The organism is Cupriavidus sp. 05T41, assembly GCF_056396525.1.
Map to the genome: position 1 here is coordinate 1 of NZ_JBFTLQ010000059.1, position 50,100 is coordinate 50,100.

The following is a 50,100-nucleotide window of genomic DNA, read 5'->3' on the forward strand; positions in this document are numbered from 1 at the left end:
GCCCAGGCGCTCGGCCACAGCCACCCGGCGCCCGCGCCCGCCCAGGCCGCTGCGGCCCCGGTCGCCGCCGCCGCTCCGAAACCACGCGCCAAGCCCGCCGCCGCTCCCGGCGCGGGCGGCGCCAACGCTACACGCTGAAGGAGACGCGCCATGGATCGACGCCGCGTCCTGTCATTCATCAAGACGGCACTCACCGGTTTCGACAAACCGCTGGCGCTGATCGTCTTCCTGCTGTTCGCCACCGGCATCGTGGCGCTCTATTCGGCCGCCATCGACATGCCCGGCCGGGTCKAGGACCAGCTGCGCAACATCCTGCTCTCCTACKCGGTGATGTGGGTGATCGCCTACCTGCCGACCCAGACCMTGATGCGGGTCGCGGTGCCGCTCTACACGCTGGGCGTGGCCTTGCTGATCGGCGTGGCGATGTTCGGCCTGATCCGCAAGGGCGCGCGCCGCTGGCTCAACGTCGGCATGGTCATCCAGCCCTCCGAGATCATGAAGATCGCCATGCCGCTGATGCTGGCGTGGTACTTCCAGAAGCGGGAGGGCTCGGTCAGGTGGTTCGATTTCGTGACCGCGCTGCTGCTGCTGGGCGTACCGGTGGGCCTGATCGCCAAGCAGCCCGACCTGGGCACCGGCCTGCTGGTGCTGGCCGCCGGCCTCTATGTGATCTATTTCGCCGGGCTGTCGTGGAAGATTATCCTGCCGCTGCTGATGGCGCTGGTGGTGGCCGTCACCGCGCTGGTCACCTTCGAGAGCGATATGTGCGCGCCCGGCGTGAACTGGCCGGTCCTGCACGACTACCAGCAGCACCGCATCTGCACGCTGCTGGACCCCACCACCGACCCGCTCGGCAAGGGCTTCCACACCATCCAGTCGATCATCGCCATCGGCTCGGGCGGCGTGTTCGGCAAAGGCTGGCTCAAGGGCACGCAGACGCACCTCGAGTTCATCCCGGAAAAGCACACCGACTTCATCTTCGCGGTCTTCTCGGAAGAGTTCGGCCTGATCGGCAATGCCGTGCTGCTGGTGCTCTACCTGCTGCTGATCTTCMGCGGGCTGTATATCGCGGCCAATGCGCCGACCCTGTTCTCGCGCCTGCTGGCGGGCTCGATCACGCTGATCTTCTTCACCTACGCCTTCGTCAACATGGGGATGGTGAGCGGCATCCTGCCGGTGGTGGGGGTGCCGCTGCCGCTGATGAGCTATGGCGGCACGGCGCTGGTGACGCTGGGGATGGGGATCGGGATCCTGATGAGCATTTCGCGGCAGAAAAGGCTGATCCAGACCTAGGCGGAGACGACGCGGCTGCGCACCTCCGCTCCATGCACACGCCGAAGGCTGTTCCGGCTCCTCGCCCGGGAGACGGAGCAGCCTTCGTCGCTGAAGGTGGATGCATCACTTCGGAGCCCGGCGCGCAAAACCAATGGCGTACAGGCATCACCTCTTTGCTAAACTGCCCCCCAAACATCCCGGTTGAAGCCAATGAACGCCCAAGACGTCGCGACTTTCCTGCAGACCAACCCCCAGTTCTTCGARGAMCACGCCGARCTGCTSGCCGCCGTGCAGCTGACCAGCCCGCACAGCCACCGCGCGGTGTCGCTGCAGGAGCGCCAGATGGAGATCCTGCGCGAGAAGAACAAGGGCCTGGAGCTGAAGCTGGCCGACCTGGTCCGTCACGGCCACGACAATGACCGCACGCAGCAGCGCATGCATGCGTGGCAGCTGCGCCTGCTGGCGGAGGTGGATTCGCACGCGCTGCCCTACGCGGTGCAGGATGGCCTGCAGCAGGTGTTCGAGGTGCCGGCGGTGACGCTCAAGCTCTGGCAGGTGGCCGAGGGCTACGCGCACATGGAAGTCACGCGCGGCGTGAGCGAGGACGTGCGCCTGTTCGCCGAAGGCCTGCGCGCACCCTATTGCGGCGCGAACAGCGGTTTCGAGGCGGCGGCATGGCTGGAGCGCGACGATATCGCGTCGCTGGCCATGGTGACGCTGCGCGTGCCTGCGCGGGAGCCGGGCACGCTGGGCGCCGCGTTCGGCCTGCTGGTGCTGGGCTCGCCGGAGGCGCGCCGCTTCCACGAGGGCATGGGCACGGCCTACCTGTCGCAGATCGGCGAAGTGGCGGGCGCCGCGCTGAACCGCCTGCGCGACTGAGGCTGCCATGCGCCACGGCGCGATCGCAATGGCCCGGTCATGACGCGCGGCCGGAATCCCGGGTCATCGCCCGCACCCGCCACCGCTGCCGCCGACAAGCCGGCACCGGATCCGCTGGTGCTGCGCTATCTCGAATGGCTCGCCAGCGGCCGCAAGCTGGCCGCCCACACGCTGTCCAGCTACGGGCGCGATCTCGCCGTCTTGCAGGAATACGCCACGCGCTTCGCGCCGGGCTGTGCCCTGCTGTCGCTGCAGACCCATCACATTCGCGGCTTTGCCGCGCGCCTGCATGGCGGCGGGCTGGCTGGCACCAGCATTGCCCGCACGCTGTCGGCGTGGCGCGGCTTCTACCTGTGGGCCGCGCGCCATGGCCTCGGCGTCGAGGCCAATCCGGTCGAGGGCGTGCGCGCGCCCAGGTCGGGCCACCGGCTGCCCAAGGCCTTGTCGGTCGAGCACGCTGTGGCGCTGGTTTCGCACAGCACGGGCGAGGGCGCGGAGGACGTGCGCGACCGCGCCGTGTATGAGCTGTTCTATTCGAGCGGCCTGCGCCTGTCGGAGCTGGTGCAGCTGGACCAGCGCTACACCGAGGATGGCGCGTACCGCTCGGAAGGCTGGATCGACATGGACAGCGCCGAGGTCACGGTGATCGGCAAGGGCTCGCGCCGGCGCACCGTGCCGGTCGGCAGCAAGGCCATGGAAGCGCTGCGCGCCTGGCTGGCGGTGCGCGCGCAGATGCTGCGCCCCGGCGCGGCGCCGCAGGATGCGCATGCCATGTTCCTGAATCCGCGCGGCCGGCGCCTGCCGGCGCGCACGGTGCAGTTGCGCATCAAGCAGCAGGCGATCCGCGCGGGCGTGCCGGCGGACGTGCATCCGCAYATGCTGCGSCACTCCTTCGCCACGCAYGTGCTGCAATCCTCCGGCGACCTGCGCGCGGTGCAGGAAATGCTGGGCCATGCCAGCGTGGCCACCACGCAGATCTATACCGCGCTGGATTTCCAGCACCTGGCCAAGGTCTACGACAAGGCGCACCCGCGCGCGGGCAGGGCGCATGCCGCGCCTGCGCCGGAACCCGACGCGAACGCCTCGTCGCCCGCGGCCGGGCCGGCTAAGCCCGCCGCGGCGCCCGGGGACGACTGAGCGCGGCTACGGCTTGCCTTCCCACTGCGCCAGGATGGCGCGGAACGCTTCCATTTCCGGCAGCATCCAGGCGCGGAACGCCTTCACCTTCGGGGATTCGAGCATGCCGGGCGAGCAGACGAAGTAGAGCAGCCACGGGCAGGGGATGCTGACATTGAACAGCCTGACCACACGCCCCGACAGCAGGTCGTTGTAGGCCAGCGAGGAGCGGATCAGCGCAATGCCGTGTCCCGCGGCGGCGGCCTGCAGCAGCAGCGAAGAGTCTTCGAGCAGCAGGCCCTTGCGCGGTTCGGGCCAGTCCAGGCCGGCGGCCTCGAACCACGGTTTCCATGGATCGCCTTCGCCGCGCAGCAGCGGCATGCCCTCCATGTCCTGCGGGTGTGCCGGCAGCTTGCCGCCGTTGAAGGCGGGGCAGCAKACCGGGAAGAACACATCGTCGAGCAGTTTTTCCACGTACAGGCCGGGATAGTCGCCGCTGCCCATGCGCAGTGCGATATCGACTTCCTCGCGTGCGAAGTCCACCAGGGTGTTGGACGACAACAGCTCCACGTCCAGTTCGGGATGCCGCTCGATGAAGCTGCCGATGCGCGGCGTGAGCCAGCGCGCGGCAAACGAGGCCATGGTGCTGATGGTAAGGCGCTTGTCGCGGCTGCCGGCCTGCAGCGTGCGCGTGGCATCGGCGATTTCCAGCAGGGCCTCGCGCACGCGCATGGCGTAGGCGCGCCCGCCGGGCGTGAGGCTGACGCGCTTGCCGTTGCGCACGAACAGCGGCTGTCCCAGCTCTTCCTCGAGCGCGCGGATCTGGTGGCTGACCGCGCCATGCGTCACGAACAGCTCGGTGGCGGCGCGCGAAAAGCTCTCGTGGCGGGCCGCGGCCTCGAACGCGCGCAGCGCGGTCAGCGCCGGCAGGCGCGGTAGCTCGCGGTGCCAGCCGCGCGGCAGATCTTTCTCCAATGCCCCTTTCAGCGCCATGACCAGTCCCGTCGCATGTGAGTTTATTTAGCAAGAACCGGGAAAATATATCGTTTTGGAAGGGCTTCGGCAATCACTAGAATGCAATGCATCGGCGCTGCGCCCGCACCGGTTCCGTTTCAGACACCGCCAGGCCCATCAAGGGGAGTGTACGAAGCGGCGGCCCATTCCGGGCAGGCGGGTGCGCACAATTGCCGATGTCAGTGAAGGATGCCMAACATGAAAACATTGCTCACAACGACCCTGTTCACCCTGAGCCCGGGCGAAGTCACCTCGCTTTCCATCCACGTGGCCCAGCGGCTGCACGTGGAAGAAGCCTCCGGCACCGATCTCTGGGTCACCCGTGAAGGCGACTCGGCGGACCACTGGCTGCGCTGCGGCGGCAGCATCCTGCTCGAACGTGGCGACGAGATCGTCCTCAGCGTGGATCCGCGCGCCGCGCAAGGCGTACGCCTGGCGCTGATCGCCGAAGCACGCCGGCCGGTCGTGAGCATGGGGCACCTGGTGGCGGGCATGGCGCGGCGCCTGGTTCGAGGGACGGAATGGACGCCTAACCAGGACCAGATCACGGCCTCCTGAGGCCGGGGCCGGCGCATCCGGGCGCAGCCACCTGCGGCTGGTGCACTCGCGCCGGCCGGGCGAGCCCGCGGACGGCGGCGGGACGTGATGACAGCGTGAAGGCAGAAAGGGGCGGCATCCTGTGCGATCCGCCCCTTTTCCTTATTTTCGTTAAACTGGCGGGATGCAATCGATACAAGTCATCGAGCAGGGCCGCCAGGACTACGAGCCGTGCTTCGACGCGATGCGTGCCTATACCGCCGCCCGCACCGCCGAAACCCCCGACCAGATCTGGCTGGTGGAACATCCCCCGGTCTACACGCTCGGCCAGGCCGGCGACCCCGCGCACCTGCTCGCACCCGACGAGGCCATTCCGGTGGTGCGCATCGATCGTGGCGGGCAGGTCACTTATCACGGCCCGGGCCAGGTCGTGGCCTATCTGCTGCTGGACCTGCGCCGGCGCCACCTGATGGTGCGCGAGCTGGTTAATGCGATCGAGCAGGCCGTGCTGGACACGCTCGCGGCGTATAATCTCGCAGCCGAACGCAAGCCCGGCGCACCTGGCATCTACCTTTCCGAAGGTGAGCACCAGGGCGCCAAGATCGCCGCGCTCGGACTCAAGATCCGCAACGGCTGCAGCTATCACGGCGTCAGCCTCAACGTGCAGATGGACCTCGCGCCCTTCCTGCGCATCAACCCCTGCGGCTATGCCGGACTGGAAACGGTCGACATGGCCACGGCGGGCGCCACCTACGCGGTGGCCGATGCGCCGGGCGCGCCTCGCCTGCCCGTGACCGCGGCCCAACAAGCCGATATCGCACGGCGCCTCGCGGCGGCGCTGGGCGACGTACTGGCAGCGGCGCAAGAGCGCGCCGCGGCTGCCGGCCCGAAACCCGCCGCGGCTMTGGTTAACTAGCTATCCAGCCGAACATGCACGCATCGCGCGTGCGGAGAAAACTATGAGCGACGCCCTGATCGCCTCTTCCAGCGAAGCCCMGCAACCCCAGGCGGAGCAGTACGATCCGACCCGCAAGCAGAAGTCCGCTGACAAGACCGCGCGCATCCCCATCAAGATCGTGCCGGCCGAGAAGCTCAAGAAGCCCGAGTGGATCCGCGTCAAGGCGGCCACCGGCAACTCGCGCTTCTACGAGATCAAGGATGTGCTGCGCGCGAACAACCTGGTCACGGTGTGCGAAGAGGCGAGCTGCCCCAATATCGGCGAATGCTTCGGCAAGGGCACGGCCACCTTCATGATCATGGGCGACAAGTGCACGCGCCGCTGCCCGTTCTGCGACGTGGGCCACGGCCGCCCCGACCCGCTCGACGCCAACGAGCCGGGCAACCTGGCCCGCACCATCGCCCAGCTGCGCCTGAACTACGTGGTGATCACCAGCGTCGACCGCGACGACCTGCGCGACGGCGGCGCCCAGCATTTCGTGGACTGCATCACGCTCACGCGCGAGCTGTCCCCCGCGACCCGCATCGAAGTGCTGGTGCCGGACTTCCGCGGCCGCCTGGACAAGGCGCTGGACATCCTGCAATCGGGCCCGCCCGACGTGATGAACCACAATATGGAAACCGTGCCGCGCCTGTACAAGCAGGCGCGCCCGGGCGCGGACTACGCGCACTCGCTCAAGCTGCTGCAGGAGTTCAAGCGCCGCAATCCCCACGTGGCCACCAAGTCCGGCCTGATGGTGGGCCTGGGCGAGACCGACGAGGAAATCCTCGAAGTCATGCGCGACATGCGCGCCCACGACATCGACATGCTGACCATCGGCCAGTACCTGGCGCCGTCGGGCCACCACCTGCCGGTGATGCGCTACGTACATCCGGACGTCTTCAAGATGTATGAGGAAGAGGCCTACAAGATGGGCTTCACCCATGCTGCCGTTGGCGCCATGGTGCGCAGCTCCTATMACGCCGACGAGCAGGCGCACCAGGCCGGCTTCGCCTGAGCCCGGGGCGTTCGCCCAGCTGCGCAGACCGGCCGGTTTCCACCGGCCGGTTTTTTTTCGTCCGCGCGGAACGCGCGAGGCGTGTGTCCCGGCGTTGCAGGCGCGCCACGATACCGGCAACCGGCGCAAGAAAATCGGATCTGGCCGATCTCCCGGGCGGATGCGGCCGGATCGCCCTTCCTGCACCGCCGTGGCCCGGGCCGGGTCCKCACGGCATGCGGCGGGACCCGGGCGTGCGCCGCCCCGGTGCCGGATGCACCAGGATGGCGTGACGTCCGGCAAACACCACCGGTAGCGTCACCGGCTTCCTAGGGTCTACCCCTAGCCCCATCATCTCCTTGTTTAGTTATCATGAATTTATCGACAAATTGTCGATGAAAATAGATTGTACTCACGGACCGCCTCCTGGCCGGCGCCGCGCCTGACGAGTCCGGTGCGCCCGCCTACACTGCAAGGCAGGTCCCTTCCCGGTGCCGCCCATGTCCCGATGTTCCGTTCACCGCTTGGCCGAACGCGCGCTGCTTTGCAGCGTGCCGCCGCCTGCCTCGCTCGACGTACAGCGCCGCATCTGGGCCATGGCCCAGCGCGCGGCCGAATGGCGCGGCGTGGTGGACGCGGTGCCGGGCATGAACAACCTCACCGTGGTGTTCGACCGCGAGGCCGATCCCGAAGCGCTCGAGCGCAACCTCAGGCTCGCCTGGGCCTCCGGCGAGGCGAGCGCCGCCACCGGCAAGCTGGTCGAGATCCCGGTGCGCTACGGCGGCGAACACGGCCCCGACCTGGCCGAGGTCGCCGCGCACACCGGGCTGAGCGCGCAGGAAGTGGTGCGCCGCCACAGCGAGGCAGAGTACGTGGTGTACTTCCTCGGCTTCCAGCCCGGCTTCGCCTATATGGGCGGGCTGGACCCGGCGCTGGCCACGCCGCGCCGCGGCGAGCCGCGGCTGTCCGTGCCGGCCGGCTCGGTCGGCATCGGCGGCGAGCAGACCGGCATCTACCCGGCCGCGGCGCCGGGCGGCTGGCAGCTGATCGGGCGCACGGCCAGCGAACTGTTCGTGGCCGACCGCGATCCGCCCTCGCTGTTCGCGCCCGGTGACACGGTGCGCTTCGTGGTCGAGGAGCTGGTGGCATGAACCGTACTGCACGTTCCGGCGCATTCGCGCGGAGGACCTTCGCGTGATTGAGATCATCCGTCCAGGCGCGCTMGCCTCGGTCCAGGACCTCGGCCGTCCCGGCTTTCGCCGTTTCGGCGTGGGCACCACGGGCGCGCTCGACAGCGTCGCCCTCACCATCGGCAACCGCCTGCTCGGCAACGCTGCCGGCGATGCCGCCATCGAATTCACGCTCGGCCGCGCGTCCGTGCGCTTCCACGCCGATATGCGGGTGGCCCTCAGCGGCGCCGAATGCAAGGCCAACCTKGATGGCGTGCCGGTGTGGTCATGGCATGCCTTCGACGTGCGGCGCGGCGAAACGCTGACCTTGTCGGYTGCGCAGGGCGGCACGCGCAGCTACCTGTGCGTGGCCGGCGGCATCGACGTGGCTCCGGTGATGGGTTCGCGCAGCACCGATCTCAAGGCCGGCTTTGGCGGGCTCGGCGGCCGCGCGCTGCGCGAGGGCGACCGGCTCGGCGCCGGGCGTCCCGGCGTGGCCGACGGCAGCGACTGGCTCGGCGTGCAGGCGCCGGCCTGGGCGCTGCCGGTGACGAAGCTTGGCAACGCCGTGCCGATCCGCATGCTGCCCGGCGTGGAGTACGACGATTTCGACCCTGCCTCGCGCGATGCGCTGTGGCAGTCCGAGTGGGTGATCACGCCCAACAGCAATCGCATGGGCCTGCGCCTGCAGGGCCCGGCGCTGGCGCGCGACCCCGCGCGCGCGGCGGACCTGCTGTCGCACGGTGTGCTGCCCGGCGTGGTGCAGGTGCCGCCGGCCGGCCAGCCCATCGCGCTGATGGCCGACGCACAGACCACCGGCGGCTATCCGAAGATCGGCGTGGTGATCGGCGCTGACCTGTGGCGCCTGGCGCAGGTGCCGCTGGGCGCGCCGGTACGCTTCGTGCGCGTTTCGCTCGAACAGGCCGCCGCGGCGCAGGCAGAACTGGACCGCTACCTGCAACAGGTTGACMAGGCCCTGCAATGGCAGGGCGATGGCCTGATGATCGCGGCGCGGCGGCGCACCCGCACGCGCGTMGCGGTGGGCTGAGCCGCCCGCCGCAATCCAGGACAGACCCACACGGCCACGGCCGCATCCCCGGCAAAGACAGAACGAGGAGTAACGCAATGCATATCGACTTGAATGCCGACCTCGGCGAAGGCTGCGGCAACGACCGCGAGTTGCTGGCCCTGATCAGCTCGGCCAACGTGGCCTGCGGCTGGCATGCCGGCGACGCCGCCACCATGCTGCAGACCGTGCGCTGGGCGCTGGAGTCCGGCGTGGCCATCGGCGCGCATCCGAGCTACCCCGACCGCGAGAACTTCGGCCGCACCGAGATGCAACTGGCGCCCGACGCCGTGTACGCCGACGTGCTCTACCAGATCGGCGCGCTGGCGGCGCTGGTGCGCGCGCAGGGCGGGCAGCTTGCCCACGTCAAGMCGCACGGCGCGCTCTACAACCAGGCCGCGAAGGATCCCGTGCTGGCCGACGCCATCGTGCGCGCCGTGCGCGATTTCGATTCCGACCTGGTCTTCTTCGGCCTGGCCGGCAGCGTCATGGTCAAGGTCGCGCGCGAGGCCGGCCTCAAGGTGAAGGAAGAGGTCTTCGCCGACCGCGGCTACAACCCGGACGGCTCGCTGGTCAAGCGCGGCACGCCCGGCGCGCTGCACGAGGACGAAGACGTGGCCCTGGGCCAGACGCTGGACATGGTGCGCGGGCAGCGCGTGCGCGCCATCGACGGCACCTGGGTACCGATTCGCGCCGAAACCGTGTGTCTGCACGGCGACGGCGCACACGCGCTTGCCTTTGCGCGCCGCATCCGCGAGCGGCTCGGCGCCGAAGGCATCGCAATCCGCGCCGGAGCCTGAGGGGCGCGCCGCGCGCGTGCCTCAGGCCCCGGCATTACCGTGCCCCGCGKGACGTCGAGCAACATGACGCGGCGCGGGGCACTCGCCTCCATCACACTCTATTGGTGTCTCCCATGGAACAGGCAGTCAACCTCTGGCCCCTAGTCGGGGTCGGTATCATCATCCTCGGCTTCGTGCTGCGCTTCAATCCCATGATGGTGGTGGCACTTGCCGCCATCGCCACGGGCCTGGCGGCGAGCATGCCGGTCACGCAGATCTTCACCGCGATCGGCACCGCCTTCGTCAAGACGCGCAACCTGCCGCTGATCATCCTGCTGCCGCTGGCGGTGATCGGCCTGCTCGAGCGGCACGGCCTGCGCGAGCACGCGCAGGCGTGGATCTCGCGCATCGCCTCGGCCACGGTCGGGCGCCTGCTGATCGTCTACCTCGGCGTGCGCGAGCTGACCGCCGCGGTTGGCCTGACCAGCCTCGGCGGCCATCCGCAGATGGTGCGCCCGCTGCTCGCGCCGATGGCCGAAGGCGCGGCCGAGACCCGCTTCGGCAAGCTGCCCGAACCGGTGCGCCAGCGTGTGCTGGCCTTCTGCGCCGCCACCGACAACGTCKGCCTGTTCTTCGGCGAGGACATCTTCGTGGCCTTCGGCGCCATCGCGCTGATGCACACCTTCCTGCTGTCGTCCAACATCGACGTAGAGCCGCTGCATATCGCCGTGTGGGGCATTCCCACCGCGGTCTGCGCCTTCCTGATCCACGCGGTGCGCCTCAAGCGCCTGGATGGCTGGCTGGCACGCGAGATGGGCGGCCGCGCCGCCGCCGGTGCCACCGGTGCCGGCACCGCCGCCAACGTGAAGAGCGGGGAGTAAGCCATGATCGTATCCATCAACTATCTCTTCTGGCTGGCCGGCCTGGTGCTGGCCATCACCGCGCTGATGACCTTCGCCGACCGCGAGCATCCGCGCCGCTTCAGCACCGGCCTGTTCTGGGCGCTCTATGCGCTGGTMTTCCTGATCGGCGACAAGCTGCCGCCGGCCGTGGTCGGTGTGGGCGCCGTGGTGATGGCGCTGATCGCCGGCTTCGGCGGCGTGGGCCACGGCAAGCACGGCACGCTGCCGGAGGGCGAGCGCCGTGCCTCGGCCAAGCGCCTGGGCAACAAGCTGTTCATCCCGGCCCTGCTGATCCCGCTGGTGACCGTGATCGGCACTGTGCTGTTCAAGGACGTGAAGATCGCCGGCCTGGCGCTGCTCGATCCGAAGAACGTGACCTTCGTCTCGCTCGGCATCGGCTGCCTGGTGGCGCTGGCCGTGGCGTGCTGGCTCACCCGCGACAGCGTGGTGCAGGGCGTGCGCGAATCGCGCCGGCTGACCGAGTCGCTCGGCTGGGCGCTGGTGCTGCCGCAGATGCTGGCCATGCTGGGCCTGGTGTTCGCCGACGCCGGCGTGGGCAAGGCCGTGGCCCATCTGACCACCGCCTACATCAACATGGACTACAGGCTGGTGGCCGTGGTGGTGTACTGCGTAGGCATGGCGCTGTTCACGGTGATCATGGGCAACGGCTTCGCGGCCTTCCCGGTCATGACCGGCGGCGTGGGCGTGCCCATCCTGGTGAACATTTTCCACGGCAACCCGGCGGTGATGGCGGCCATCGGCATGTTCTCGGGCTACTGCGGCACGCTGATGACGCCGATGGCGGCCAACTTCAACATCGTGCCCGCCGCGCTGCTGGAGCTGGACGACAAGAACGCCGTGATCCGCGCGCAGGTGCCGACCGCGCTGATGATACTGGTCGCCAATATCGCCCTGCTGTATTTCCTGATGTAAGGGAGTGGCCGCCATGCGCACCGTGCTGCTGACCGGGTTCGAGCCGTTCGAGAGCGAACCCGTCAATCCATCCTGGGAGGCGGTGCGCGCGCTCGACGGCGAGCGCTTCGGCAGCGCCCCCGGCGATCCCGACGGCCCCGATGCGGCCATCGTCGTGGCACGCCAGCTGCCCTGCGTGTTCGGCGCCGCCAACGACGCCATGGCCGACCTGCTCGACGCGCTCAGGCCGGTGCTGGTCATCGCGGTGGGGCAGGCGGGCGGGCGCCCGGAAATGTCGGTGGAGCGCGTGGCGATCAATGTGGACGATGCGCGCATCGCCGACAACGCCGGTGCGCAGCCCGTCGATGTCCGCATTGCCGAAGACGGCCCCGCCGCGTACTTCGCCAGCCTGCCGATCAAGGCGATCGTGCGCGACATGCGCGCGGCCGGCGTGCCCGCCTCGGTGTCGCAGACCGCGGGCACCTTCGTCTGCAATCATGTCTTCTATGGCCTGATGCACCTGCTGGCCACGCAGGGCGTACCCGCGGGCGTGCGAGGCGGCTTTATCCATATTCCCTACCTGCCGGAGCAGGCCGCGCGCCATCCGGGCCAGCCCAGCCTGGCACTGGCCACGATGATCGACGGCATCCGCCGCGCGGTGGCGACCGCMCTCGCGACAACGACCGACATCTGCGAGCAGGGCGGCCAGACGCACTGAGCGTGCCGGGCGAACCGGCCGAACAGGGCGAACCCCGGGGCGGCGGCCGCGGGAAAAAGCCGCCGCGCGCCCAGGCCGGCGGCGGTGTYCTTTCCTAGCCGCCAGCCTGGCGCTGCGCCTTGCGCCGCGCGCGCCGCAGGCTGCGGCGGTCCAGCTGGAACTGCTCGAAACGCCAGATCAGGTAGAACAGCGCCAGGAACGGCCACATCCAGCCCAGCCATTGCGACAGGCTGTTGAAGTGGATGAAGCGCCCGAGCCGCCAGCCTTGCTCCGAAATCCAGGAATAAGGGTTGGCCGGCAGCAGGTTGCACAACACCAGCAGCACCATCAGCGTGGCCAGCGCCAGCGCGCCGCGCAGCCAGCGCGGCAGGCGCAGCAGCAGCACCAGCACCAGCGAGCCGGTCAGCAGCGCGAAGCGGCMGGCATCTGACAGCCAGTTGAAGGCGTTGTCATCGGGAAACTGCACTTCCGCCACCACCGCCTTGAGCAGCAGCGTGGCGGCCAGCAGCCCTGCCAGGATACGCAGCATCGGCGCCTGGCGGCGCATGGCGGCGGAGGCAAACAAGCCGGTGCCGACCCAGCCGCACGCCGTCACCAGGGATTCGAGCAACTGCTGCCCCTGGGCGTCCTCGGGCCGCAGCAGGCCGATGCCTTCGATCAGGCCGGGCAGCCCCGGCAGTACGCCCTGCAGCCACTGCACCKGCCATGAGTCGGGATCGGTCAGCCACTCGCGCACGATGCCGCCCATGCCGAACAGGTAGTCCTGCGGGAAGATCTGCGCGAACGGCCACAGCAGTATCAGGATGATGGCGAAGCTGGCATGCGGCTCGAACCACGCCATGCGCAGCTGGCGCAGCGAGCCGCGGTCGATCAGCGCGGCCGAGAACGGTGCCACCACGGCGCCCCCGAGCAGGGCGCCCAGCGCATTGGTGATGAGGTCGATATTGGACGAAATGCGGTTGGGCAGCCAGGTCTGCAGCGCCTCCATGGTGCCCGACAGCACCGCGCCCGCCGCCAGCGCCAGCAGCGTGGCGCGCGCGCCGGAGACGCGCGGATGCAGGGCCAGCACCACCAGCGCGCCGAAGGGGCAGTAGCCCAGCACATTGGTGATGATGTCGAACTCGGTCAGGTAGCGCGGCTTGGGCGCGGTGAGGAAGGCCAGCGGCGAGATGCCGTTGTCGGTCCAGCCGCTGAACGGATAGAGGCTGCCGTAGACGATCAGCAAGGTGAAGCACAGCAGGCCTACCCGCGCCAGCGGAGAGTGGCGCTGCGCCGGCGGCAGCGTAGGTGGCGGGGAAGGCGGCGGGGGAGCCGATGCCATGCGGTATCGCTTATTGCTGCGGCGGCAGCGCCGCCACCCAGTCGAGGATCGCCGCGATCACGGCATCGCTGCCCGCGGCCAGCGCCTTGACCCCGCCGGCGCCGTCMGCGCTGGGCGCGGGCTGCTCCGCCACGAAGGTCTTCTGCCCGATCAGGCCGTTGCGGAACACCGTGGCGCGCACGCGGATCACGCCGCGGCTGGCGCTGGCGGCGTCGAAGACCTGCTCGAATTCCAGCATGTCCACCTTGAGCGAGGGCGCGGTGGTGTCGGCGTACCAGGTCAGCGCGCCACGCGAGGCAACGGCCTCGCGCAGGCGCTCGTCGAACAAGCGTATCGGCGACATCACCCAGCGCTGCGTGGCGTACGGCTGCAGGCGCTCGGCCTGCGCGTAGTGAAGGCGGTAGTAGAGCCCGTTGCCGTCCATCCAGGTGGGACCGTCGGTCTGTGCCACGCGCAGCCTGGGCAGCGGCGTGGCGCCCGGCGCGGCGCCGGCGGGCGGCCCGAGGTCATAGGTGATGGTGGGCGCGGAGGGCGAGAGCGCGCAGCCGCCCAGCAGCAGGGCGGCCAGCGCCATGCCGCTGAAGCAGGGCCCGAAGCGGGGCCGGAACAGGGAGACGGTGCGCATCATGGATTGCCTCGGGGGATTGGCGTGGGTACKCGGCATGGTGGCTTTCCCTGATCCTCAGGGTGCGCTGAAGCCCGGCTCGCCCGGGCCCGGCGCGGCCGCCGGGCCGCCGAACAGCACGCTGCGCGGGCTGTMGTTGAACTGGCTGGCGGCACGGTCGATGCTGCGCATGGTCTGGCGCGCGTCGCGGGTCAGGCCGTTGACCTGCGGCAGCGTGTCCTGCGTKACGCCGCCGGCGGCCGCCTGCACCGAATCGGCGACGCCCTGGAGGTCGCGGCCGACACGGTCGACGGTGCGCAGCACCGTGCCGTCGGGACTGGCCAGCTCCTGGGTGAGGCGCCGGGCGGAGGCCAGTGTGGCGTTGAGGTTATCGGTCACCTGCGGCAGCTGGCGCACCGCCGGCTCGAGCGAGTGCGCCAGGCGCGAGTAGTCGTCGGCGGTGGTGTGCACCGAGCGGATCGCCTCCATCAGGTCGCGCCGGTTGTTGGCCTGGAACATGTCGCCGAGCGAGTCCATGATGGTTTCCAGCTGCGTCAGCAGGGTGTMGCCGCGCTTCTCCAGCTCTTCGAAGAAGCCCGCGCGCATGGCGATGCGCGCCACCGACTTGGCCGAGGTACGCAGGTGCGGGGAGGGCTGGCCGCTGCCGTTCTGCGCGGTGGCGTCGTCGAGCTGCACGTAGCCGATCCCGGTCACGCCCTGGAAGTTCAGCGTGGCATAGGTGGTGGTGGTGATGGGCGCGTCCTGGTTGACGCTGATGCGCACGATGATCTGCCCCGGCACGGCGGGATCGAAGCGGATCGACACCACCTTGCCCACGTCCAGGCCGCGGTACTTGACGTCGGCCTCCGGCCCGAGGCCGTTGACGGTGGATCGGGTGATGAGGTCGTACGGCACGCGCACGGCGTGGTCGCTGCTGAACCAGAAGATCGAGAACAGCACCAGGATCACCAGGCCGATCGTGAACACGCCGGCCAGGAAGGCGTGTGATTTGTTTTCCATSATGCTTCTCCAGAATGCGGGCCCGCCGCGGCCGGCGCCGGGGGCAGGGCCTGCATGGCGCGCCGCCCGCGCTCGCCGAGGAAATACTCGCGGATGAACGGGTGGTCGATATGCACCAGTTCGCGGATCGGCTGCGCCGCCAGCACCTTGTGGTCGGCCAGCACCGCTACGCGGTCCGACAGCGCCACCAGGGTATCGAGATCGTGCGTCACCATCACCACGGTCAGGCCCAGCTCGTGGCGCAGCTCGCGGATCAGCGCCACGTAGTCGTCGGAAGCCATCGGGTCCAGCCCCGCCGTGGGCTCGTCCATGAACACCAGTTCGGGCTCCAGGGCCAGCGCCCGCGCCAGCGCCACGCGCTTGATCATGCCGCCCGACAGGTCGGACGGCATCTTGTCCGCGTCGCGCGCGCCCAGCCCCACCAGTTGCAGCTTGAGCAGCGAAGCCTKGCAGATCAGATCGTCGGGCAGGGTGCGAAGTTCACGCAGCGGCAGTGCGATGTTGTCGATCACCGAGAGCGCGGAAAACAGCGCGCCGCGCTGGAACTGCAGCCCCCAGCGGTTGCGCAGTGCCTGCAGGCGGGCTGTGCCGAGCTTGCGCAGGTCTTCGCCGAACACGCGGATGGTGCCCGAGGTGGGGCGCTCGAGCCCGACGATCTGGCGCAGCAGTACGGTCTTGCCGCTGCCCGATCCGCCCACGATGGAGAGCACTTCGCCGCGGTAGACGTCGAGGTTCAGGCCGTCGTGCACGACCGCCTCGCCGAAGCGCTTGACCAGGTTGCGGACCTCGACCACGGTGGTGCGCTTGTCGTGCCCCACGCTGTCCGCCGCGGCGGGAACGATGGCTGTGCTCATATGCCGATGTCCTTGAAAAGGATGGCGATGATCGCATCGGCCACGATCACCACGGTGATCGAGGTCACCACCGAGGCGGTGGTGCCTTCGCCCAGGCTGCGCGTGTTGGGCTGGATGCGCAGGCCGTAGTGGCAGGCCGTGAGCGCGATCAGCATGCCGAACACCACGCCCTTGCCCAGCCCCAGCCAGAGGTTGGCTACTGGCACTGCGTCCGGCAGCGCGCGCAGGAAGAAAGCTGCGCTGAGACCGAGCTGGAGGCGCGCGGCGAGGATGCCGCCGGCCAGCGCCATCACGTCGGTCCAGGCCACCAGCAGCGGCATGGCCACGGCCAGCGCGATCACGCGCGGCATGATCAGGCGAAAGCCGTGCGAGATGCCCATCACGCGCATCGCGTCGAGCTCCTCGGTGACGCGCATCACGCCGATCTGCGCGGTGATGGCCGAGCCCKAGCGCCCCGCGACCAGGATCGCCGCCAGCACCGGCCCCAGCTCGCGGATCACCGCCATGCCGAGGATGTTGACGATGAAGATGCTGGCGCCGAAGGTGCGCAGCTGGTTGGCCGAGAGGTAGGACAACACGATGCCTATCAGGAATCCKACCAGCGCGGTGATGCCGAGCGCCTTGTAGCCCGCGTTGTGGATATTGGCCGAGATCTCGCGCCAGGGGCCGCGCTGCGGCGCGCGCAGGAAGCGCAGCAGGTCGAAGGMAAGCTGGCCCAGCATGGTCACGCCATTGCCGATCTGCGCGATCATCGACAGGATCGAGGCGCCCAGCAGCGTCACCGGGTTGAAGCGGTCCACCATGTGCTTCTTCCAGTTTTCGCGGCGCAGCCCGGCGATGCGGCCGAACACGCGGCGCTGCGCCTCGTTGGCCTCGAGCCGCGCGGGCAGCTTGCTGCCCCACGCCTGCCACATCAGCTGGGCGCCGATATGGTCGAGCCGGCCCAGGCCCGCCAGGGACCATTGCGCGTCGGCGCCAACCAGGTGCAGCTCATGGCGCAGCGCACGGGCGTGATGGCAGTCCGACAGCGCGAGCGCGGTCCAGTMGCCGCGCAGGTGCGCCGTTGCCGCTCCGTCCGCGCGCGTCACTTCAATCGCAGGCGTGCTTAGGCTTTCCAAGAGGATGGGGGAAGTGATGGGCAAGTCCCGATTCTAAGCCACCCGCAGGGCCAGCGGGCGCCTGGCGGGGCGCAAGCGCCCGCGCCTCTCCGATCCGTCACCCGATCCATCACCCGATCCATCACCCGATCCGTGAGCGATGGGCGCGGCTACAATGCGGGCTGGCCCGCCCCGCAGGGGGGACGCCGTGCGCGGCCCTTGCGCCCATTGTGCTCCGTGCTTCCCGTGTTTCCCCTGCTTTCCGTCTACATTGCTCCGCATGTCCTCTGACCAGCCTTCGCTCCCGCCGTCCTCGCCTTCGCCGCCGGCACCCGCCTGGCGTATCGACACCGGGCGCCTGCGCGCCGCGCTGGACGGCGCCGCGCGCGACTGGGCGCTGGACGTGGTCGACGAGACCGGCTCCACCAATGCCGACCTGACGCTGGCCAGCCGCAGCGCTGCGTGGGGCGAGGCCGGCGCGCTGCGCCTGGCCTATCGCCAGACCGCCGGGCGCGGGCGCCAGGGCCGTCCCTGGCAAGGCCAGGCCGGACTGACCTTCTCGGTCGCGTTGCCGTTGCYGCTGGCGCCGTCGCGGCTCAGCGGGCTGAGCCTGGCCGTCGGCCTGGCGCTGGCCKAGGCGCTGGCCGACTGCGATGCACGGCTTGGCGCCGCCGTCGGCCTGAAATGGCCCAACGACCTGCAGATCGACGGCCGCAAGCTGGCCGGCATCCTGATCGAATCGGTGCCCGCGGGACCGCAGCGGGTGTGGGCGGTGATCGGCATCGGCCTGAACCTGGTGCGCGATGCGCAGATGGAAGTCGCGCTCGGGCGCAGCCTGGCCGGCGTGGGCGAGTACCTGCCGGCGGCCGACCCGACCGCGCTGCTGGCTGCCGTGCTGAACCGGCTCGCGGCGATGCGCGTGCAGTTCATCGCCACCGGCTTCGCGCCGATGGCGCAGCGCTGGTCTGCGCGCGACGCTTATCGCGACCAGCCCGTGCGGCTGCTGCACGATGGCCAGGTGCAGGCCGAAGGGCTGGCGCGCGGCGTGGATGGCGAAGGCCACCTGCTGCTTGAAACGGCTGCCGGGCTGGAGCGTGTTTCCAGCGGCGAGGTCTCGCTGCGGCCGGCGCAGCCCGGCACCGGCGGAGCGCAGGCATGAGCATCGACGTGGCCAGCGCATCCGCGGGCACGGCGGCCGTGCCGCAACTGCTGATCGATATCGGCAACACCCGCCTGAAATGGGCCTGGTGCCAGCAAGCCTGGCCCGGCGCGGTCGCGGAAGGCCCCTTGCCCGMGCCGTGGCAGCACTGGGGCGCGGTGGCCCACGACGAACTTGCCACCCTGCTGGCGCAGTGGGGCGCGCTGCGCGAGACCATGCCCGCCGGCACGCGGCCGCTGGTGTKGGTCAGCAACGTGGCCGGCGCGGCCTTGGCGGCCAGCCTGCAGGCCGCGCTGGATACGGAGTTCGGCGCCGGCACCAAGGCCAACTGGGTGCGCTCGGCGCCGCGCTTCGGTGGCCTGGTCAACGGCTACCGCGATCCCGGCCAGCTCGGCGTGGATCGCTGGATCGGCAGCATCGGCGCGCGTTGCTACCGCCCGCATGGTGCCTTGCTGATCGTCACCGCCGGCACCGCCACCACGCTCGACGTGGTGAGCGCGCAGGACCGCTTCGAGGGCGGCCTGATCCTGCCCGGGCTGGACCTGATGCTGGGCGCGCTGGCGCGCAACACCGCGCAGTTGCCMGCGCTGGGGGCCGGCGATGCCGGCCTTGCCGCGCCCTGGGCCGACAATACGCGCGACGCCATCGCCGCCGGCTGCCTGGCGGCGCAGGCCGGTGCCGTGGAGCGCACCTGGCGCGCCCTGGCCGAACGGGGGCCGGTGCGCTGCCTGCTCTCGGGCGGCGCTCRCCACATACTCGCCAACGCGCTCTCCATGCCGTTCGAGATGCACGATAATCTCGTGCTGCTCGGCCTGCATGTCATGGCCACGCAGAGCGGACTCGATACCTTGCCGGGCTGAGCCCGCGTTGTCCGGATTTTCCCAACTCCTTCACGCCCGACCCGGCGTTCCGCCCCGCATCGCCCCCATGCTCCTGCGAAACCTGTTCATCCTGCTGGCATTGCTCAACGCCCTGTTGCTGGCCGCCGTGCTCGGCGCCTTCGGCCCCCGGCCTTTGTCAGGATGGCTGGAAAGCCCGCGCGAGCCCGAACGCGCCGCCCAGCAGACGCGCGCCGAACGTTTCCGCCAGCTGGCGCGGCAAGAAGGCGCGCATGCGGCCTCCGCGCCCGCGCCGGCTGCTGCGCTGCAGCAGCTCGAACCGGGCCAGGGCGCGCCGGACGCGCCAGGCGCCAGCGCCGTGCAGGCAGCCGCGCCCGCCGCGGCCTGCGTRGARATTGGGGGYTTCAACGGGGAACTGGTGCGGCGCGTGGCCGACGAGCTGGCCGGCKCGCCGCCGGGGGGCTGGCGGGTCGAGCAGTTCGAGCGGCAGGAACAGGCGCGCTGGTGGATCCACCTGCCGCCGCAGGCTTCGCGTGAAAACCTGGAGCGCAAGCTGGGCGAGCTGCGCCGGCGCAATATCACCGATGTGGCGGTGGTCAGCGGCGGCTCGCCGGAAACCTATACGGTATCGCTTGGCCTGTTCCAGGAGCGCGAGCATGCCGAGCACTTCCTCGACAACCTGCGCGAACACGGCGTGCGCACCGCGCTGCTGAGCGACGCGCCGCATCCGCTCACGCGCCAGTGGCTGCGTGTGCGCAACGTCGATGCCGCGCTGCGCACGCGCCTTGATGAGGTGCGCCGCCGCTATGGCGTCCAGGCCATGCTGACCTGCGCCTGAGGCTGCTTCAAAAAGATCCTGGCGTCGTTGCGCGGCCTTGCCGTACCGGTTGTACTGTCTGCGGCCGCGCCCTTGCAGGGCGCATGCGCGCTGGCAGGCGCGCACCGCTGCGCAGGCGGATCACTGCGTGATCCGAATTCCCTGCTCCGCCCTAGCCAGGACCGCTTCGCTTCATTTTGAAACAGCCTCAGGGGGCTGCTTCAAAAAGATCCTGGCGTCGTTGCGCGGCCTTGCCGTACCGGTTGTACTGTCGTTGCGCGGCTTGGGCCAGGGGCTCAGCCGCCCTGGCGCACCTTGGCCAGCAGCTTGGTGGTGGAGCGGTCGTGCCGGAACGCGATGGCGTGCGCCTGCCCGCCCCAGCTGCGCACCAGCCGCGTTTCTTCGAGCGTATTGATGTCGTAGTCGCCGCCCTTGACGTAGATGTCCGGGCGCACCAGCCGGATCAGCTCCACCGGCGTCTTTTCGCGGAACATCACCACCAGGTCCACCGATGCCAGCGCGGCCAGCAGTGCCATGCGGTCCGTCTCGTGATTGAGCGGGCGGTCGTCGCCCTTGCCGAGCATGCGGACCGAGGCGTCGCTGTTGACGCCCACCACCAGGCTGGCGCCCATCTCCCTCGCCTGCGCGAGGTAGGTGGCATGCCCGCGGTGCAGGATGTCGAAGACGCCGTTGGTGAAGACCATGGGGCGCGGCAGCGCGGCCAGATGCTCCGCCAGCGCTGCGGCGTTGTCGGGCGGGACCAGTTTGGACTCGAAGGAGGCGGGGAGCATGGCGATGGGCGGCGGGTTGGCTTGAAAAAACAAAGCCCCATCATCGGATGGGGCTCGTCACTCCGAAGGCGCTAGGCAACCTCCGGCGCAAAGGGCGGGCTCAGGCCTGCGCGGGCTGCGCGCCACCTGCGGCCTGCAACCGGGCATTCAGTTCCTTCCGGTAGCGGTTCAGGTCCTGCACCGTCTCGAAAGTGCGCTCGAACAGCAGCGACATATTGTGCAGGATCCGCTCGATCACCTTCTTCTCCCAGCCTTCGTCGAAGCGGATCTGTTCGTCGAGCCAGTGCTCGAGCCAGTCCGGATCCGGCAGCCGCGACTGGATGGTGTCGTTCGGGAACAGGTTCTTGTTSACGTGCAGGTTGGTCGGGTGSAGCGGCTTKTCSGTGCGGCGSGCCGAGGCCATCAGCACGCCGATCTTGGCAAACGCCGAGCGCGCGCTGTCGCCGAACTGGTTGAGGTATTTCTTCATGTAGCGCAGGTAGGCGCCGCCATGGCGGGCTTCGTCCTGCGACAGGGTGCGGTAGATCTGCTTGATGACCGGCTCGGTGTGCCATTCGGCGGCACGGCGATACCAGTGGTTCAGGCGGATTTCCCCGCAGAAATGCAGCATCAGGGTTTCCAGCGGCGGGGCCGGGTCGAACTCGAAGCGCACGGCGTGCAGTTCTTCCTCGGTCGGCACCAGGTCCGGGCGGAAGCGCCGCAGGTATTCCATCAGGACCAGCGAGTGCTTCTGTTCTTCAAAGAACCAGATGCTCATGAAGGCCGAAAAGTCGGAATCGTGGCGGTTGTCGCGCAGGAACATCTCCGTGGCGGGCAGGGCCGACCATTCCGTGATGGCATTCATGCGAATCGTCTTGGCCTGGTCGTCGGTGAGCAGGCTCGGGTCGAAGGAATCCCAGGGGATGTCCTTGTCCATGTGCCAACGGACCGCTTCCAGCGATTTGAACAGTTCGGGGTAGAGCATGGTAAGCCTTTGAAATTACGCGCAGATTCTACCAGATGCGAATTATTCCCAACGCCCTTTTTGTGTCGAAAGCAAGAGCTTGCCTGCGCCTTGGCCCGCGCAAGGCAAACTAGTGGGCGAATATCGCGCCTGGGTGGCCGCTTACCGGTCCCGTCCGTTCGCGTTCMGGGAGGATCGACAAGCACAAAGGGAATAATAAGCCACTCATGGCGCGGGCCATATAGGTTAGGCCGTCACGCCTGTCGGTGGTTCGCGCTGAAATGCAGCCGCGGGCGCGTCGGCAGGCCCGGGCCTGCCGCCGGTGTCCGGCGCGACGGCGTCGTACAGGAAAGCGGCGAGTTCGTGCTGCTGCGCCATCGCGTCCCGCTCGCCGAGGCCGATCAGCGCCTTGGTGAACTCCGGCTCGAACAGCAGGTAGCTGGCGAAGGCGGCGCCGCGTGCCTCGGTGCCGCCCAGCGGCGCCAGCAGCGCGCGCACGGTGCGCGGCAGCCGTTGCACGTGTTCGGCGGCGATGGCTTCGATGGGTTCGCTGGGCGCGACGGTCATCACCTGGATCGGGCGCCAGCCTTCGCGGTCGTTGGCGATTTCCGGCATCCGCGACAGCAGGCTGTTGATGTGCTGCAGCCGTTCCAGGTCCGCGGAAAGACCGTCCAGGAAGATGCTCGCCAGCGCTTGCCCGCCCACCTGCGCCAGCGACGGGTAGCCGCCCGCCGGCACGGTGTCGAACCAGCCCGGGCGCTGGCGCGAGGCCGCGCCGATGGCCAGGATGCGCGAGGCGCCMAGGTGGATGGCCGGCGAGAGCGGCGACATCTGGCGCATGGTGCCGTCGCCGAACCACTCGTGGTGGCCCTCCAGTTCCAGCGGCAGCGCGGGAAACAGGAACGGGATCGAGGATGAGGCGAGCAGGTGGTCCACGCCGATCTTTGCCTCCACCGCCAGCCGCTGGCTGCGTTTCCACGGATGGATGCGGCGGTGCGACTGGTAGAAGGTGACGTGGCGGCCGGTGGTATAGGACAGCGCGGTCACGGCAAAGGCCTGCAGGTCGCCGGCATCCAGGCTGTCCTGCACGCGCTCGGGATCGAACAGCTCGCTCAGCATGCTGCCCAGCGGGGTGTTGTCGAACAGCGCGCGCGGCGCGCGGCGGGTTGCCCACCCGAAGGCCAGCGCGGAGAGCCAGCGCGCGCCCGAGGCGCCCACGCCCATCAGGCCGGTACGGTAGACGTCCTCGGCGTGGATGCCGCTCCAGAGCGCGCCCAGGCTGTCGGCCGCGGCGCGGAAGTTGGCGGCGTTGATGGCCATGCCGGCGCCGTTGATGGCGCCGGCCGAAGTGCCGCAGATGATGTCGAAGGGAATGCGGCCGCGATCGCGCCCGTGCCGGGCGGCGATGCGTGCGATGCCGCGCAGCACGCCGGCCTGGTAGGCCGCGCGCGCGCCGCCGCCCAGCATGATCAGCGAAGTGGTCTTCTGTGACGGCATGGGCTTTGGGGCGGGTTCAGGGGACAGGCCGGGCGCTGCCTCAGCTTTCGTCGCCGGGCGAGCTGTCCGGCTTGGCGGTGGCGGGTGTCTTGCTTGCCGGCCGCTTGGCCGGTGCCTTGGCCGGGGTCTTGCTCGCGGGCTTGGCGGGCGCCTTGCCGGCGGGTTCCGCCGCGGCTTTCGTGCCGGTCTTTGCGCCGGTCTTTGCGCCAGTCTTTGCAGCGGATTTCCCGGCGGGCGCCTTTTTTGCCGGCTTGGCCGTGCCGGCCGCCGCCTCGCCGCGCGGCGCCGTCGCCGGCGTGGCCGGTGCGGGCTCGGGCGTGGCCGCGCCCGGCATGCCGAAGCTGCCGAGGTTGCCGAACGGATTCAGGCTGGAGGTGGCGGCGCTGGCGGCGATCTGGTTGAACTGCTGCTGCAGCATGTCCCACCAGATGCCGGCGTTGGGCGCCGCGGCGCCTTCGTGGCTGCCGGCTTGGGCGGCCCCGGCCTCGGGTGCATCGGCGGCTTCGGGCTGCCCTTCCTCGGGGCCGTTGTCTTCCTCGTCCTCGTTTTCTTCCACCGTGGGCTCGGGGCGCGCGCGGAACGGCGGCGACGGCTCCTCCTTGCGCTGGTGCGGCGGCACGGCGCTGGGCGCGTTGGCGGCACGCGCCACGTTTTCCATCGCGCTTTGCATGGCCTCGGGCGAGAGCGCGCTGCCGAAGGTCTGCAGCGCCACCAGGGTGGCGCGCTGGACTTCCAGGCCCTGGATGGTGGTGCGCAGCAGGTTCACATTGAGCTGCAGCCAGCCTTCCACCGCCTTGAGGTCCTGGATGCGCTTCTCCAGCTCTTCCAGGTCCATCGGTGGGGTCATGGCCTGCAGGCCGGGCATCAGGCCGCCGGGCATGCYGGCAGCACTGCCCCACATCTTGCGCAGGAACTCGAAGCCGTTGGTGAAATCAGGAATCTGGCCAAACATGGTCACTCGCCTCCGAGGGGTCGGCAGCCGGCATGGCCGGCTGCGGGGGTCGAACTACTTTAATCGGATTGCATCAAGCGGACTGCATCAACGGACTGCAACAAGCGGACTGCCTCAATCGAACTGCGGCGGCCGCTTTTCCCGCAGGCTGGCCACGCCTTCCTGCACGTCGGGGCCGGCAAAGCCCATGAATTCAAGCGCCAGCGAGCTGTCGAACGACGGGCCCGCCATGCGCAGCCAGTTATTGAGCGCGTACTTGGTCCAGCGGATCGCGGTCTGGGAGCCGGCGGCCAGCCGGCGCGCCACGTCGAAGGCGCGCTCGACCAGTTCCGACTCGTCCACCACCAGCGACACCAGCCCGATGCGCTCGGCCTCTTCGCCGCTCACCGACTCGCACAGCATCAGATAGTACTTGGCCTTGGCCATCCCGCACAGCAGGGGCCACACGATGGCGGCATGGTCCCCGGCCGCCACGCCCAGCCGGGTATGGCCGTCGACGATGCGCGCGTTCCTGGCGGCGATCGAGATATCGGCCAGCAGCCCTGCCACCAGGCCGGCGCCCACGGCYGGGCCGTGCATGGCGGACACGATGGGCTTGTCGCAGTTGATGACGTTGTAGACCAKGTCGCGCGCCTCGTGCCATACGCGCGTGCGGGTGGCGAAGTCGTTGGCCATGTCCTCGACCAGCGAGAGGTCGCCGCCGGCCGAGAAGCCCTTGCCTTCGCCGCGGATCAGCGCCACGCGGATGTCGGGGTCGGCGGAGACGTCGCGCCAGATCTCGGCCAGCTCGCGGTGCATATTGGCGTCGGCGGTGGCCAGCTTGCGGTTGGCCGACTGGTCCGCGCCCATCACGATCTCGAGGATGGGCCCGTGCTGGCGCAGGGTCAGCGCGCTGTAGCGGGCATAGCGCGGCGAAAGCGGCGGGGTGCCTTCGGGAGCGGGGGGCGGGGCTTGCGGGGGGAGTGCGGACATGGGCTGCGATGGCCTTGGCCATTCCATAGTGGAGCGTGGGCCGGGCCGCGCCAGGCGGCCCGGGGCGCCGCCGGCGGCTGCGGATCCGGTGATCGCGCAACCGGTGGCAATTCGCCAACCGAGCGGTCGGTAAATTATAAGCACGTCGGCCGCGCCGCCGCCAGCGGCCGCCGTGCGTCGTCTCAGCTGCGCGCCGACACCAGCTGGTCGATGGCGCCGAACACCGAGTGGCCCTGCGCGTCGAACATCTCGATCTTGACCGCGTCGCCGAACTTCATGAAGCCGGTGACGGGCTGGCCACCGTCGATGATCTCCAGCATGCGCTTCTCGGCGATGCAGCAGTAGCCCTTGCTGCGGTCCACGTTGGAAATCGTGCCCGAGCCGACGATGCTGCCGGCGCGCACATTGCGCGTCTTGCAGATATGCGCGATCAGCTGGCCGAAATCGAACACCATGTCGGTGCCGCAATCGGGCCAGCCCACTTTCTTGCTGTTCCAGTGCACCGTCATCGGCAGGTGCACGCGGCGCTCGCGCCAGGCTTCGCCCAGCTCGTCCGGAGTCACCGCCACCGGCGAGAACGCCGTGGCCGGCTTGCTCTGGAAGAAGCCGAAGCCCTTGCCCAGCTCGGCCGGGATCAGGTTGCGCAGCGACACGTCGTTGGCCAGCAACAGCAGGCGGATGCCCTCGGCGGCCTGCGCGGGCGTGGCGCCGGCCTTGACGTCGCCGGTGATGACGGCCACCTCGGCCTCGAAGTCGATGCCGTGGGCCTCGCTGGCGCACACGATATCGTCGTGCGGGCCGAGCAGGTCGTCGGAGCCGCCCTGGTACATCAGCGGATCGGTCCAGAACTCGGGCGGCATCTCGGCGCCGCGCGCGCGGCKCACCAGTTCGACGTGGTTCACGTAGGCGGAGCCGTCGGCCCACTGGTAGGCGCGCGGCAGCGGCGCCATGCAGGCACGGGKATCGAAGGCGAAGGGATGGCGTCCGCGGCCGGCGTTGAGGGCGTCGTAGACGTCCTGCAGCTGCGGCGCATAGAAGTTCCAGTCGTCCAGCACGGCCTGCAGCGTGCCGGCGATATCGTTGACGTAGTGCGCGGTCTTGAGGTCGCGCGAGACGACCACGAGCTGGCCGTCGCGCGAGCCGTCCTTGAGGGTGGCGAGTTTCATGTATTCGGGAACATTGGGACAAAGCGGGTGCCGCGCCGGCGCMATGCGGGGCCGGCGCGGCGGCCCGCTAGTCTACCGTGATGCCCTTGGCCTTGATCAGTTTGCCCCAGCGCTCGGACTCGGCGCGCGCATATTGCGCGAATTCCTCCGGCGTGCCCGACACCGGTTCCACGCCGATGCCCTCGAAGCGCTTCTGCACGTCCGGGCTCTTGAGCGCCTTCACCAGCTCGGCATTCAGGCGCGTCACCACCKGGCGCGGCGTGCCCGCCGGCGCCACCACGCCCTGCCAGGCGTAGGCCTCGAAACCGGGCACGCCGGCCTCGGCCACGGTCGGCACCGTGGGCAGCGCCGGCAGGCGCCGGGGCGTGGCCGCGCCAAGCGCGCGCACCTTGCCTGCCACGATGTTCTGCTGGCCTGCCGCGAGGTCCAGGAACATCAGGTCGACCTGGCCCGCCAGCAGGTCCTGCACTGCCGGTGCCGCGCCCTTGTATGGCACGTGCGTCATCTTCGTGTGGGTCTGGTCCATGAACAGCTCCATGGCCAGGTGATGCGGGCTGCCGGCGCCCGGCGAGGCGAAATTGACCTTGCCCGGGTTCTTCTGCGCATACTCCACCGCCTCCTTGAGCGTGCGCGCCGGGAAGTTCGGCGTGGCGACCAGGATCAGCGGAAAGCGCGCCACCATGCCCACATGCACGAAGTCCTTGTCGGCGTTGTAGGGCAGCTTCTTGTAGAGTGACGGGTTGGCCGCCAGCGTGGCGGTGTCGGCGGTCAGCAGGGTGTAGCCGTCGGGCCGGGCGTGCGCCACCGCGTCGGCKCCGACGATGGTGGCGGCACCGGGGCGGTTGTCGATCACCACCTGCTGGCCCAGCGCCGGCGTGATGGCCTGGCCGAGCGTGCGCGCCACCACGTCGGTGCCGCCGCCGGCGGGGTAGGGCACMACCCAGCGCACCGGCTGGCCCGGCCAGTTGTCCGCGGCGCGCGCCGGCTGGCCGGTCGCGATGCCCAGCGCCAGCATGGCGAGCATGGGCAGTGAACGGGCCAGCGGGGAGCGGCGTTGGCGGCAGTCGGAACGTGGGGCGGAAAGGCTGGCGGCAGCATCGCCGCGGGGCGCAAGGCGGGTCATGGTTGTCTCCGGTTGGAAGGCGGCCGCGCCGCGCCATGTACTTTGCATGGCGCATGCCTGCGACGGCTCGTCGTGCGCACAAAGTCTACCCACGGATTAAAAATTGGTAAATCGATTTCGCTATAGTAAATTTATGGCTAAGGTGGCACCKCGCTTCCCGGAGTTGCTCCCGGCAGTGTGATGCGCCGTGCCTTTATCCGCTTTGCCACTTGGTAGCCCTTTGTTGAGTAGCCCTTTGTTGCCGCATGACCGAACCTGAAGAAGACGATTCCAAGCTGCGCTCCGGCATCCAGTCGATCGAGGTCGGCTTCAAGCTGCTGCAGGCGCTGGCCGTATCGCCGCGCGCCATGATGCTGCGCGACCTGGCCGCCGCCGCCGACATGAACCCCGCCAAGGCCCACCGCTACCTGGTCAGTTTCCAGCGGCTGGGCATGGTGGTGCAGGATCCGGTCGGCGGGCGCTACGACCTCGGGCCCTTCGCGCTGCAGCTTGGTCTGGCCGGGCTGAACCGGCTCGATCCGGTCAAGAAGGCGCGCCCGATCCTGTCGCAACTGCGCGACGAGATCGACCAGACCATCGGCATCGCCGTGTGGGGGAACCACGGCCCGACCATCGTGCACTGGGAAGAGTCCAGCCACCCCGTGACGGTGAGCCTGCGGCTGGGCGATGTGATGCCCATGCTCAACTCCGCCACCGGCCGTCTCTACGGCGCCTACCTGCCGAAACAACAAACGCGGCCGCTGGTCGAACGGGAACTGGCGGAGCGCGGCCATGACGAGCTGCCGGAGTTGCCGCGCTCGCAGGCCGACTACGACGCGGTCTGCGCCGAAGTGCGGGCCAATGGCGCGGCGCGGATCAAGGGTGGCGTGCTGCCGGGCATCAACGCTTTCTCGATGCCGGTGTTCGATGCCAACGGGCATGTCGCCATGGCCCTGATCGTGCTCGGCGCGCAAAGCGTATTCGATGCAGAATGGGGCGGGKCGGTGGACCGCCGCGTGCGCGATATCGCGCGGCAGATTTCTTCGGAGCTTGGTTATCTTGGTGGCAGCCCGACGCACGGGCCAGACGGCCTCTCGCGATAGACCTGTCTCGCGCCGCCTGCGCTGGGCGGCGGCGCTTGCATTGGTGCTGGCCGTGCATCTTGGCGTGGTGGCCGGCCTGATGGGCATCCGCGGGCCGCATATCGACCCGTCCGGCATGCCGCCCATCGAGGCGGTCCTGCTGGCGCCGCCCGCGCCGCCCCTGGAAAAGGCGCGGCCGCCTGCGCCTGCCGCGCAGAAACACCGTCCTGTGCGGGCGCCGGCCGAGGCCACCCCGCCACCCGAGGCGCCGCCCGAAGCTGCCGAGGCCCCCGCGCTGCTGACCGGTCCGGCCKGCCCCGCCATGGCAAGCGCCGGCGGCACGGCGGGCAGCGCCGCCTCGGCGCCTGCCTCCGCCGCGGCGTCTGCGCCCGCCGCCGAGGCTGCCGACAACGTTCGCTATGCGGCGCCGCCGTCGATGCTGTTGCACTACGCCAGTTTCGTCAACGGCATCCAGAATCCGGACGGGCTGATCCGCTGGCAGCATGACGGCAGCCATTACCAGCTGGCGGTAGAGACACGCGTGCTGTGGTTCCGCTTCGCCTTCCACAGCAACGGCGCACTTGGCGAGCATGGCCTTGCGCCCGAACGCTACGAGGAAAGCCGGCGCAATCGCGTGGAGGCGGCCCGCTTTGACCGCGCGGGGGCGACGCTGGTATTCGAAGGCCGCAACAAGCAGGTGCCGCTGCCGCCTGACGCGCAGGACCGCTTCAGCGTGTTCCTGCAACTGGTGGGCATGGTACGCGGCACGCCGCAGCGCTATGCATCGCCGGGCGTGACCGAGACGTTCGACGTGGGCGATACGCGTGACCTGGAGCCCATGCAGGTGCAGTATGTGGGGGAAGAGGACGTCGAAGCCGCGCAGGGTTCGGTGCGCGCCAAGCATTTCGTGCGCCTGCCGCGGCATGCGGGCGACCGGCGCCGCGTGGAAGTGTGGCTGGCGCAATCATTGCAATGGATGCCGGTGAAACTGCGGCAGACCGAGCCCGACGGCACGCAGATCGAACTGGTCTACCGCGACAGCGAAGCGCTGCGCTGATTCATCGTGCCGCGGCCCGCGGGCCGAGGTGGTTCACCGTGTCGTACCCACTTCCGGAGATCCGTCATGCATGCCCTCCAGCCACCATCCGAAACCCGCCGCGTGCGCGTGGGCGATGTCAGCCTGCACGTGCGCATCGACGGAGGCGACGGCCCCTGGGTGATTCTGGCGCATGCGCTGGGCGCCAACCATACCTTGTGGGACGCCACCGCGCGGCACCTTGCGCCGCGCTACCGCGTGCTGCGCTACGACCTGCGCGGCCACGGCCAGAGCGACGCGCCGATCGGTGCTTACTCGATGATCCGGATGGCCGACGACGTGGCTGGCCTGATGGACGCGCTGGCGGTGCCGGAGGCGCATTTCGCGGGGGTGTCGGTGGGCGGCATGATCGGCCAGACCCTGGCGCTGCGGTATCCGGAACGGATGCTGTCGCTGACGCTGGTCGATACCGTCAACCGCACGCCGCTCGAAGCGCACCAGATGTGGCACGACCGCATMGGGCATGTGGAGGCGCACGGCATGGCGGGCGTGGCCGACAGCACGCTGGAGCGCTGGCTGACCGCGCCGTTCCGCGCCGCGCATGCGCACGAGGCGCAACGCGTGCGCGAGATGCTGCTGGCAACGCCAGTGCACGGCTACGTGGGCACGGGGCTGGCGATCATGGCCTTCGACCTGGCCGGTGCGATCGCGCGCATCCATTGCCCCACGCTGGTGGTGACCGGAGAAGAGGATCAGAGCGCGCCGCCGGCGATGGCGCGGGAGATCGCCGGCGCCATTCCCGCCGCGCGCCTCGAGATCCTGCCGCAGGCCGCGCATCTGTCGCATATCGAACAGGCCGGGCGCTTCCACGCCGTGCTCGATGCCTTTCTGGGCAACGCCGCGTGCGGTGCGCAGTGTGCCGCACCCTGAGGAAATATCTTTTCCGCTCTAACTTAAGAACTTGCGCAGACGGCCGTTGCCCAACATAGTGAGGGAACGCTTGTGAGAAGTTAGAGCGGTCATTCAAGCGGTTCGCCGACGCAGAATCTTGAAAACCAGGCGAACACCCTCAGCTTGGAGGTGAAATCGCGGAGGGCAGCCGGGCACCATGCCGGCAGACTGAACAATGGTTGGCCCCCCGCTTACCCATGACAGCCCGGAGGTGTGCCATGCAAATGATCTACAACAGCGACAATTATTGCATCGTCGAGTTTGGTGCGGATGTCGAGCATGCGCCTCTTGCCTCGGGCGGCTATGAAATCGTCGACAAGAACCTGAAACGCGAGATTTTTCTCGGCGGCCAGATGGCCGAGAGCTTTCGCGCGGACGTGAAGCGTCTGATTGAAAGCGAGCCGTCGGTGGAAGAGGTGGATGATTTCCTCGGAAAGTTCGATACGGTGATGACCCATCCGCTGGTAATGCACTAAACGCATCATGCGCCCGGCCGTGGCCGCTGCCTCTGCATTGCGCAAGGTGGTGCCGGAGCCGGTCCGAGCCAGGCAGGAAAGCCCGTGCACAGCGCGGGCTTTTTGATTTTCGGCCACCCGCGAGTGGCGGTGGCGTCCTAGTACTGCTCCCAGGCCAGCCCGGCGTGGCGCCAGCCGTTGAGCGTATTGCGGTGTCGCTCGGCGTCCAGGTCGCCTTCGAAGCCGTGCAGCACATTGAAGACGGTAGTGAAGCCGGCGCCCTCCAGCGCGCGCGCCGCCGCCGAAGAGCGGTTGCCGCTGCGGCAGATCAGCAGCACCGGCCGCGCCGACGCCTGGCCGGCCAGCTTCTTCACCGCCTGCACGAAATGCGGGTTCACTTCCCAGTCCGGGCCGTCGTTCCACGGCACGTTGTGCGCGCCCTTGGGGTGGCCGACGAACAGGTATTCCATCTCGCTGCGGCAATCGATGAAGAGTGCGTCGGGCGAATCGGCAAGCAGGGCTTGCGCGTCGCCGGGGCTGAGGTGTTGCATGGGCAGGGTTTGCGTTGGCATCGCGTTGGTGGACGGGTTTGCCCAGTGTAGGGCCGTGCCCTGCCGGGCCGCAACAGCCAGGCGACGCAGGAGGCCTTTGGCGCCGGCCCCATCCAATCCGCAAACCAWTGATGTAACTGATAAAATCGACCTCTTTTCCCTGCCGCAGAAGCCCCTCATGAGCGCCKCCCCAAGTTCCGCCTCGCAGCCCGCCGCGCGCCCCCCGGCGCGCCCCTACACCCGTGCGGCCAGTCTGCCCGCCCTGCTGCGCGAGCGCATCCTGATCCTGGATGGCGCTATGGGCACCATGATCCAGCGCTACAAGCTGTCCGAGGCCGACTACCGCGGCGAACGCTTTGCAGGCCACCACGTGGACGTCAAGGGCAACAACGAACTGCTGCTGCTGACCCGCCCGCAGGTCATCAGCGAGATCCACGAGCAGTACCTGGCCGCCGGCGCCGACCTGATCGAGACCAACACCTTCGGCGCCACCGCGGTCGCGCAGGAAGACTACAAGATGGCGGACCTKGCCTACGAGATGAACGTCGAGGCCGCCAGGCTGGCGCGCGCCGCCTGCGACAAGTACAGCACGCCCGACAAGCCGCGCTTCGTGGCCGGCGCCTTCGGCCCCACGCCCAAGACCGCCAGCATCTCGCCTGATGTCAACKACCCCGGCGCGCGCAACGTCACCTTCGAGGAACTGCGCAAGTCCTACTACGAACAGGGCAAGGCCCTGCTCGAAGGCGGTGCCGACGTGTTCCTGGTCGAAACCATCTTCGACACGCTCAACGCCAAGGCCGCGCTGTTCGCCATCGACCAGCTGTTCGAGGACACCGGCGAGCGCCTGCCCGTGATGATCTCGGGCACCGTGACCGATGCCTCCGGCCGCATTCTCTCGGGCCAGACCGTGGAAGCATTCTGGTACAGCCTGCGCCACGCGCGCCCGATCACCTTCGGGCTGAACTGCGCGCTCGGCGCCACGCTGATGCGCCCGTACGTCGCCGAGCTGGCCAAGGTGTGCGACGCAGCCATTTCGTGCTACCCGAACGCCGGCCTGCCCAACCCGATGAGCGAGACCGGCTTCGATGAAACGCCGGAGGTCACCTCGTCGCTGGTGGAAGAGTTMGCGGCCTCCGGCCTGGTCAACCTGGTCGGCGGCTGCTGCGGCACCACGCCGGACCATATCGCCGCCATCGCGCAACGGGTGGCCAGCAAGAAGCCGCGCGCCTGGYCCGGCCAGTACCGTGACGCCGACATCGCGGCGTGAACATGCATCGCGAGCCTACAGAACAAGATCAAGCCATGACCAACGATACCCTGCMGCCGCGCCCGATGCGCCTGTCCGGCCTCGAGCCCTTCACCATCGACGAGGACACGCTCTTCGTCAACGTCGGCGAGCGCACCAACGTCACCGGCTCCAAGGCCTTCGCCCGCATGATCCTCAACGGCCAGTTCGACGAGGCCCTGGTGGTGGCGCGCCAGCAGGTCGAGAACGGCGCGCAGATCATCGACATCAACATGGACGAGGCCATGCTGGACTCCAAGGCCGCCATGGTGAGGTTCCTCAACCTGATCGCCTCCGAGCCCGATATCGCGCGCGTGCCCATCATGCTGGACTCGTCCAAGTGGGAAGTGATCGAGGCCGGCCTGAAGTGCGTGCAGGGCAAGCCCGTGGTCAACTCGATCTCGCTCAAGGAAGGCGAGGAACAGTTCCGCCATCACGCCGGGCTGATCCGCCGCTACGGCGCGGCTTCCGTGGTGATGGCCTTCGACGAGAAGGGCCAGGCCGATACCTTCGCGCGCAAGACCGAGATCTGCAAGCGCAGCTACGACATCCTGGTCAATGAAGTCGGCTTCCCGCCCGAAGACATCATCTTCGACCCGAACATCTTCGYGGTGGCSACCGGCATCGAGGAGCACAACAACTACGCGGTGGACTTTATCGAGGCCACCGCCTGGATCAAGCAGAACCTGCCGTACGCCAAGGTCAGCGGCGGCGTGTCMAACGTATCGTTCTCGTTCCGCGGCAACGACGCGGTGCGCGAGGCCATCCACACCGTGTTCCTGTACCACGCCATCAAGGCCGGTATGGACATGGGCATCGTCAACGCCGGCCAGCTCGGCGTGTACGACCAGCTTGACCCGGAGTTGCGCGAGCGCGTGGAAGACGTGGTGCTCAATCGCCGCGAGGACAGCACCGACCGCTTGCTGGAAATCGCCGACCGCTTCAAGGGCGGCGGCGCCAAGAAGGAAGAGAACCTGCTGTGGCGCGGCACGCCCGAGAACCCGGTGCCGGTGGGCGACCGCCTTTCCCACGCGCTGGTGCACGGGATCACCACCTTCATCGTGGAAGACACGGAAGAAGTGCGGCAGATCGTGGAGGCGCGCGGCGGCCGTCCGATCGAGGTGATCGAAGGCCCGCTGATGGACGGCATGAACATCGTGGGCGACCTGTTCGGCGCCGGCAAGATGTTCCTGCCGCAGGTGGTCAAGAGCGCGCGCGTGATKAAGCAGGCGGTGGCGCACCTGCTGCCCTACATCKAGGAAGAAAAGCGCCTGCTGGCCGAGGCCGGCGGCGACGTGCGCGCGCGCGGCAAGATCGTCATCGCGACGGTCAAGGGCGACGTGCACGATATCGGCAAGAACATCGTGTMGGTGGTGCTCCAGTGCAAYAACTTCKAAGTGGTCAACATGGGCGTGATGGTCCCGTGCMACGAGATCCTGGCGCGCGCCAAGGTCGAGGGCGCGGACATCGTSGGCCTGTCCGGGCTGATCACGCCCTCGCTCGAGGAGATGGCCTACGTCGCCTCMGAGATGCAGCGCGACGACTACTTCCGCATCAAGAAGATCCCGCTGCTGATCGGCGGCGCCACCACCTCGCGCGTGCACACCGCGGTCAAGATCGCGCCGCACTACGAAGGCCCGGTGGTCTACGTGCCGGACGCCTCGCGCTCGGTGAGCGTGGCGTCGAGCCTGCTGTCCGATGAAGGCGCGGCGCGCTACCTCGACGAGCTGAAGTCCGACTACGAGCGCATCCGCCACCAGCACGCCAACAAGAAGGCCACGCCGATGGTGACGCTGGCGCAGGCGCGCGCCAACAAGACGAAGGTGGACTGGAGCGCCTACGTGCCGCCCAGGCCCAAGTTCGTCGGCCGCCGCATCTTCCGCAACTACGACCTGGCGGAGCTGGCCAACTACATCGACTGGKGCCCGTTCTTCCAGACCTGGGACCTGGCCGGCAAATTCCCCGACATCCTCAACGACGAGATCGTCGGCGAGTCCGCGCGCCGCGTGTTCTCGGACGGCAAGGCCATGCTGGCGCGCCTGATCCAGGGCCGCTGGCTGACCGCCAACGGCGTGCTGGCCCTGCTGCCGGCCAATACCGTCAACGACGACGATATCGAGATCTATACCGACGAGAGCCGCAGCCAGGTCGCGCTGACCTGGCACAACCTGCGCCAGCAGAGCGAGCGCCCGGTGATCGACGGCGTGATGCGGCCCAACCGCTGCCTGGCCGATTTCGTCGCGCCGAAGGACAGCGGCATCGCCGACTACATCGGCGTGTTCGCGGTCACCGCAGGTATCGGCGTGGACAAGAAKGAAGCGCAGTTCGAAGCCGACCACGACGACTACAGCGCGATCATGCTGAAGTCGCTCGCCKACCGCCTGGCCGAAGCCTTCGCCGAATGCCTGCACGAACGCGTGCGCAAGGATTTGTGGGGCTACGACGCCGGCGAGGTGCTCACCAACGACCAGCTGATCGAAGAGCGCTATCGCGGCGTGCGCCCGGCGCCGGGCTACCCGGCCTGTCCGGAGCACACGGTCAAGGCGCCGATGTTCGAGTACCTCAATGCCGCCGAGATCGGCATGGGCATCACCGATTCGCTGGCCATGACGCCGGCCGCCTCGGTGAGCGGCTTCTATCTTGCGCATCCCGAGTCGACGTATTTCTCGGTGGGCAAGATCGGCCAGGACCAGCTMGACGACATGGTCGAGCGCCGCGGCGAGGAACGCAGCGTGCTCGAGCGCGCGCTCGCGCCAAACCTGTAACCGCATCTGGCCGGCGGCGGCGGCAATTTGCCTTGCCGCGCCGCCGCAAGCCGTTGGGTACGCAGGGCAAACGGCCTGCCGGGCAGCACCGCGCGGCTTTGTAAGTTCTTCACTACTCCTTACAAGGCATTACATCTCCTAACAGACCGCGCGGCGCCGCGTCCATAGACTGGGGGCTCACATCAAGTGAACGCCGCAGCGAATGTTTCGCCGCGGAGCTAACTGCAAGGAGCCTCTCCATGAACAAACTGCTGATCTCCCTTTCCGCTCTCTCGATCGCTGCCGCTTCCTCGCTGGCCATGGCGCAAGGCACCGGAGTCGATGCGAAGGCAGGCGCCACCGGCGCCATGGCGGCGCCCGCGATGAGCGCGCCCGCAGACAAGGGTGCAGCGGCCGGCGCAGGTGTGAACGCGGGCGTGGGCGCTGACACGGGTGCGGATGCCAAGATTGGCGCCGACGCGCAGGCCAAGGCCACCGCCAAGACCAAGAAGCACGCCAGCCATGCCAAGGCGAAGAAGGGCGGGGCTGCCGCTGACACCAGCGCTGCAGCGGACACCGGCGCGGCGGCCAAGGTCCAGTAAGGACCGGCAAGCATGGCGCGACCGGCCAGCCCGCGCGGCTGGCCAGTCTGCGGCGGCCACGCCGGCGCGCGGACCTGCCCACGGGGCGACGCGACGAAGGGACGGGTTTCACCCCGTCCMTTTTTTCTTTTGCCCCAGAGCCGCGCCATGTCAGTCTTACACCGACAGTCTCGCGGCTTTGTAACCACTACAATGTTTTTGTCCACTGGCCCAGTGGGCCAGCCCGCCCTCCCGGAGAGCGGCGCATCCAAGCCCAGGGAGATACCATGATTCGCGTTCTGATCGCCGACGATCACCAGATCGTGCGCGCCGGTCTGCGCCAGTTCATTTCCGATGAACCCGATATCCGGGTGGAAGGGGAGGCTGCCAGCGGCGATGAAGTGATGACCCGGCTGCGCGAGCGCGAATTCGACGTGATCGTGCTCGATATCTCGATGCCCGACCGCAACGGCATCGACGTGCTCAAGATGCTGCGCCAGCGCCATCCCGCCCTGCCGGTGCTGATCCTGTCCACGTACCCCGAAGAGCAGTACGCCATCAACCTGATCCGCGCGGGCGCCTCCGGCTACCTGACCAAGGAGAGCGCGCCCGACGACCTGGTCAAGGCGATTCGCACCGTGGCCCAGGGCCGCCGCTATGTCAGCGCGACGGTCGCGGACCTGCTGATCGGCGGGCTGGAGAAGCCCACCGACCAGCCCTTGCACCAGACCTTGTCCAAGCGGGAATTCCAGATCTTCTGCAAGCTCTCGCGCGGGCAGTCGGTGTMGGTGATCGCCGATGAACTGTTCCTCAGCGTCAAGACGGTCAGCACGTACCGTTCGCGCATCCTGGAAAAAATGGGCATGAAGACCAACGCGGACCTGACCTACTACGCGATCAAGAACGGGTTGGTGGAGTAACTTGGTCAAGGCGCCGGGGAGGCCAGCGCGGCGAGAAAACGCCGATTGCCCGACACGCCTGTAGGACGGACCCCGATAGTCTGTTTCTATATTCGGTTGCTACCATTGAATCATGTTGGATCAAGCTGCGKCCCCCTCGTATCGTGCGCTGCGGGTCCTGCTCATAGAGGACTCGGCGGTCCTGCGGGGTATGTTGCTCGAGTACCTGAACGCGTTTCCGTTTGTCGAGGTCGTGGATTGGGCGGACACCGAAAGCTCGGCACTGCGCCTCTATGAGGCGGGCAGGTACGAGGTCGTCATCGTCGACCTGCAACTCAGGCAAGGCAATGGCATCAATGTGCTGCGCGGCATGCGGAAGTCCGAGCCCTCGGGCATCCGCATCGTGTACACCAACCATGCGCAGGTGCCGACCTACCGGCGCCAGTGCGCCGAGGCCGGGGCGGACTATTTTTTCGACAAGTCACTCGAGCTGGAGCAGGTGTTTCGCGTGATCGAGGAGTACGCGCAAGCGGGCGCTTGAGCTTGTCATGGCTTCCGGTCATCGCTTGCGGGGCCGGCCGCCCCGGGCGGCCGTACCGTTTTACCAGCAGTTCCTCCCGCGGCGAGTCCGCGTCAACCTAGAGCAAGGAGAGAAACATGAGAAAGCTAATGGCGCTGTTTTGCCTGGCGGGTGTCGTCCTGGTGACAGGCTGCAACACAGTATCGGGCGCAGGCAAGGATATCGAACGCGGCGGCGAAAAAATGCAGGGTGCCGCCCAKGATACAAAGCAGAAGATGTAAGCCATGCCGGTGCCGTCGCGGCGGGCGCCAGGGCGTCTCCCGCGCGGCTTCCGTGGCCTTTTCACCGCAGCATTTTTGCCGCGGACGAGTAAACGGAAACGGCGGACGCAAGCACGTCCGCCGTTTCCGTTCGTGCCTGCGCTGTCGCCTGGCCCGGTCGCGCGGGCCTAGCCTTGCCCGCTCGGCGTCCCGGCGGGCGGCGGCGCGACCTCGCCCGCGGGGGGCGGCACTTGCGCGGGGGCGTCGCCGGATGCCTCATCGTCATGGCGCTCGGGCGCCACGATGGCGTCGGTCAGCGGCACCTCCACGCGGATGGTCACGCCGGCGCCGGGTTCGGATGCAATGTCGATCGTGCCGCCGAGCGCAATCACGCGCTGCTCCATGCCCAGCAGGCCATGATGTCCCACCGCGCGGCGTGTTTCGAAATCGGGCGGCAGGCCGCGGCCGTCATCGCTCACCTGCAGCGTCAGCACGCCGTCCATATTGTCCAGCGTGATGGTCACGAGCCGGGCTTCGGCGTACTTGCTGGCATTGGTCAGCGATTCCTGCACGATGCGGTAGAGCGCGATGGCGGCGTCGTCGCGCAGCGGCGGTACCGTCTCGCCGAGTCGTACGTCGGCCTCCCACTGGTTGCGCGCCGCCACCTCCTCGGCGAGCTGGCCGATGGCTTCCTTCAGGCCCAGGTTGAGCAGCACCGTGGGCCGCAGGTCCTCGATCAGGCGCCGCTTGATCTGGATGCCCTGGTCCACATGCAGCATGATGCGCGTGAGCTTTTCCTTCACGTCGGGATGCGAGTCTTCCACGCGGCGGCGCACCCAGTGCATGTCGAGCTTGGTGGCCGTCAGGATGGCGCCGAGTTCGTCGTGCAGCTCGCGCGCCAGGCGCGTCTTCTCATCCTCGGTGACGCGCTGCAGGTGGGAGGCGAGTGCGGACAGCTGGCGCGTGCGTGCGCGCACCATGCGGTCCAGCCGGGCGCTTTCTTCTTCGAGCTCGCTGCGCGCGGCTTCCGACACCGCCATGCGGCGCGAATGCTGCAGCCCGACCACGATCAGCAGCACGATATTGATCGCGGTCAGCAGGCCGATGCCGTAGCGCGACAGCGCCAGGTCGCGGTCGGCATACTCCAGGCTGCGCGACACGGAGCCGGATTCGCGTGCGAGCAGGGATTCGAGCCCGCGCCGGGCGTTGTCCATGGTCTGCTTGCCGAAGTCCGTGCGCACCAGGTCGAGCGCCACTTCCACGTCGCGCTTGCCATAGATCAGCGTCAGGTCCATTTCCGTGAGCTTGCGGTTGACCGCGATGGATGCCGCGGTGAACAGCTTGAGCGCTTCCGGGTCGTCGGCATAGCGGCTGCGCAGCGCGGCCATCAGCGCATTGATATGCGGCAAGGCCTGGTAKTACGGCTGCAGGTAGCTTTCCTTGCCGGTCAGCAGGAAGCCGCGCTGGCCGGCCTCGGCATTGACCAGCTCGCCGATCAGCGAAGTGATCTGGCCCTGTACCTGCTGCGACTGGATCACTTGCGTATAACCCTGGCGCAGGCGGATGTTGCCTGCCTCGGATGCCATCAGCACCACCACCGTCAGCAAGATGCCGCCCGCCAGCAGCAGCGTGGAGCGCAACATGGATTGCTTGAGCATTGTCAGTTCCCGATGTGGGGCGCGGTCCGACACCGCTCGCCGGCCACGTCGCGGCGCCATGCGATGGGGCCGGTTGTCGCGCACCCTGTCTGCGACGATGGAAGCACATCGGCGGCCCCCGGTCAACCTGCGGCACGGCCGGCGGCGCCCGCCAGCCCGGGCCCGCGCGGGTGCTGTAGGAATCCACTGACATCTGAATCGGTGGGCCAGCGGTRCCTGCCCCGTGACCCGGTTTCTACCATTGAGCCATCAGCTAGTCACGAGCTTGCGCCCCCTGCGCAAGTCAGCCAGCGAAACGAGAGGAGAACGTCGATGCTCAAATGGGCGCTGATTTTTGCCGTGGTTTCCCTGATTGCCGGCCTGCTCGGCTTTACCGGTATTGCCGCTGGCGCGGCCGGCATCGCCAAGGTCCTGTTCTTTATTTTCCTGGTGCTGTTCGTGCTGTTCCTTGTCCTGGGCGCGACCGTGTTCAAGGCGGTGAAATAGCCGGTCGCCATCGCCGGGGTCCTGCTGCTGCCGGCGCGCTGCGCCCGCTGGCGCGACAGGCAAGCCAATCTAGGGAGTTGCCATCATGTTGCACTACGCACTCGTATTTTTCGTCATCGCCCTGATCGCCGCGCTGTTCGGCTTCGGCGGCATTGCCGCGGGGGCGGTGGAGATCGCCAAGATCCTGTTCTTCATCTTCCTGGTGGTCGCCCTCGTGACCTTCGTGATCAGCCTGGTCAGGCGATAGCCGAGAACCGGGCGGTGCCGCGGCCGGCTGGCCGCGGGCCGGACCGGACCGGAGATGAAACCGTGAATGAAGACAGACATGGAGATAAACCTATGCTGACCCACAACCCGAAGGTGAAGAAAGAATTCACGCACCTGGCCGACAGCGCCGGGAACACGGTGCGCCAGATGCGGCTCGCCGCGCGCGACACCCGCAGCGCCGCCCGCGATGCTGCCAGTCCCGTGGCCGAGGAGGTGCKGTCCCTGATCGCGCAGCTCGAGCACACCATGGAGGTGCTTGGCCGCGAAGGGTCTTCCGAAGCCGTGCAGGCGGGACGACGGCTGCAGGATCGTACCCGCGCGCTGGCCGAGCATCTGCGCCAGGCCACCCTCGACGGTGCCAGCCGCGCCCGCGAGCGGGTCGACTTCGCCGTGGAAGGCGTGCAGCAGCGCGTAGTGGAGTCGCCGCTCAAGGCGGTCGGCATCGCGGCGGCGGTCGGTGCCTTCGTMGGCTTGCTGCTGGCGGTCAACGGCCGCGCCAGGAACGACTGAGGCTACCCGCGCGGCCGCCTGCGCCTGGCGGGGCGGCCGTTGTTTCCTCGGGCCCGCKGGCGCGCCGGCAAGTTGCCGCCAGGCAGAGGCCCGCCGCAAATAGCCCTTCGACCCCTTCGCGCTTTCCCACAGCCGCATTCCCACAGGAGCATCACAGTCATGGACACCCCTGTCACCGAGAGACCCGCCGGCAAGGGCGCGGCACCGGCCCGCAACGAGCAAGGCGCCAGCGGCGGCTTCCTGACGGATGTGAAGACGTTGCGCGACCGCGCGCGCAAGCACATCGAGGATGGCGCCGTGACGCAGAACTACGACGCCGACCGCGCCACCGTGCTCAAGCTGCTCAACGAAGCGCTGGCCACCGAGCTGGTCTGCGTGCTGCGCTACCGCCGCCACTACTTCATGGCCAAGGGCATCCACGCCGAGCCGGTCGCCGCGGAATTCAAGGTGCATTCCGATGAAGAGCAGGCCCACGCGGATCGCATCGCCGCGCGCATCGTGCAGCTTGGCGGCGCGCCCGATTTCGCGCCGGACACGCTGTCGGCGCGCAGCCATTCCGAGTACGTCGAAGGCAAGTCGCTGACAGACATGATCAAGGAGAACCTCGTCGCCGAGCGGATCGCGATCGAGAGCTACCTGGAAATGGTGCAGTACATCGGCGAGCGCGACCCGACCACGCGCCGGATGCTGGAAGACATCCTCGCCGTCGAGGAAGAGCATGCCGACGAACTGTCGGACATGCTGGAAAAGGGCTGAACCCGGCGCCGGGATGAAAGTGCCGCATGCAGCACGTCGTGTGGCGGCGGCGCCTTCCTTGTCCGCACCGAAGCTGATTTCTCCCCCTTGCGGATCCCCTCCCTGATCCGGCAGGCCCGGCATCCTCGCCGGGCTCTTTTTTTGGCCCGCCGACGTGCGGGGCATCCCCGCGGGGCTCCGGCGTCCCGGCCTGGGCCGCGGCAGGCCGCGTCGGCTGCGGCCAGATGCGACAAAGCCCGCGTCAGCGGGCTTTGCGCGGCGGGCGGGGCGCGCTAGACGCCCCAGAGTACATCGGTGTTCTCGCGCTGGGAGGCGCGCAGCATATCGAGGAAAGGATAGGCGCGCTGGCCCAGGTGCAGCGGCTCGTCCTCCTCTTCGTCCTGCTTGCCCGGCGTTACCGACGATTCGGCCGGGTGCACCCGCTTGGCGTCCGTCACGGCGGCTTMGAGCTTGTGGATGGCGCGCGGCATTTCTTCGGCGGTGATCACCCCGCGCTCTCCCAGGTGCTTGCCGATAATCCCGAGGAGCGTGACAGCCAGATCCCTCATCATGATCAGGTCTTGCGCCGCATGGGATTTGAAGGTGATCAGCATGATATTTCCTTTMCTTGACTACAGCGAAGTGACAAGATCGCGCGGCATGTCCKGGATTCGGGCGGGGGCGCGCAACGGCCGGTTTCGGGCTCGCTGCATGATGTCAGCATAGCACCTGATAAAATTCCGCGTTCTGCAATTCATTGCCTGCCACGCGACGCCGCATCCACATGCCGCGCCGGCGCCGGACAACCGCCCCAGGGCCACGACATTCATGCTGCCTGTTCAGACCTCCAATCTCGCCGCTGCGTTCCTTGACGCCGTGCGCGCCCTCGCTCCGGCCGACGCCACGCTGCCCGCCGTGACCTTCGAGCGCCCCAAGTCCGCCGCCCACGGCGACCTTGCCTGCAACCTGGCCATGCAGGTTGCCCGCGCGCTCAAGCGCAACCCGCGCGAGCTGGCCCAGCAGATCGTCGATGCCGTCAAGGCCGATGCGCGCACCGCGGACCTGGTGGCCGGCATGGAGATCGCCGGCCCCGGCTTCATCAACCTGCGCCTGACACCGGCGGCCAAGGCCGACGTGCTGCGCGCCGTGCTGGAGCAGGGCAACCGCTACGGCGCCCAGGAGCAGGGCGTGCACGGCAAGGTGCTGGTGGAGTTCGTCTCGGCCAACCCGACCGGCCCGCTGCACGTGGGCCACGGCCGGCAGGCGGCGCTGGGCGACGCCCTGGCCAACCTGCTGGACTGGCAGGGCTTCGACGTGCACCGCGAGTTCTACTACAACGACGCCGGCGTGCAGATCCAGACCCTGGCGGTCTCGGTGCAGGCGCGCGCGCGCGGCGTCAAGCCGGGCGACGCCGGCTGGCCCGAAGCGGCCTACAACGGCGACTACATCGCCGACATCGCCGCCGACTTCCTGGCCGGCAAGCGCGTGCGCGCGTCCGATGGCGACGAGGTGACGGCATCGGGCAACGCCGAGGATATCGACTCGATCCGCAAGTTCGCCGTGGCCTACCTGCGCAACGAGCAGGACATCGACCTGCGCGCCTTCGGCGTCAAGTTCGACCGCTACTACCTGKAATCGTCGCTGTACACCGACGGCAAGGTCGAAGCCGCCGTGCAGTCGCTGATCGCCAAGGGCAAGACCTACGAGAACGAAGGCGCGCTGTGGCTGCGCACCACCGACGACGGCGACGACAAGGACCGCGTCATGCGCAAGGGCGACGGCACCTACACCTACTTCGTGCCGGACGTGGCGTACCACACCACCAAGTGGGATCGCGGCTTCGCCAAGGTCATCAACGTGCAGGGCAGCGACCACCACGGCACCATCGCGCGCGTGCGCGCCGGCCTGCAGGGGCTGGAGATCGGCATTCCGGCGGGCTACCCCGACTATGTGCTGCACAAGATGGTCACCGTGATGAAGAACGGCGAGGAGGTCAAGATCTCCAAGCGCGCCGGCTCCTACGTGACCGTGCGCGACCTGATCGAGTGGAGCAACGGCGCCGAGGGCGGCGAGACCATCCGCGGCTGCCTGGACGCGGGCGTGGCCGACTGGCCGTCGCACTTCACGCGCGGGCGCKACGCGGTGCGCTTTTTCCTGCTGTCGCGCAAGGCGGATACGGAGTTCGTGTTCRATGTCGACCTCGCGCTCAAGCAAAACGACGAGAACCCGGTGTACTACGTGCAGTACGCGCACGCCCGCATCTGCTCGATCTTCGAATCGTGGGGCGGCGCGGACTGGGAAGCGAAGCTCGCCACGCTGGCCGGCACCGACCTGGCGCCGGTGACGGGCGCCGGCGCAAGCCCGCAGGCGCTCGCCCTGGGGCAGCGCCTGGCCGACTTCCCTGACATGCTGGCCGCGGCGGCAACCGAGCTGGCGCCGCATGCGGTCGCCTTCTACCTGCGCGACCTGGCCGGGGATTTCCATGCCTTCTATAACGCTGACCGCGTGCTGGTGGATGACGAACCGGTCAAGCTGGCGCGCCTGGCGCTGCTGGCCGCCACGCGCCAGGTGCTGCGCAACGGTCTGGCGGTGATCGGCGTCTCCGCGCCGCAGCGCATGTAAGCGCACGCGGACCGCGGCCGCGCCGGGCACCGCCCGGCGTGGCCACGCGTGTCGCCCTGACCACAGACAGTGATGCGCGGACCGGCGCAGGCTCTATAATCGCGCCATCACGCTAGAGGAATTCATGCAACAGCAACGCAAGCGCGCCCCGCGCAATGCCAGCCGCGCGCCGCAGCGCGGAGGTACGTTCCTGGGACTGGTGCTGGGCCTGATCATCGGCCTGGCGATCGCGGTGGTGGTCGCCTTGTACATCACCCGCTCCCCCGCGCCATTCCAGCAGAAGAACGGACAGAAGCCKGCCGACCCCGGCAATGTCGTCAGCAGCCTGCCCACGCCGGCGCAGGACGCGCCGAGCGATCCCAACAAGCCGCTGTGGAGCAAGACGCCGGCCAAGCCGGTMGGCCCCGCCGCCGAACCCGAGCAGCCCGCCGGGCCGGCGCCCACGGCCAGGCCGGCCGAGCGCCCGCAGCCGCCCGTGGTCGCGACCCGTCCGGCCGACAAGCCCGMCGAGCGGCCCGCCGACAAGCCGGCTGAAAGGCCCGCCGAGAAGCCGGCCGACAAGGTTGCGCAGAAGCCCGTCGACAAACCGGCGGAAAAACCCGCCGAGAAGCCGGTCGCCGATCCCATCGCCGAGATCGCGCAGGCCGATGCCAACAAGGTGGGCTACCTGCTGCAGGTGGGTGCCTTCCGCTCGCAGGACGACGCCGACCGCCAGAAGGCCAACCTGGCCATGCAGGGCTTCGAAGCCAAGGTCACCGAGCGCGATGTCAACGGCGTGAAGCTGTATCGCGTGCGCCTGGGGCCGTTCAACAAGATCGAAGACATGAACCGTTCGCGCGACCGCCTGCAATCGTCGGGTTTCGAAGCGTCGGTCATCCGCTTTACCAAGCAGTAATACAACCCGGGGCGTCCGCTGAACCGGAACGCCCCGCCGCTGTCATACGCTCATCGCMCATCCTCGAAAGTCGCGTCATATGAAGAAACTCGCCACCTTGTTCGCCACGCTGGTCGCCGTGACCGGTTTCCTGATGAACGCGCCCGCGCAGGCGGCCGCACCCACCGCGGGCAAGGAATACCAGGTCMTGAAGGCACCGCAGCCCGTCACTCAGGGCAAGATCGAAGTCACCGAATTCTTCTGGTACGGCTGCCCGCACTGCTTCGACTTCGAACCCGAGCTCGAGGCATGGGTGAGCAAGCAGGGCAAGGACGTGGTGTTCAAGCGCGTGCCGGTCGCCTTCCGCGACGACCTGCTGCCGCACACCAAGATCTTCTACGCGCTGGAAGCCATGGGCAAGCTCGACGCCATGCACGGCAAGGTCTTCAGCGCCATCCACGTGGACCGCAAGCGCATGCTCGACCCGAACGAGATCGCTGACTTCATGGCCAAGAACGGCATCGACCGCAAGGCCTTCCTCGATGCCTACAACTCGTTCWCGGTGACCACCAACACGCAGCGCGCCAACAAGATCGCCGACGCCTACAAGATCGACGGCGTGCCGACCGTGGTCGTGCAGGGCAAGTACGTGACCTCGCCGTCCGTCGCCGGCACCAAGGCCGCCGCCATCCAGACCATGGACTTCCTGGTCGGCCAGGTGCGCGACAAGAAACTGTAATACCCGTTGCGGCGCGCGCGGGCCAGGCGGCCGGCGCGCCGCGCGTTCGACCGGCAGCGCCGGCGCCGGCTTGGCGCAACGGCGTCCGGACTGCGTCGGGGCGGGTCTGCCGGCATGACGATGTTGCGGTTTTCCCTGGACCCCTCCCCATCCCGATGCGAGCATTGAAAGTCTTCCTCACCGGCGCGTCGAGCGGACTCKGCCAGGCCCTGGCGCGCGAGTACGCCKCGCAAGGCGCCATCCTCGGGCTGGTTGGCCGGCGCGAAGACGCGCTGCGCGAGCTGGCCGCCAGCCTGCCCAATCCCAATGCGGTGCGCGTCTATGCCGCGGATGTGCGCGACGCCGCCTCCATGCGGGCGGCCGCGCAGGATTTCCTCGATCATTTCGGCTGCCCTGACGTGGTGATCGCCAACGCCGGCGTATCGGTGGGTACCGTTGCCAGCGAGCGCGAGGATCTCGAAGCCTTCCGCATGGTGATGGACACCAACTGGTTCGGCGTGCTCACCACCTTCCAGCCCTTCATGCAGCCCATGCGCGCGCGCGAGCCCGGCGCCGGCGGCTGGCGCGGCACGCTGGTCGGCATCGCCAGCGTGGCTGGCGTGCGCGGCCTGCCCGGGGGCGGCGCCTACAGCGCGTCCAAGTCCGCCGTCATCAAGCTGCTGGAGAGCCTGCGCCTGGAACAGCGCCGCGAGCGTATCCGCGTGGTCACCATTGCGCCCGGCTACATCCGCACGCCGATGACCGAGCACAATCCCTATCGCATGCCTTTCCTGATGGATGCCGACGATTTCGCCCGCAAGGCCGTGCGCGCCATCGCCGCGGGCCGGCGCTTCGCCGTGGTGCCGTGGCAGATGGGCGTGGTCGCCTCCATCCTGCACCTGATGCCGCGCTGGCTGTACGACGCGCTGTTCGCCCGCGCGCCGCGCAAGCCGCGCGGGCAGGGCCGCCAGCCGTGACCCCAGCCATCGCCTGGCAGGACGCCGCCGGCGCATGGCACGGCGCGGCCGGCGGCGAGGCCSGCATCGCCTCGCTGGTGCCGTCGGTGACCGAACTGCTGTTCGCGCTCGGGCTCGGGCCGCAGATGGTGGCGCGCACCGGCTTCTGCATCCACCCGGAGCCGGCCGTGCGCGCCGTCGCCAAGGTGGGCGGCACCAAGGACGTCAGGCTCGAGCGCCTGCGTGCGCTGGCGCCCACCCACGTCATCGTCAATATCGACGAGAACCGCCGCGAGACGGTCGACGAGATCCGCGCCTTCGTGCCCGGCGTGATCGTCACCCACCCGTGCGCGCCCGAGKACAACCTCGCGCTGTACCGGCTGCTGGGCGGCATCTTCGGCCGCGCCGCCGAAGCCGAAGCACTGTGCGGCGCGCTGCGGTCGGTGCTGGCGCAGGTGCAGGCCAGGCAATGGCCCGCGCGCCGGGTGCTCTACGCGATCTGGCAGGACCCCTGGATGACGGTGTCGCGCGATACCTATATCAGCAGGATGCTGGCGCTGGTCAACTGGCAGACCTGGCCTGCGGCCGACACGCTGCCGGAAGCCTGCGTKGATGGCGACTGCAGCCGGCCCAATGCGCCCGGGACGCGCTATCCGAGCTTCCGCTGGAGCGACGCGCTGGTGCGCGAGACCGACCTGGTGCTGTTGTCCACCGAGCCCTATCGCTTCACCGAGGCGCATGTCGATGCGCTGGAGCGCCAGCTCGGCAAGGAGGTCCTGCTGGTGGATGGCGAGATGGTGTCCTGGTACGGCAGCCGGGCCGTGGACGGCGTGCGCTATCTGACGGAGCTGGCCGGGCAGCGCTAGCGCGCCCGCCCGGCCKGGCCCGGCGGCATGGCGTCAGGCCCTGAAGCGCACCACGCCGTCGTCGCCGGTTTCCCTGCGCACCTCCCCGGCATGCCACAGCAGGTGCAGGTGCGCCAGCGCCTCGCCCATGGCGAAGGTCATCTGGTGGATATCGAACTGCCGGTTGAAGATMACGCCGACGATGTCATGCGCGTTGCATGCCTTCTGCGCGCACGCCGCGCGCGTTTCGGCCAGGCGGTCCACGTGGTGCTCGCGCAGTTGCCGGATACGGGTGTGCAGGTTGCGGAACGGCTTGCCGTGCGAAGGCAGGATCAGCACGTCTTCGGGCAGCGGCTCGTACTTGCCGAGCGAATCCAGATACAGCTTGAGCGGGTTGGCTTCCGGTTCCATGTCGAACACGCTGACATTGGTGGAAATGCGCGGCAGCACGATGTCGCCGGAAATCAGCACGTTGCTGGCGGCGTTGTAGAGCGCCACGTGTTCGGGCGCGTGCCCGAAGCCGGTGATCACGCGCCAGCCGGAGCGCGCCGCGTCGGTGCCGATATGCACGGTGTCGCCTTCCATCAGGCGGCGGTACTGGGTGGGCAGGTCCGGCACCAGCGACGGGTAGTAGCTCTTGCGCGCGCGCAGCTTCTCCAGGCTGTCGGGGTCGGTCAGGCCGTGGCGGGCGAAATGGCTGGCGGCGAAGTCGCCGCCGGCGTTGGAGCCGGCGCCGGTGCCGCTGCCCATCACGCGCGCGTTCATGTAGTCGCCCAGGCTCATCCACAGCCGCACGTCCCAGCGCTTGCACAGCCAGTGGGCCAGGCCGATGTGGTCCGGGTGGCAGTGCGTCGCCAGCACGCGCAGCACGGGCAGGCCCTCGAGTTCGTTGGCGAATATGGTTTCCCAGTGCGCCTTGATGGTGTCGTTGGTGATGCCGCAGTCGATCACCGTCCAGCCCTCGCGGCCGTCGAGCCGGTCGCGCAGCAGCCACAGGTTGATATGGTCCAGGGCAAAAGGCAGCGGCATGCGCAGCCAGAACACGCCGGGCGCGACTTCCATGCGGGAGCCGGCAGTGGGCATGGCTTCGCCAAACGGGTATTGGAGCTGGTGTTCGAGTGCGTTCATGGGAGTCTCTCTGGTCCGAAGCCCTGTGCGCGCGGCGCGGCGCGCAGGCGGGCTTTCTTGTCGTCGTGCCGGCAGCCGCGKAGGTCGGCCGCACGGCATGGTTGCCAGCCGATTTGATTKACGCTAACGTTAACGTCAACMAAAACGGGCTTCTGCCATCTTAAGCGAAAACTTCATTCTGCACCGAACGATCGTTCACTTTTTACCGGGCCCCCATGCCAGCTTCGCCAGCCACGCCGACCTACACCATCACCGATCTTGCCCGCGAGTTCGATGTGACGCCCCGCGCCATCCGCTTCTACGAGGACCAGGGGCTGCTCTCGCCCGAGCGCGAAGGGCCGGGCGGGCGCAAGCGTGTCTACAACGGCCGCGAGCGMACCCGCCTCAAGCTCACGCTGCGCGGCAAGCGCCTCGGCCTGACGCTCAACGAGATCCGGGAGATCCTCGATCTGTACGAATCGCCGCGCGACACCGCGCCGCAGCTCGAGCGCTTCCTGCATTCCCTGGCCCTGCACCGCGGCACGCTGGAGCGCCAGCTCGAAGACCTGCAGGCCCAGCTGGCCGAGATCGACCAGCACGAGCAGCAATGCCGCGCCTTGCTCGCCGCMCAGTCCGGTGCGGACGACGCAGCAATCGGTGTGAAAAGTGCCTGATGCGCTGTTTTCGCGGCGCTGCCGCCGGATTTAGTTGACGTTTACGTAAACGTAAATAAAATAGCTTCGCAACCCGCCCGGCACCGGCAATGCCCCGGMAAAACAGAGGAGAATCCATGCCCGCAGCCTCCGACCCCACCATCGATCACGCTTCGGAAACAACGCTCGGCGCCGCCCGCATGGACGCCATCGCCACCAGCTTCTCGCGCCAGGGCCTGATGACCGCGTTCGGCGCGGCGCTGACGCGGGTCGAGCGCGGCGAGGTGGAGATCGCCATGCCGTGGTCCGAGGGCGTGACCCAGCAGCATGGCTTTTTCCATGGCGGTGCGGTGGGCGCGCTGGCCGACAGTGCCTGCGGCTACGCGGCCTTGTCGATGGTGGCCGACGGCGAGGCCGGCCTCACCGCCGAGTACAAGATCAACCTGCTGTCGCCCGCGCAGGGCGAGCGCCTGATCGCCGTGGGCCGCGTGCTCAAGCCGGGCCGCACCCTGATCGTGGCGCAGGGCGAAGTCTTCTGCGAGAAGGGCGGCGTGCGCAAGCAGGTGGCCACCATGCTGATGACGCTGTGCGTCGTTCGCACGCTCGGCCACGTATGAGATCAAGACACAACGGATCGCACGGATAACGACAAGGAGACCGCCATGACTGAGTTGCCCGGCCTGAATTTCCGCCTCGGCGAAGACATCGACATGCTGCGCGCGAGCGTGCGCAACTGGGCGCAGGCCGAACTGGCCCCGCGCGCCGCCKAGATCGACCGCACCGACCAGTTCCCGATGGACGCCTGGAAGAAGATGGGCGACCTGGGCGTGCTGGGCATCACGGTGGCCGAGGAATACGGCGGCGCCAACA

54 protein-coding genes are annotated in these 50,100 nt (G+C 68.5%); 37 read left to right on the forward strand and 17 right to left on the reverse strand.

What is annotated here, in order from left to right; translation table 11 throughout:
- Positions 1-150 precede the first annotated feature (150 nt).
- The 3 genes from rodA to AC1DKV_RS28150 all read left to right on the forward strand — a co-directional run bounded on the left by rodA (position 151) and on the right by AC1DKV_RS28150 (position 3,291).
- Positions 151-1,293, forward strand: a complete 1,143-nt coding sequence (rodA, locus tag AC1DKV_RS28140; protein WP_477138466.1) for a rod shape-determining protein RodA — start codon at positions 151-153, stop codon at positions 1,291-1,293.
- 192 nt (positions 1,294-1,485) lie between these two features.
- Entirely contained in the window at positions 1,486-2,154 is a 669-nt protein-coding gene (locus AC1DKV_RS28145) for a DUF484 family protein (RefSeq protein WP_477138467.1), read from the forward strand.
- Positions 2,155-2,193: 39 nt separating this feature from the next.
- Positions 2,194-3,291, forward strand: a complete 1,098-nt coding sequence (locus tag AC1DKV_RS28150; protein WP_441621287.1) for a tyrosine recombinase XerC — start codon at positions 2,194-2,196, stop codon at positions 3,289-3,291.
- Between the two features lie 6 nt (positions 3,292-3,297).
- Here AC1DKV_RS28150 and AC1DKV_RS28155 read toward each other — a convergent pair whose 3' ends face one another.
- Positions 3,298-4,263 carry a transcriptional regulator GcvA gene (locus tag AC1DKV_RS28155; RefSeq protein ID WP_441621285.1) on the reverse strand — a complete coding sequence of 322 codons (966 nt, stop codon included), beginning with the start codon at positions 4,261-4,263 and terminating at the stop codon, positions 3,298-3,300.
- Between the two features lie 219 nt (positions 4,264-4,482).
- Here AC1DKV_RS28155 and AC1DKV_RS28160 point away from each other — a divergent pair, with 219 nt between their 5' ends.
- The 9 genes from AC1DKV_RS28160 to pcp all read left to right on the forward strand — a co-directional run bounded on the left by AC1DKV_RS28160 (position 4,483) and on the right by pcp (position 12,301).
- Positions 4,483-4,842, forward strand: a complete 360-nt coding sequence (locus tag AC1DKV_RS28160) for a DUF2917 domain-containing protein (protein WP_441621283.1) — start codon at positions 4,483-4,485, stop codon at positions 4,840-4,842.
- A 163-nt stretch (positions 4,843-5,005) separates the two neighbouring features.
- Entirely contained in the window at positions 5,006-5,737 is a 732-nt protein-coding gene (gene lipB, locus AC1DKV_RS28165; RefSeq protein ID WP_477138468.1) for a lipoyl(octanoyl) transferase LipB, read from the forward strand.
- A 43-nt stretch (positions 5,738-5,780) separates the two neighbouring features.
- Positions 5,781-6,776, forward strand: a complete 996-nt coding sequence (gene lipA / locus AC1DKV_RS28170) for a lipoyl synthase (protein ID WP_477138469.1) — start codon at positions 5,781-5,783, stop codon at positions 6,774-6,776.
- Between the two features lie 479 nt (positions 6,777-7,255).
- A complete protein-coding gene (pxpB, locus tag AC1DKV_RS28175) occupies positions 7,256-7,906 on the forward strand; it encodes a 5-oxoprolinase subunit PxpB (protein WP_441621277.1) in 651 nt (216 codons plus the stop codon).
- A 43-nt stretch (positions 7,907-7,949) separates the two neighbouring features.
- A complete protein-coding gene (locus AC1DKV_RS28180) occupies positions 7,950-8,972 on the forward strand; it encodes a 5-oxoprolinase subunit C family protein (RefSeq protein WP_477138470.1) in 1,023 nt (340 codons plus the stop codon).
- A 77-nt stretch (positions 8,973-9,049) separates the two neighbouring features.
- The gene (pxpA, locus tag AC1DKV_RS28185) at positions 9,050-9,790 is read left to right on the forward strand and encodes a 5-oxoprolinase subunit PxpA (protein ID WP_477138471.1); all 741 of its coding nucleotides are present in this window, start codon (positions 9,050-9,052) and stop codon (positions 9,788-9,790) included.
- 113 nt (positions 9,791-9,903) lie between these two features.
- Positions 9,904-10,650 (forward strand): DUF969 domain-containing protein, encoded by a 747-nt coding sequence (locus AC1DKV_RS28190; protein ID WP_477138472.1) that lies wholly within the window; start codon positions 9,904-9,906, stop codon positions 10,648-10,650.
- 3 nt (positions 10,651-10,653) lie between these two features.
- Positions 10,654-11,604: a DUF979 domain-containing protein gene (locus AC1DKV_RS28195; RefSeq protein WP_441650247.1), complete on the forward strand. Its 951-nt coding sequence runs from the start codon at positions 10,654-10,656 to the stop codon at positions 11,602-11,604.
- A gap of 13 nt (positions 11,605-11,617) precedes the next feature.
- Complete coding sequence (pcp, locus tag AC1DKV_RS28200) at positions 11,618-12,301, forward strand: pyroglutamyl-peptidase I (protein WP_441650248.1); 684 nt, start codon at positions 11,618-11,620, stop codon at positions 12,299-12,301.
- Between the two features lie 94 nt (positions 12,302-12,395).
- Here pcp and AC1DKV_RS28205 read toward each other — a convergent pair whose 3' ends face one another.
- From AC1DKV_RS28205 to AC1DKV_RS28225, 5 genes are read right to left on the reverse strand one after another with little or no spacing between them, the layout of a single operon-like run.
- A complete protein-coding gene (locus AC1DKV_RS28205; RefSeq protein WP_477138473.1) occupies positions 12,396-13,622 on the reverse strand; it encodes a VanZ family protein in 1,227 nt (408 codons plus the stop codon).
- A gap of 10 nt (positions 13,623-13,632) precedes the next feature.
- Entirely contained in the window at positions 13,633-14,247 is a 615-nt protein-coding gene (locus tag AC1DKV_RS28210) for an ABC-type transport auxiliary lipoprotein family protein (RefSeq protein ID WP_477138497.1), read from the reverse strand.
- A gap of 57 nt (positions 14,248-14,304) precedes the next feature.
- Entirely contained in the window at positions 14,305-15,246 is a 942-nt protein-coding gene (locus AC1DKV_RS28215) for an MlaD family protein (protein WP_477138474.1), read from the reverse strand.
- Positions 15,192-16,100 (reverse strand): ABC transporter ATP-binding protein, encoded by a 909-nt coding sequence (locus AC1DKV_RS28220; RefSeq protein ID WP_477138475.1) that lies wholly within the window; start codon positions 16,098-16,100, stop codon positions 15,192-15,194. Before AC1DKV_RS28220 ends, AC1DKV_RS28215 begins: the two co-directional genes overlap by 55 nt.
- Positions 16,097-17,224, reverse strand: coding sequence for an MlaE family ABC transporter permease (locus AC1DKV_RS28225; protein ID WP_477138498.1), 1,128 nt, complete (start codon positions 17,222-17,224; stop codon positions 16,097-16,099). Before AC1DKV_RS28225 ends, AC1DKV_RS28220 begins: the two co-directional genes overlap by 4 nt.
- A 253-nt stretch (positions 17,225-17,477) precedes the next feature.
- Here AC1DKV_RS28225 and AC1DKV_RS28230 point away from each other — a divergent pair, with 253 nt between their 5' ends.
- From AC1DKV_RS28230 to AC1DKV_RS28240, 3 genes are all read left to right on the forward strand, one after another.
- Positions 17,478-18,356 (forward strand): biotin--[acetyl-CoA-carboxylase] ligase, encoded by an 879-nt coding sequence (locus tag AC1DKV_RS28230; protein ID WP_477138476.1) that lies wholly within the window; start codon positions 17,478-17,480, stop codon positions 18,354-18,356.
- Positions 18,353-19,216 carry a type III pantothenate kinase gene (locus AC1DKV_RS28235; RefSeq protein ID WP_477138477.1) on the forward strand — a complete coding sequence of 288 codons (864 nt, stop codon included), beginning with the start codon at positions 18,353-18,355 and terminating at the stop codon, positions 19,214-19,216. The genes AC1DKV_RS28230 and AC1DKV_RS28235 overlap by 4 nt, the downstream gene beginning before the upstream one ends.
- Before the next feature lie 67 nt (positions 19,217-19,283).
- A complete protein-coding gene (locus AC1DKV_RS28240) occupies positions 19,284-20,033 on the forward strand; it encodes an SPOR domain-containing protein (RefSeq protein ID WP_477138478.1) in 750 nt (249 codons plus the stop codon).
- Between the two features lie 275 nt (positions 20,034-20,308).
- Here the strand turns inward: AC1DKV_RS28240 and rfaE2 are convergent, their stop codons facing one another.
- The 7 genes from rfaE2 to AC1DKV_RS28275 form a co-directional block, all read right to left on the reverse strand.
- Complete coding sequence (gene rfaE2, locus AC1DKV_RS28245; protein WP_441621323.1) at positions 20,309-20,803, reverse strand: D-glycero-beta-D-manno-heptose 1-phosphate adenylyltransferase; 495 nt, start codon at positions 20,801-20,803, stop codon at positions 20,309-20,311.
- Between the two features lie 100 nt (positions 20,804-20,903).
- The gene (locus tag AC1DKV_RS28250) at positions 20,904-21,767 is read right to left on the reverse strand and encodes a ferritin family protein (RefSeq protein WP_477138479.1); all 864 of its coding nucleotides are present in this window, start codon (positions 21,765-21,767) and stop codon (positions 20,904-20,906) included.
- 225 nt (positions 21,768-21,992) lie between these two features.
- Positions 21,993-23,243 carry a patatin-like phospholipase family protein gene (locus AC1DKV_RS28255; protein WP_441650253.1) on the reverse strand — a complete coding sequence of 417 codons (1,251 nt, stop codon included), beginning with the start codon at positions 23,241-23,243 and terminating at the stop codon, positions 21,993-21,995.
- A gap of 40 nt (positions 23,244-23,283) precedes the next feature.
- A complete protein-coding gene (locus AC1DKV_RS28260; protein WP_477138480.1) occupies positions 23,284-24,195 on the reverse strand; it encodes a PhaM family polyhydroxyalkanoate granule multifunctional regulatory protein in 912 nt (303 codons plus the stop codon).
- Between the two features lie 114 nt (positions 24,196-24,309).
- A complete protein-coding gene (locus AC1DKV_RS28265) occupies positions 24,310-25,167 on the reverse strand; it encodes an enoyl-CoA hydratase/isomerase family protein (RefSeq protein ID WP_477138481.1) in 858 nt (285 codons plus the stop codon).
- A gap of 182 nt (positions 25,168-25,349) precedes the next feature.
- Entirely contained in the window at positions 25,350-26,333 is a 984-nt protein-coding gene (locus AC1DKV_RS28270; protein WP_477138482.1) for a fumarylacetoacetate hydrolase family protein, read from the reverse strand.
- A gap of 67 nt (positions 26,334-26,400) precedes the next feature.
- A complete protein-coding gene (locus tag AC1DKV_RS28275) occupies positions 26,401-27,357 on the reverse strand; it encodes a Bug family tripartite tricarboxylate transporter substrate binding protein (RefSeq protein ID WP_477138499.1) in 957 nt (318 codons plus the stop codon).
- A 344-nt stretch (positions 27,358-27,701) separates the two neighbouring features.
- Between AC1DKV_RS28275 and AC1DKV_RS28280 the strand changes: the two genes are divergently transcribed.
- The 4 genes from AC1DKV_RS28280 (at position 27,702) to AC1DKV_RS28295 (ending at position 30,980) form a co-directional block, all read left to right on the forward strand.
- A complete protein-coding gene (locus tag AC1DKV_RS28280; protein ID WP_477138483.1) occupies positions 27,702-28,538 on the forward strand; it encodes an IclR family transcriptional regulator in 837 nt (278 codons plus the stop codon).
- Positions 28,498-29,574 carry a DUF3108 domain-containing protein gene (locus AC1DKV_RS28285; RefSeq protein ID WP_477138500.1) on the forward strand — a complete coding sequence of 359 codons (1,077 nt, stop codon included), beginning with the start codon at positions 28,498-28,500 and terminating at the stop codon, positions 29,572-29,574. The genes AC1DKV_RS28280 and AC1DKV_RS28285 overlap by 41 nt, the downstream gene beginning before the upstream one ends.
- 66 nt (positions 29,575-29,640) lie before the next feature.
- Positions 29,641-30,483 (forward strand): alpha/beta fold hydrolase, encoded by an 843-nt coding sequence (locus tag AC1DKV_RS28290; protein WP_441621241.1) that lies wholly within the window; start codon positions 29,641-29,643, stop codon positions 30,481-30,483.
- 239 nt (positions 30,484-30,722) lie between these two features.
- Positions 30,723-30,980, forward strand: coding sequence for a BTH_I0359 family protein (locus AC1DKV_RS28295; RefSeq protein ID WP_017227282.1), 258 nt, complete (start codon positions 30,723-30,725; stop codon positions 30,978-30,980).
- 137 nt (positions 30,981-31,117) lie between these two features.
- On the opposite strand, the gene AC1DKV_RS28300 is transcribed toward AC1DKV_RS28295, so the two are convergent.
- On the reverse strand, positions 31,118-31,510 hold the full coding sequence (locus AC1DKV_RS28300; protein ID WP_441621239.1) for a rhodanese-like domain-containing protein: 393 nt from the start codon (positions 31,508-31,510) through the stop codon (positions 31,118-31,120).
- 178 nt (positions 31,511-31,688) lie between these two features.
- On the opposite strand from AC1DKV_RS28300, the gene AC1DKV_RS28305 reads away from it, so the two are divergent.
- The 6 genes from AC1DKV_RS28305 (at position 31,689) to AC1DKV_RS28330 (ending at position 37,820) form a co-directional block, all read left to right on the forward strand.
- The gene (locus AC1DKV_RS28305; RefSeq protein WP_477138484.1) at positions 31,689-32,777 is read left to right on the forward strand and encodes a homocysteine S-methyltransferase family protein; all 1,089 of its coding nucleotides are present in this window, start codon (positions 31,689-31,691) and stop codon (positions 32,775-32,777) included.
- Between the two features lie 35 nt (positions 32,778-32,812).
- Positions 32,813-35,560, forward strand: a complete 2,748-nt coding sequence (gene metH, locus AC1DKV_RS28310; protein ID WP_477138485.1) for a methionine synthase — start codon at positions 32,813-32,815, stop codon at positions 35,558-35,560.
- 239 nt (positions 35,561-35,799) lie between these two features.
- Positions 35,800-36,141 (forward strand): hypothetical protein, encoded by a 342-nt coding sequence (locus AC1DKV_RS28315; RefSeq protein ID WP_441650325.1) that lies wholly within the window; start codon positions 35,800-35,802, stop codon positions 36,139-36,141.
- A gap of 266 nt (positions 36,142-36,407) precedes the next feature.
- A complete protein-coding gene (locus AC1DKV_RS28320) occupies positions 36,408-37,040 on the forward strand; it encodes a response regulator (protein ID WP_477138486.1) in 633 nt (210 codons plus the stop codon).
- A gap of 112 nt (positions 37,041-37,152) precedes the next feature.
- Positions 37,153-37,560: a response regulator gene (locus AC1DKV_RS28325; protein WP_477138487.1), complete on the forward strand. Its 408-nt coding sequence runs from the start codon at positions 37,153-37,155 to the stop codon at positions 37,558-37,560.
- 116 nt (positions 37,561-37,676) lie between these two features.
- Positions 37,677-37,820, forward strand: a complete 144-nt coding sequence (locus tag AC1DKV_RS28330) for an entericidin A/B family lipoprotein (RefSeq protein WP_477138488.1) — start codon at positions 37,677-37,679, stop codon at positions 37,818-37,820.
- Between the two features lie 167 nt (positions 37,821-37,987).
- Here the strand turns inward: AC1DKV_RS28330 and AC1DKV_RS28335 are convergent, their stop codons facing one another.
- Complete coding sequence (locus tag AC1DKV_RS28335; protein WP_477138489.1) at positions 37,988-39,457, reverse strand: CHASE3 domain-containing protein; 1,470 nt, start codon at positions 39,455-39,457, stop codon at positions 37,988-37,990.
- A 312-nt stretch (positions 39,458-39,769) separates the two neighbouring features.
- Here AC1DKV_RS28335 and AC1DKV_RS28340 point away from each other — a divergent pair, with 312 nt between their 5' ends.
- The 4 genes from AC1DKV_RS28340 to AC1DKV_RS28355 all read left to right on the forward strand — a co-directional run bounded on the left by AC1DKV_RS28340 (position 39,770) and on the right by AC1DKV_RS28355 (position 41,476).
- Positions 39,770-39,943 carry a DUF1328 family protein gene (locus AC1DKV_RS28340; RefSeq protein WP_441621223.1) on the forward strand — a complete coding sequence of 58 codons (174 nt, stop codon included), beginning with the start codon at positions 39,770-39,772 and terminating at the stop codon, positions 39,941-39,943.
- Between the two features lie 85 nt (positions 39,944-40,028).
- The gene (locus AC1DKV_RS28345; RefSeq protein ID WP_020206329.1) at positions 40,029-40,190 is read left to right on the forward strand and encodes a DUF1328 domain-containing protein; all 162 of its coding nucleotides are present in this window, start codon (positions 40,029-40,031) and stop codon (positions 40,188-40,190) included.
- A gap of 92 nt (positions 40,191-40,282) precedes the next feature.
- The gene (locus AC1DKV_RS28350; RefSeq protein ID WP_477138490.1) at positions 40,283-40,720 is read left to right on the forward strand and encodes a glycine zipper domain-containing protein; all 438 of its coding nucleotides are present in this window, start codon (positions 40,283-40,285) and stop codon (positions 40,718-40,720) included.
- 159 nt (positions 40,721-40,879) lie between these two features.
- Positions 40,880-41,476: a ferritin-like domain-containing protein gene (locus AC1DKV_RS28355; protein ID WP_441621219.1), complete on the forward strand. Its 597-nt coding sequence runs from the start codon at positions 40,880-40,882 to the stop codon at positions 41,474-41,476.
- A gap of 272 nt (positions 41,477-41,748) precedes the next feature.
- Here the strand turns inward: AC1DKV_RS28355 and AC1DKV_RS28360 are convergent, their stop codons facing one another.
- Positions 41,749-42,069 (reverse strand): DUF1840 domain-containing protein, encoded by a 321-nt coding sequence (locus tag AC1DKV_RS28360; RefSeq protein WP_477138491.1) that lies wholly within the window; start codon positions 42,067-42,069, stop codon positions 41,749-41,751.
- A 214-nt stretch (positions 42,070-42,283) separates the two neighbouring features.
- Here AC1DKV_RS28360 and argS point away from each other — a divergent pair, with 214 nt between their 5' ends.
- The 5 genes from argS (at position 42,284) to AC1DKV_RS28385 (ending at position 47,491) form a co-directional block, all read left to right on the forward strand.
- Positions 42,284-44,077 (forward strand): arginine--tRNA ligase, encoded by a 1,794-nt coding sequence (gene argS, locus AC1DKV_RS28365; RefSeq protein ID WP_477138492.1) that lies wholly within the window; start codon positions 42,284-42,286, stop codon positions 44,075-44,077.
- A 124-nt stretch (positions 44,078-44,201) separates the two neighbouring features.
- Positions 44,202-44,972 carry an SPOR domain-containing protein gene (locus AC1DKV_RS28370; RefSeq protein ID WP_477138493.1) on the forward strand — a complete coding sequence of 257 codons (771 nt, stop codon included), beginning with the start codon at positions 44,202-44,204 and terminating at the stop codon, positions 44,970-44,972.
- Positions 44,973-45,051: 79 nt separating this feature from the next.
- Positions 45,052-45,690: a thiol:disulfide interchange protein DsbA/DsbL gene (locus tag AC1DKV_RS28375; RefSeq protein ID WP_477138494.1), complete on the forward strand. Its 639-nt coding sequence runs from the start codon at positions 45,052-45,054 to the stop codon at positions 45,688-45,690.
- 155 nt (positions 45,691-45,845) lie between these two features.
- Positions 45,846-46,646 carry an SDR family oxidoreductase gene (locus AC1DKV_RS28380; RefSeq protein WP_477138495.1) on the forward strand — a complete coding sequence of 267 codons (801 nt, stop codon included), beginning with the start codon at positions 45,846-45,848 and terminating at the stop codon, positions 46,644-46,646.
- A gap of 8 nt (positions 46,647-46,654) precedes the next feature.
- Positions 46,655-47,491 (forward strand): helical backbone metal receptor, encoded by an 837-nt coding sequence (locus AC1DKV_RS28385; protein WP_477138501.1) that lies wholly within the window; start codon positions 46,655-46,657, stop codon positions 47,489-47,491.
- A gap of 33 nt (positions 47,492-47,524) precedes the next feature.
- Here AC1DKV_RS28385 and AC1DKV_RS28390 read toward each other — a convergent pair whose 3' ends face one another.
- Positions 47,525-48,598, reverse strand: a complete 1,074-nt coding sequence (locus AC1DKV_RS28390; protein ID WP_441650322.1) for an MBL fold metallo-hydrolase — start codon at positions 48,596-48,598, stop codon at positions 47,525-47,527.
- 215 nt (positions 48,599-48,813) lie between these two features.
- Here AC1DKV_RS28390 and AC1DKV_RS28395 point away from each other — a divergent pair, with 215 nt between their 5' ends.
- The 3 genes from AC1DKV_RS28395 to AC1DKV_RS28405 all read left to right on the forward strand — a co-directional run.
- A complete protein-coding gene (locus tag AC1DKV_RS28395) occupies positions 48,814-49,251 on the forward strand; it encodes a MerR family transcriptional regulator (protein WP_441621205.1) in 438 nt (145 codons plus the stop codon).
- Between the two features lie 116 nt (positions 49,252-49,367).
- Positions 49,368-49,847 (forward strand): PaaI family thioesterase, encoded by a 480-nt coding sequence (locus AC1DKV_RS28400; protein WP_441650321.1) that lies wholly within the window; start codon positions 49,368-49,370, stop codon positions 49,845-49,847.
- 45 nt (positions 49,848-49,892) lie between these two features.
- On the forward strand, positions 49,893-50,100 hold a 208-nt coding region (locus AC1DKV_RS28405), incomplete at its 3' end, for an acyl-CoA dehydrogenase family protein (RefSeq protein WP_477138496.1).

Excerpts from the sequence above, each read along its gene's own strand:
- rfaE2 (WP_441621323.1), bottom strand. The coding sequence starts at position 20,803 with ATGCTCCCCGCCTCCTTCGAGTCCAAACTGGTCCCGCCCGACAACGCC.
- AC1DKV_RS28315 (WP_441650325.1), top strand. The coding sequence starts at position 35,800 with ATGAACAAACTGCTGATCTCCCTTTCCGCTCTCTCGATCGCTGCCGCT.
- pxpB (WP_441621277.1), top strand. The coding sequence starts at position 7,256 with ATGTCCCGATGTTCCGTTCACCGCTTGGCCGAACGCGCGCTGCTTTGC.
- AC1DKV_RS28340 (WP_441621223.1), top strand. The coding sequence starts at position 39,770 with ATGCTCAAATGGGCGCTGATTTTTGCCGTGGTTTCCCTGATTGCCGGC.
- AC1DKV_RS28160 (WP_441621283.1), top strand. The coding sequence starts at position 4,483 with ATGAAAACATTGCTCACAACGACCCTGTTCACCCTGAGCCCGGGCGAA.
- AC1DKV_RS28400 (WP_441650321.1), top strand. The coding sequence starts at position 49,368 with ATGCCCGCAGCCTCCGACCCCACCATCGATCACGCTTCGGAAACAACG.
- AC1DKV_RS28300 (WP_441621239.1), bottom strand. The coding sequence starts at position 31,510 with ATGCAACACCTCAGCCCCGGCGACGCGCAAGCCCTGCTTGCCGATTCG.
- AC1DKV_RS28345 (WP_020206329.1), top strand. The coding sequence starts at position 40,029 with ATGTTGCACTACGCACTCGTATTTTTCGTCATCGCCCTGATCGCCGCG.
- AC1DKV_RS28295 (WP_017227282.1), top strand. The coding sequence starts at position 30,723 with ATGCAAATGATCTACAACAGCGACAATTATTGCATCGTCGAGTTTGGT.
- AC1DKV_RS28355 (WP_441621219.1), top strand. The coding sequence starts at position 40,880 with ATGGACACCCCTGTCACCGAGAGACCCGCCGGCAAGGGCGCGGCACCG.